The organism is Streptomyces sp. cmx-4-9 (assembly GCF_046548835.1).
Lineage (GTDB): Bacteria > Actinomycetota > Actinomycetes > Streptomycetales > Streptomycetaceae > Streptomyces.
Genome location: NZ_JAEBEE010000009.1, coordinates 1 through 56,328, shown reverse-complemented (window position 1 = coordinate 56,328; position 56,328 = coordinate 1). Strand labels below are relative to the sequence as shown.

At 74.1% G+C, this 56,328-nt stretch carries 49 protein-coding genes, 2 rRNA genes and 1 pseudogene (1 of these 52 only partly in view); 14 read left to right on the top strand and 38 right to left on the bottom strand.

Annotated elements, in window-relative coordinates; translation table 11 throughout:
• On the top strand, window positions 1-353 hold the end of the coding sequence (locus ACLJTM_RS26840; RefSeq protein ID WP_411106631.1) for a DUF4231 domain-containing protein. Its footprint begins 544 nt before the window's first position; only the last 353 of its 897 coding nucleotides appear in the window; its start codon lies beyond the left edge, outside the window; it ends in the stop codon at window positions 351-353.
• A 39-nt stretch (window positions 354-392) separates the two neighbouring features.
• On the opposite strand, the gene ACLJTM_RS26835 is transcribed toward ACLJTM_RS26840, so the two are convergent.
• The 4 genes from ACLJTM_RS26835 to ACLJTM_RS26820 form a co-directional block, all read right to left on the bottom strand.
• Window positions 393-872, bottom strand: coding sequence for a hypothetical protein (locus ACLJTM_RS26835; RefSeq protein ID WP_411106630.1), 480 nt, complete (start codon window positions 870-872; stop codon window positions 393-395).
• Between the two features lie 97 nt (window positions 873-969).
• Window positions 970-1,854: a S1 family peptidase gene (locus tag ACLJTM_RS26830; protein WP_411106311.1), complete on the bottom strand. Its 885-nt coding sequence runs from the start codon at window positions 1,852-1,854 to the stop codon at window positions 970-972.
• The gene (locus ACLJTM_RS26825) at window positions 1,851-2,801 is read right to left on the bottom strand and encodes a DUF1684 domain-containing protein (protein WP_411106310.1); all 951 of its coding nucleotides are present in this window, start codon (window positions 2,799-2,801) and stop codon (window positions 1,851-1,853) included. The genes ACLJTM_RS26830 and ACLJTM_RS26825 overlap by 4 nt, the downstream gene beginning before the upstream one ends.
• A 77-nt stretch (window positions 2,802-2,878) precedes the next feature.
• Window positions 2,879-4,204 (bottom strand): DUF5685 family protein, encoded by a 1,326-nt coding sequence (locus ACLJTM_RS26820; RefSeq protein WP_411106309.1) that lies wholly within the window; start codon window positions 4,202-4,204, stop codon window positions 2,879-2,881.
• 285 nt (window positions 4,205-4,489) lie between these two features.
• On the opposite strand from ACLJTM_RS26820, the gene ACLJTM_RS26815 reads away from it, so the two are divergent.
• Window positions 4,490-4,942, top strand: a complete 453-nt coding sequence (locus ACLJTM_RS26815) for a cell division protein SepF (protein ID WP_411106308.1) — start codon at window positions 4,490-4,492, stop codon at window positions 4,940-4,942.
• Window positions 4,943-4,951: 9 nt separating this feature from the next.
• On the opposite strand, the gene ACLJTM_RS26810 is transcribed toward ACLJTM_RS26815, so the two are convergent.
• Window positions 4,952-6,124: an acyl-CoA dehydrogenase family protein gene (locus ACLJTM_RS26810; RefSeq protein WP_411106307.1), complete on the bottom strand. Its 1,173-nt coding sequence runs from the start codon at window positions 6,122-6,124 to the stop codon at window positions 4,952-4,954.
• A 219-nt stretch (window positions 6,125-6,343) separates the two neighbouring features.
• Window positions 6,344-8,038 carry an MFS transporter gene (locus tag ACLJTM_RS26805; RefSeq protein ID WP_411106306.1) on the bottom strand — a complete coding sequence of 565 codons (1,695 nt, stop codon included), beginning with the start codon at window positions 8,036-8,038 and terminating at the stop codon, window positions 6,344-6,346.
• 285 nt (window positions 8,039-8,323) lie between these two features.
• Between ACLJTM_RS26805 and ACLJTM_RS26800 the strand changes: the two genes are divergently transcribed.
• Window positions 8,324-9,433 carry a glycosyltransferase family 39 protein gene (locus tag ACLJTM_RS26800; protein WP_411106305.1) on the top strand — a complete coding sequence of 370 codons (1,110 nt, stop codon included), beginning with the start codon at window positions 8,324-8,326 and terminating at the stop codon, window positions 9,431-9,433.
• A 294-nt stretch (window positions 9,434-9,727) separates the two neighbouring features.
• Complete coding sequence (locus tag ACLJTM_RS26795) at window positions 9,728-10,834, top strand: phosphatase PAP2 family protein (RefSeq protein WP_411106304.1); 1,107 nt, start codon at window positions 9,728-9,730, stop codon at window positions 10,832-10,834.
• A 336-nt stretch (window positions 10,835-11,170) separates the two neighbouring features.
• Here the strand turns inward: ACLJTM_RS26795 and ACLJTM_RS26790 are convergent, their stop codons facing one another.
• Window positions 11,171-12,151 (bottom strand): helix-turn-helix transcriptional regulator, encoded by a 981-nt coding sequence (locus ACLJTM_RS26790; protein WP_411106303.1) that lies wholly within the window; start codon window positions 12,149-12,151, stop codon window positions 11,171-11,173.
• 83 nt (window positions 12,152-12,234) lie between these two features.
• Window positions 12,235-13,050, bottom strand: a complete 816-nt coding sequence (locus tag ACLJTM_RS26785) for a transglycosylase family protein (protein ID WP_411106302.1) — start codon at window positions 13,048-13,050, stop codon at window positions 12,235-12,237.
• A gap of 302 nt (window positions 13,051-13,352) precedes the next feature.
• Here ACLJTM_RS26785 and ACLJTM_RS26780 point away from each other — a divergent pair, with 302 nt between their 5' ends.
• Window positions 13,353-14,156, top strand: coding sequence for a hypothetical protein (locus ACLJTM_RS26780; RefSeq protein ID WP_411106629.1), 804 nt, complete (start codon window positions 13,353-13,355; stop codon window positions 14,154-14,156).
• Between the two features lie 152 nt (window positions 14,157-14,308).
• A complete protein-coding gene (locus ACLJTM_RS26775) occupies window positions 14,309-14,746 on the top strand; it encodes a hypothetical protein (protein WP_411106301.1) in 438 nt (145 codons plus the stop codon).
• Window positions 14,747-14,762: 16 nt separating this feature from the next.
• Here the strand turns inward: ACLJTM_RS26775 and der are convergent, their stop codons facing one another.
• From der to ACLJTM_RS26755, 4 genes are all read right to left on the bottom strand, one after another.
• Complete coding sequence (der, locus tag ACLJTM_RS26770) at window positions 14,763-16,223, bottom strand: ribosome biogenesis GTPase Der (RefSeq protein ID WP_411106300.1); 1,461 nt, start codon at window positions 16,221-16,223, stop codon at window positions 14,763-14,765.
• A gap of 76 nt (window positions 16,224-16,299) precedes the next feature.
• Window positions 16,300-16,887 (bottom strand): lysophospholipid acyltransferase family protein, encoded by a 588-nt coding sequence (locus ACLJTM_RS26765; protein ID WP_411106628.1) that lies wholly within the window; start codon window positions 16,885-16,887, stop codon window positions 16,300-16,302.
• Window positions 16,888-16,943: 56 nt separating this feature from the next.
• A complete protein-coding gene (gene cmk, locus ACLJTM_RS26760) occupies window positions 16,944-17,651 on the bottom strand; it encodes a (d)CMP kinase (RefSeq protein ID WP_411106299.1) in 708 nt (235 codons plus the stop codon).
• Window positions 17,652-17,787: 136 nt separating this feature from the next.
• Entirely contained in the window at window positions 17,788-18,876 is a 1,089-nt protein-coding gene (locus ACLJTM_RS26755; RefSeq protein ID WP_411106298.1) for a prephenate dehydrogenase, read from the bottom strand.
• Window positions 18,877-19,293: 417 nt separating this feature from the next.
• Here ACLJTM_RS26755 and ACLJTM_RS26750 point away from each other — a divergent pair, with 417 nt between their 5' ends.
• The 3 genes from ACLJTM_RS26750 to ACLJTM_RS26740 all read left to right on the top strand — a co-directional run bounded on the left by ACLJTM_RS26750 (window position 19,294) and on the right by ACLJTM_RS26740 (window position 20,910).
• Entirely contained in the window at window positions 19,294-19,635 is a 342-nt protein-coding gene (locus ACLJTM_RS26750; RefSeq protein WP_411106297.1) for a DUF952 domain-containing protein, read from the top strand.
• An 82-nt stretch (window positions 19,636-19,717) separates the two neighbouring features.
• Entirely contained in the window at window positions 19,718-20,191 is a 474-nt protein-coding gene (locus ACLJTM_RS26745; RefSeq protein ID WP_411106296.1) for a Rieske (2Fe-2S) protein, read from the top strand.
• A 29-nt stretch (window positions 20,192-20,220) separates the two neighbouring features.
• The gene (locus tag ACLJTM_RS26740) at window positions 20,221-20,910 is read left to right on the top strand and encodes a DNA polymerase beta superfamily protein (RefSeq protein WP_411106295.1); all 690 of its coding nucleotides are present in this window, start codon (window positions 20,221-20,223) and stop codon (window positions 20,908-20,910) included.
• A gap of 5 nt (window positions 20,911-20,915) precedes the next feature.
• On the opposite strand, the gene ACLJTM_RS26735 is transcribed toward ACLJTM_RS26740, so the two are convergent.
• From ACLJTM_RS26735 to ACLJTM_RS26675, 13 genes are all read right to left on the bottom strand, one after another.
• Window positions 20,916-21,941, bottom strand: a complete 1,026-nt coding sequence (locus ACLJTM_RS26735; protein WP_411106294.1) for an ADP-ribosylglycohydrolase family protein — start codon at window positions 21,939-21,941, stop codon at window positions 20,916-20,918.
• Complete coding sequence (locus tag ACLJTM_RS26730) at window positions 21,938-22,681, bottom strand: NUDIX hydrolase (protein WP_411106293.1); 744 nt, start codon at window positions 22,679-22,681, stop codon at window positions 21,938-21,940. Before ACLJTM_RS26730 ends, ACLJTM_RS26735 begins: the two co-directional genes overlap by 4 nt.
• Window positions 22,678-23,757: an AAA family ATPase gene (locus tag ACLJTM_RS26725; RefSeq protein ID WP_411106292.1), complete on the bottom strand. Its 1,080-nt coding sequence runs from the start codon at window positions 23,755-23,757 to the stop codon at window positions 22,678-22,680. The genes ACLJTM_RS26730 and ACLJTM_RS26725 overlap by 4 nt, the downstream gene beginning before the upstream one ends.
• The gene (gene pnuC, locus ACLJTM_RS26720) at window positions 23,754-24,377 is read right to left on the bottom strand and encodes a nicotinamide riboside transporter PnuC (RefSeq protein WP_411106291.1); all 624 of its coding nucleotides are present in this window, start codon (window positions 24,375-24,377) and stop codon (window positions 23,754-23,756) included. The genes ACLJTM_RS26725 and pnuC overlap by 4 nt, the downstream gene beginning before the upstream one ends.
• 136 nt (window positions 24,378-24,513) lie before the next feature.
• Window positions 24,514-26,100 carry a pseudouridine synthase gene (locus tag ACLJTM_RS26715; RefSeq protein ID WP_411106290.1) on the bottom strand — a complete coding sequence of 529 codons (1,587 nt, stop codon included), beginning with the start codon at window positions 26,098-26,100 and terminating at the stop codon, window positions 24,514-24,516.
• On the bottom strand, window positions 26,100-26,732 hold the full coding sequence (gene scpB / locus ACLJTM_RS26710; protein WP_411106289.1) for an SMC-Scp complex subunit ScpB: 633 nt from the start codon (window positions 26,730-26,732) through the stop codon (window positions 26,100-26,102). Before scpB ends, ACLJTM_RS26715 begins: the two co-directional genes overlap by 1 nt.
• Window positions 26,729-28,042 carry a segregation and condensation protein A gene (locus ACLJTM_RS26705; RefSeq protein ID WP_411106627.1) on the bottom strand — a complete coding sequence of 438 codons (1,314 nt, stop codon included), beginning with the start codon at window positions 28,040-28,042 and terminating at the stop codon, window positions 26,729-26,731. Before ACLJTM_RS26705 ends, scpB begins: the two co-directional genes overlap by 4 nt.
• Before the next feature lie 433 nt (window positions 28,043-28,475).
• Window positions 28,476-28,985: a hypothetical protein gene (locus ACLJTM_RS26700; RefSeq protein ID WP_411106288.1), complete on the bottom strand. Its 510-nt coding sequence runs from the start codon at window positions 28,983-28,985 to the stop codon at window positions 28,476-28,478.
• On the bottom strand, window positions 28,970-30,088 hold the full coding sequence (locus tag ACLJTM_RS26695; protein WP_411106287.1) for a ParA family protein: 1,119 nt from the start codon (window positions 30,086-30,088) through the stop codon (window positions 28,970-28,972). Before ACLJTM_RS26695 ends, ACLJTM_RS26700 begins: the two co-directional genes overlap by 16 nt.
• 368 nt (window positions 30,089-30,456) lie before the next feature.
• Window positions 30,457-31,569 carry an alanine dehydrogenase gene (gene ald, locus ACLJTM_RS26690; RefSeq protein ID WP_411106286.1) on the bottom strand — a complete coding sequence of 371 codons (1,113 nt, stop codon included), beginning with the start codon at window positions 31,567-31,569 and terminating at the stop codon, window positions 30,457-30,459.
• Between the two features lie 151 nt (window positions 31,570-31,720).
• Window positions 31,721-33,781 (bottom strand): tetratricopeptide repeat protein, encoded by a 2,061-nt coding sequence (locus ACLJTM_RS26685; protein ID WP_411106285.1) that lies wholly within the window; start codon window positions 33,779-33,781, stop codon window positions 31,721-31,723.
• A gap of 159 nt (window positions 33,782-33,940) precedes the next feature.
• Window positions 33,941-34,579: an NUDIX domain-containing protein gene (locus ACLJTM_RS26680; protein WP_411106284.1), complete on the bottom strand. Its 639-nt coding sequence runs from the start codon at window positions 34,577-34,579 to the stop codon at window positions 33,941-33,943.
• Between the two features lie 76 nt (window positions 34,580-34,655).
• Window positions 34,656-36,293, bottom strand: coding sequence for a CTP synthase (locus tag ACLJTM_RS26675; protein WP_411106283.1), 1,638 nt, complete (start codon window positions 36,291-36,293; stop codon window positions 34,656-34,658).
• A gap of 472 nt (window positions 36,294-36,765) precedes the next feature.
• On the opposite strand from ACLJTM_RS26675, the gene ACLJTM_RS26670 reads away from it, so the two are divergent.
• From ACLJTM_RS26670 to ACLJTM_RS26660, 3 genes are all read left to right on the top strand, one after another.
• Window positions 36,766-38,595 (top strand): glycoside hydrolase family 15 protein, encoded by a 1,830-nt coding sequence (locus ACLJTM_RS26670; protein ID WP_411106626.1) that lies wholly within the window; start codon window positions 36,766-36,768, stop codon window positions 38,593-38,595.
• Between the two features lie 191 nt (window positions 38,596-38,786).
• On the top strand, window positions 38,787-40,169 hold the full coding sequence (locus ACLJTM_RS26665) for an FAD-binding oxidoreductase (RefSeq protein ID WP_411106282.1): 1,383 nt from the start codon (window positions 38,787-38,789) through the stop codon (window positions 40,167-40,169).
• Between the two features lie 22 nt (window positions 40,170-40,191).
• A complete protein-coding gene (locus tag ACLJTM_RS26660) occupies window positions 40,192-41,835 on the top strand; it encodes a PucR family transcriptional regulator (protein ID WP_411106281.1) in 1,644 nt (547 codons plus the stop codon).
• Window positions 41,836-41,858: 23 nt separating this feature from the next.
• On the opposite strand, the gene ACLJTM_RS26655 is transcribed toward ACLJTM_RS26660, so the two are convergent.
• The 5 genes from ACLJTM_RS26655 to ACLJTM_RS26635 all read right to left on the bottom strand — a co-directional run bounded on the left by ACLJTM_RS26655 (window position 41,859) and on the right by ACLJTM_RS26635 (window position 47,249).
• Entirely contained in the window at window positions 41,859-42,962 is a 1,104-nt protein-coding gene (locus tag ACLJTM_RS26655) for a glycosyltransferase family 4 protein (protein WP_411106280.1), read from the bottom strand.
• A 323-nt stretch (window positions 42,963-43,285) separates the two neighbouring features.
• Window positions 43,286-45,010: a DNA repair protein RecN gene (gene recN, locus ACLJTM_RS26650; RefSeq protein WP_411106625.1), complete on the bottom strand. Its 1,725-nt coding sequence runs from the start codon at window positions 45,008-45,010 to the stop codon at window positions 43,286-43,288.
• A 118-nt stretch (window positions 45,011-45,128) separates the two neighbouring features.
• Window positions 45,129-46,085 carry an NAD kinase gene (locus ACLJTM_RS26645; RefSeq protein WP_411106279.1) on the bottom strand — a complete coding sequence of 319 codons (957 nt, stop codon included), beginning with the start codon at window positions 46,083-46,085 and terminating at the stop codon, window positions 45,129-45,131.
• A complete protein-coding gene (locus ACLJTM_RS26640) occupies window positions 46,082-46,897 on the bottom strand; it encodes a TlyA family RNA methyltransferase (RefSeq protein ID WP_411106278.1) in 816 nt (271 codons plus the stop codon). The genes ACLJTM_RS26645 and ACLJTM_RS26640 overlap by 4 nt, the downstream gene beginning before the upstream one ends.
• A gap of 7 nt (window positions 46,898-46,904) precedes the next feature.
• A complete protein-coding gene (locus tag ACLJTM_RS26635) occupies window positions 46,905-47,249 on the bottom strand; it encodes a hypothetical protein (protein ID WP_411106277.1) in 345 nt (114 codons plus the stop codon).
• Between the two features lie 66 nt (window positions 47,250-47,315).
• Between ACLJTM_RS26635 and ACLJTM_RS26630 the strand changes: the two genes are divergently transcribed.
• On the top strand, window positions 47,316-47,663 hold the full coding sequence (locus ACLJTM_RS26630; protein WP_411106276.1) for an SCP2 sterol-binding domain-containing protein: 348 nt from the start codon (window positions 47,316-47,318) through the stop codon (window positions 47,661-47,663).
• Between the two features lie 23 nt (window positions 47,664-47,686).
• On the opposite strand, the gene ACLJTM_RS26625 is transcribed toward ACLJTM_RS26630, so the two are convergent.
• The 4 genes from ACLJTM_RS26625 to ACLJTM_RS26610 are packed head-to-tail and all read right to left on the bottom strand — an operon-like array spanning window position 47,687 to window position 51,873.
• Window positions 47,687-48,595 (bottom strand): ABC transporter ATP-binding protein, encoded by a 909-nt coding sequence (locus ACLJTM_RS26625; protein WP_411106275.1) that lies wholly within the window; start codon window positions 48,593-48,595, stop codon window positions 47,687-47,689.
• Window positions 48,592-49,695 (bottom strand): FecCD family ABC transporter permease, encoded by a 1,104-nt coding sequence (locus ACLJTM_RS26620; RefSeq protein WP_411106274.1) that lies wholly within the window; start codon window positions 49,693-49,695, stop codon window positions 48,592-48,594. The genes ACLJTM_RS26625 and ACLJTM_RS26620 overlap by 4 nt, the downstream gene beginning before the upstream one ends.
• The gene (locus ACLJTM_RS26615; protein WP_411106273.1) at window positions 49,692-50,762 is read right to left on the bottom strand and encodes a FecCD family ABC transporter permease; all 1,071 of its coding nucleotides are present in this window, start codon (window positions 50,760-50,762) and stop codon (window positions 49,692-49,694) included. Before ACLJTM_RS26615 ends, ACLJTM_RS26620 begins: the two co-directional genes overlap by 4 nt.
• A gap of 46 nt (window positions 50,763-50,808) precedes the next feature.
• The gene (locus ACLJTM_RS26610; protein WP_411106272.1) at window positions 50,809-51,873 is read right to left on the bottom strand and encodes an HAD-IIA family hydrolase; all 1,065 of its coding nucleotides are present in this window, start codon (window positions 51,871-51,873) and stop codon (window positions 50,809-50,811) included.
• Window positions 51,874-51,961: 88 nt separating this feature from the next.
• Here ACLJTM_RS26610 and ACLJTM_RS26605 point away from each other — a divergent pair, with 88 nt between their 5' ends.
• Window positions 51,962-53,233, top strand: a complete 1,272-nt coding sequence (locus ACLJTM_RS26605) for a DUF1015 family protein (protein ID WP_411106271.1) — start codon at window positions 51,962-51,964, stop codon at window positions 53,231-53,233.
• An 88-nt stretch (window positions 53,234-53,321) separates the two neighbouring features.
• On the opposite strand, the gene ACLJTM_RS26600 is transcribed toward ACLJTM_RS26605, so the two are convergent.
• The 4 genes and pseudogenes from ACLJTM_RS26600 to ACLJTM_RS26585 all read right to left on the bottom strand — a co-directional run.
• Window positions 53,322-54,215 (bottom strand): hypothetical protein, encoded by an 894-nt coding sequence (locus ACLJTM_RS26600; protein WP_411106624.1) that lies wholly within the window; start codon window positions 54,213-54,215, stop codon window positions 53,322-53,324.
• Window positions 54,216-55,253: 1,038 nt separating this feature from the next.
• Window positions 55,254-55,841, bottom strand: a pseudogene (locus tag ACLJTM_RS26595) (RNA helicase); the annotation flags it as partial.
• 168 nt (window positions 55,842-56,009) lie between these two features.
• A 5S ribosomal RNA gene (gene rrf, locus ACLJTM_RS26590) occupies window positions 56,010-56,126 on the bottom strand.
• 106 nt (window positions 56,127-56,232) lie between these two features.
• Window positions 56,233-56,328, bottom strand: a 23S ribosomal RNA gene (locus ACLJTM_RS26585); the annotation flags it as partial.

The window sequence follows — 56,328 nt, the reverse complement described above, 5'->3', positions numbered from 1 at the left end:
ACCGGCGCCGGGCGGAGGTGTCCCGGCGGGCGACGGCCGTGTGGTCGTGGACGATCGCGCTGCTGACCTGCCTGGCGCTGCTGTTCGCCCTGTTCGGGGCCTTCGGTTCGGGGCCGGGGCCGGGGCTGACGGGGCTGCTGAGCGCGGCGGCGGCGGCCGGGATCGCCTGGAACGAGGTGCGGCGCCACCATCCGCTGATCGAGGCGCACACCCTGATCGAGCAGGACCTGGCGGCGATGATGGTCGTCATGCAGACGACGATCACGGAGGCGCACTGGCCGACCGCGGTCTACGAGACGGAGCGGTACGTATCGCCCCAGCACACCGACTGGCTGGCCCGGCACAGCAGTTGACGGAGGGTGCGGATGTGCGGGCCCGGGGCGGGCGCAGACTCAGTCCCGGGTCACGCCCTCGCGCCAGATGACGGTGACGGGCTTTCCGAGGGCCCGGGCGTAGGCGACGATCTCACCGGTGCCGCCGTGTCCGCGGGCGGGCAGTCCGTCCCAGACGGCGACGAGCCGGTCGCAGGAGTCGGCGATGTAGGTGCCCGCCGCGTAGTAGGCCTCGTCCGTGGAGCGGGGGAAGTCCATCCGGACCTCCTGGGCGGCGCGGCGTTTGAGCCGCCGGTAGCGGTCCAGGGCCTCGGCGTCCCCGAACCCCTCCTCGTAGTCCCCGCTGGGGATCACCACGGTGAGGTCGGCCCCGCACTCCAGCGCGATGACGGCGAACAGCTGGTCGGCTCCCTCGGCGAGGCTGGAGAAGGCCTCCAGGGGCCCCTGGTGGCCGCCCAGCAGGGCCCGCAGCGCGTGCTCCACATGGCCGAGCGCCTCGCCGGGGATGACCCGGTGCCCGGTCACGCCGATCCGCTTCATACGGAAACCCGCCTCCCCCGTGGACCCGGTCACCCTGGACATCCTCCCAGAAGGCAGGAGGACGTCCAGGGGTGCGGCGGGGGCGCGTGGGTCACGGTCAGTAGACGCTGACCCCGTACGCGTTGAGCGCCTCGACCACGGGCTGGAAGAACGTGGTGCCGCCCGAGGAGCAGTTGCCGCTGCCGCCGGAGGTGAGGCCGACGGCACGGGTGCCGGAGTAGAGCGGTCCGCCGCTGTCGCCGGGTTCGGCGCAGACGTTGGTGCGGATCATGCCGTAGACGACGTCGCCGCCGCCGTAGTTGACGGTGGCGTTCAGACCGGTCACCGAGCCGCTGTGGATGCCGGTGGTGGAGCCGCGCCGGGTCACCGACATGCCGGTGGTGGCGTTGACGGCGCTGGTGATGTCCTGGCTGCCGACCGTGCCGGGCGGGACGGGTGTGTTGCTGGCGTACTTGATCAGGCCGTAGTCGTTGTTCGGGAAGCTGGAGCCGGTGGTGGAGCCGAGCACGGTGGTGCGGGCGGAGTTGGTCCACCAGGTGCCCGCGCCGTCGGTGCAGTGCCCGGCGGTCAGGGCGTAGTAGGTGCTGCCGCTGCGCACGTTGAAGCCGAGGGAGCAGCGCCAGCTCGTGGCGTAGATGGCGTCGCCGCCGGAGGCCAGCTTGGTGAGCTTGCCGGGGGTGCGCTCGATGCGCAGGGCTCCGGCCTCGGCGCCGGCTTCGCGCTTGATGCGCTTGATTTCCGCGGCCGTCACCGTGGAGTCGGCGGTGACCACGAGGGTTCCGGTGGCGGGGTCGGTGTGCCAGGCGGTGCCGGCGACGTCGGCGCGCAGGACGGACGCCCCGGCCGAGGCGAGCCGGTCGGCGCTGAAGCCGGTCTCCGGCGTGTCCGCGCTCGCCATGGTGGGGACGGCGAGTGCTGTGACGGCGGCCAGGCCGGTGGCCGCCGCGAGCAGCCTGGTACGGGTGATGCGCTTGATCCTCACTTCTCGTCCTCCTGGAGAGGGTCTGGGGCCCGGCGGATGTGGGGGTGCCGCAGCCCGTGAGGCGCAGCCGGGGGCTCGGACGGCAGATTCTGACCGTGTCCCTGACAAGCGCTGTCGGGAGTGTCCTGTCGCCGGATACCGGTCGCAAGGGCGGCTTTCAGCCGCCGCTCGCCGGCCGCCACCTCGAACGGCAGGGTGTTGCCGGGCGGGGGGAAGGGACAGATGAAGTGGTCCGCGAAAGCGCAAGGGGGCAGCAGGGCCCGGTTGAAGTCCACCGTCACGGCGCCCGAGGAGTCCGGGACGCCGGGGCGCAGGAAGCGGAAACGGTAGCTGGAGCGCCCGCCGGTGGCATCGCCGAAGACGGCCCAGAGGCTGCCGTCCTCCTCGTCGACGGCGACCTGCAGGGTGTACTCGACCCCCTCGAAGCGGAATCCGAGCTCTCCGCCGAGCCCGAGCCCGCGGGTGCGGCCGTCGGCGTTCTCCACCTGGACGGTCCGGTCCGCCCCGTACGGGCGGAAGCGGCCCGGCAGGGCGAAGGCGGGGTCGTACGGACTCGCCTCGATCCCGGTGAAGCCGGCCCGGGCCGGGGAGCCCGGGTCGAAGACGCGCACCGCCCATGCGCCCTCGCGCCGGATCACCACGAGCCGGGTCTCCTTGGCGCTGATCCGGGACTGCGCGGGCGGACCCCCGTCGGGGCCGAGGACCGTGTCGCCGGTGAAGGGCTCACCGTCGATGCGGATCCCGTCCTCGGCGCCGGCCGACAGGGCCACTGCGGCCCCAGTGGGGCGCCAGAGTCCCGGAACGGCCGGAATTCGACCTTCCGGGTAATCGGCGAGCCAGTGCGTTCCCGTCAGCGCGAGGGGGCCGTAGGGGGCGGACACGGCGGCCACCCGGTGCTCGTGCCATTTCCGCCAGGCCCCGGGCGGATCGTCTGCGTCATCGCTCATGCCGCTCACCCCTTCCACACCGGCCCGGCCGGGAACCCCGGCGTACGCCGTCCGGACCTGCGGGATCTGAAAGGGGCTCAGCAGCCGTCGCAGGGACAGCAGCAGCAGTCACCGCAGCCGCAGTCGCCGCAGCACTCGCAGCCGTCGCAGCAGTCACCGGCATCGCACCAGGGGTCGCGCTTCTCGCGCGACCAGGGGCCCTCGTGCTCGGTGCAGCACAGCTGGCAGGTGCAGAAGAGCCCGAGGGCCACCGCGCAGCCCGCGAGCAGCCCGCGGCGCGGCCGCTGCGGAGGCAGTCCGCCACCACCGCCGCCGCCCGGCCCGATCGGCGGAAACCCGCCCGGCCCGCCCGGGGCCTGCGGCGCACCGGGGGCGTAGGGGTTCGCGCCGTACGGGCCGGCGCCGTAGGGGTTCGCGCCGTACGGGTTCGCGCTCTGCGGGGTGGCGCCGTACGGGTGGGCGCCCGCGGCCGGGCCGCCCGGGTGCGGGGCGGACCCGTGGGGGGCGCCGCCCTGGGCCGTGGCGGCGCCGGCCGCGTGCCCGCAGCTGCTCGTGCCGAAGGCGCGGTCCACCGAGGTGCGCAGCTCGTGCACCAGCAGCCGGTGGGCGAGCCCCGCATCGGCGAACTCGACCTCGCGCAGGGCCAGCCGGATGCCGTGCAGGGCGTCGTCGCACAGCCTGCGGGCCTCGGCGAGCGGGGTGCCGGTGGCGGTGAGCGGGTTCCAGGCCCCCGCCGCGGCATCCGCGGCCTGGTCCTCCACGGCGTCCAGCAGGTGCGCGAGCCGGCCGAAGTACCGGCCCGCCTCGGCGAGCGCCGGGCCGTTGCCTGGCCGTCCCGCGAGGACCGAGGTATGCGCGAAGGCGGCGGCGGTCGCGGTCTCCGTCGGCTCGGTGACCACGAGCACGGGCGTGCCCGGGCCGGCCAGGGACTCGATGCCCGTCTGCCGGTCCACGGCGTCCACGAGCACCGCGGTGTCGAAGCCCAGCGAGGCCCCGGTGCGGGCGCCGGCCCGGTCCCAGCCGCGGGCCACCGTGCGGGCGGCCAGGGCGAAGGGAGCCCGGGCCAACAGCCCGTCCCGGTCGGCCACGTGGTCCCGCACCTTCGCGGAGGCCAGCACCAGCGACACGGCGGCCGCGAGCCGGGCGCCCTCGCCGTTGGCCACCGGGGCGGTGCGCATGCCGCGCAGTGGACAGGGCCCGGCGGTCCGCCGGGCGCCGGGGGCGGGCCCCGACTGAGCCTCCGTCAGAACGGAGACAAGCAGACCATCATAGTTGGTGACGATCCGGGCAAACTGGCCGTGGTCTCCGCGAAGTGCCAGGCAGAGCCCGCAGAGATGGGCCATCCACTCGGCCTTGAACCGCTCCCCCAGCCGGTGCGTACAAGGTCTGACGATGCCGAACAAGCCGATCCCCCGTGGTGTCGTGCGCGTGCCTGCGGGGCATCGTACAGAGCCGCCTCCCTCACCCGTACGCCCCCGTCGCTCACCCGTACGGAGGCAGCGGTCGTATTTTCACTCAGTCAGCAGCGGTAGCCGCCAGGACCCTTGACCGTGCAACGGATGTTCTGCACCAGTACCGTCACGAAACCCCTGCGCGGCGACTATCCACTTGGCGCGTTGTCAGCATCATGGACGACCATAGGGGCAGCGGGAGAGAAGACAGACTGACCGCGGTGAAAGGAGGCGTCCATGGGTTCGGTGCGCAAGGCGAGTGCCTGGCTGGGTCTCGTGGAAGACAGCGACGACGAGCGTTACTACGACGACGACTACGCGGAGGCCGGCCAGGGTGGTTCGGTGGCCGGACCCGGCGAGCAGTGGGTCACCGACCCCCGGGTCCGGGTGGCCTCCGAGTCCGCCGTGGAACAGGGGCGGCGGATCGCCACGGTCACCCCGGACGGCTTCCGTGACGCCCGCGGCATCGGCGAACTGTTCCGCGAGGGCGTCCCGGTGATCGTCAACCTGTCGTCCATGGACCCGGGCGACGCGAAGCGCGTCGTCGACTTCGCAGCCGGTCTGACCTTCGGGCTGCGCGGCTCCATCGAGCGGGTGGCGACCAGGGTCTTCCTGCTGACCCCGGCCGACACCCAGATCGTGAGCGGCGAGCCCGGCGGCCGCTCGCGCGACTTCTTCAACCAGAGCTGAGCAGGGCTCTCACCGGAAGGCGTCCAGCCCGGTGAGCGCCTTGCCCAGCACCAGTTGGTGCATCTCGACGGTGCCCTCGTAGGTGAGGACCGATTCGAGGTTGGTGGCGTGCCGCATGACGGGGTAGGCGAGGGAGATCCCGTTGGCACCGAGGATGGTCCGCGCGGTGCGACAGATCTCGATGGCCTCGCGGACGTTGTTGAGCTTGCCGAAGCTGATCTGCTCCGGCCGCAGGGTGCCCGCGTCCATCCGCCGGCCCAGGTGGTGGGCGAGCAGGATGCCCTTGTGCAGTTCCAGGGCCATGTCCGCGAGCTTGGCCTGGGTGAGCTGGAAGCCGCCGATGGGCCTGCCGAACTGCTCCCGCGTCCTCGCGTAGTCGAGGGCCGATTCGAAGCTGGCGCGCGCCGCGCCCATGGACCCCCAGACGATCCCGTACCGCGCGTGGCTGAGGCAGCCCAGCGGCCCCTTCAGACCGGTGACGCCCGGGAGGACCGCGTCCGCGGGCAGCCGTACGTCGTCCATCACCAGCTCGCTGGTCACGGACGCCCGCAGCGACCACTTGTGCGTGATCTCCGGGGCGGTGAACCCGGGGCTGTCCGTGGGCACCGCGAAGCCGCGGATCCCCTCGTCGGTCTGCGCCCACACCACCGCCACCGAGGCCACCGACCCGTTGGTGATCCACATCTTGCGGCCGTTCAGCACCCAGTCGGAGCCCTCGCGCTTGGCGTGCGTGCGCATGGCGGCGGGGTCGGACCCGACGTCGGGCTCGGTCAGCCCGAAGCAGCCGATGAGCTCGCCGCTCGCCATTGCGGGCAGCCAGCGCTGCTTCTGCTCCTCGGAGCCGTACTTCCAGATCGCGTACATGGCGAGCGAGCCCTGCACCGAGACCAGCGAGCGGATACCGGAGTCGGCGGCCTCCAGCTCCAGGCAGGCCAGGCCGTACTGCACGGCGCTGGCGCCCGCGCACCCGTACCCGGTCAGCGACATGCCGAGCGCGCCGATCGACCCGAGCTCGCGGGCCAGCTCGCGGATGCCGGGCAGTTCGCCCCGCTCGTACCACTCGGCGATGTGCGGCAGGACCCGGTCGGCGGCCCAGTCGCGGACGGTGTCGCGGACGGCGAGGTCCTCGGGGCCGAGGAGCTCGTCGAGCCCGAGCGGATCGGTGGGGACGAATGACGGCACGAAGGGCCTCCCGGCGGCCTGAGTCGGTCGGTGGTGTCCTGCCGGGGTGCTCCGGGGACCGCGCAGCCCGGAAGCCCGGGGTGCGGACCCGGCATCCGTCGGCGCGGCCGGCCCGCCCGGCAGAACGCGGCAGCGCGGGACCCGCGCTGCGCCGCCGACGCTAGACGCCAAGATCCCCGCCCGTCCACCCCCACCCGGCAGCGGGTACCCGGCGGGGGGTCAGCCCGCGTGTTCCACGCGGGAGGGGTACGACTCGGCCGAGGACTGGGCCGGCACCGCCGCGCCCGTCCGCCGCGGGGCTCCCTGCGCGGGCAGCGCCGCGGACTCCTCCGCGGCCGGCCCTTCGCACTGCGCCGCCTCGCACTCCATCGCCTTCGGCAGCTTCAGCGCCATCGCCGCTCCCGCCAGCAGCAGCCCGGCGCTCACCGCCAGCGTCACGTGCAGTCCGGACACGAAGGAGTGCCGGGCCGCGGCGTGCAGCGCCTCGCCGGCGGGGCCGCCGAGCCGGGCGGCGATCTGGTACGCCTCGCCCAGCGAGTTCGCCGCGCCCGCGGAATCGGCCGCCGAGACCCCGGAGACGTGCGCGAGCCCGGGGGCGTACGCGGCGTTCATCACGCTGCCCAACAGGGCGATGCCCATGCCCGCGCCGAGCTGGTAGGAGGTCTCGCCGATCGACGCGGCGCCGCCGGCCGTGGCGGCCGGGGCCTCGCTGAGCATGGACTCGTAGGCGGCGAAGAGCGTGGTCTGGAGGCCGAAGCCGAGCAGGACGAAGCCGGTGGTCAGCAGCACGGGCCGGTCCTGCTGGCCCATGGCCGTCAGCAGGAGCACGGCGAACGCGGTGAGCAGGAAGCCCAGCGAGACCATGGTGCGCGGCCCGATCCGGGCCAGCGTGTAGGAGCCGGTGGCGCCTGCGGCCATCGCGGCGAAGGTGAGCGGCAGCAGCCGCAGCCCCGTCTCCAGCGGGCTCAGGTGCAGCACCAGCTGGAGGTACTGGACGGCGATGAGCTCCAGGCCCACCAGGGCGAGCATGGCGAGCACGATGCAGCCGACCGAGGTGGTGAAGGCGGCCCGGGAGAACATCCGCATGTCGATCAGCGGGTGCGTCCGCCGCCGCTGCCGCCGTACGAAGAGGACCAGCAGGGTCGCGCCGATCAGCAGCGGCGCCAGCGCTTCGGCGTCAAGGAGCCGCTGTTCGGCGCCGAGCCGCTTGACGCCGAGCACGGCGCCGAGCACACCGCCGGCGGCCATCAGCGCGCCGGCCACGTCCCAGGGCCCGCCGGTGCTCCCCTTCGACTCGGGCAGCAGCCAGCGCCCCAGCGGCAGGGTCAGCGCCATCAGCGGGATGTTGATGAGGAAGACCGAGCCCCACCAGAAGTGCTGGACGAGGAAGCCGCCGAGTACCGGGCCGCCGGCGGCGCCGACGGCGGCGACGGCCGTCCAGATGCCGATGGCGAGGGCCCGCTCGCGCCGGTCGGGGAAGACCTGGCGCAGGATCGACAGGGTGGCCGGCATGATCATCGCGCCGCCGACCCCGAGCAGGGCGCGGGCGGCGATGAGCACCTGGGCGTTGTCGGCCAGGGCGGCGAGGGCCGAGGCGGCGCCGAAGAGCCCGTAGCCGAGGAGGAGGATCCGGCGGCGGCCCACCCGGTCGCCGAGGGTGCCGAAGAGGATCAGCAGGGAGGCGCAGACCAGCGGGTAGGCGTCGACGATCCACAGGAGCTCGATGGAGCCCGGACGCAGGTCCTCGGTGAGGGAGGGGACGGCGACGTGCAGGATCGTCGCGTCGAGCGCGACGAGCACCAGGCTGACGCACAGGACCGCCAGGACGGCCCAGCGGTTGCCCCCGCCGGAGGCCGCGGCGATCCGCTGCCAGGGGCAAGGGTTCCTGTCGCCGGCCACGTTCGTCCCCGACATGCATGTACCTCCCAGGTGATCCCTCGCACTCGGCGGACCAGCGTCGTGTGGGCCGCGGGTGTGGTGCGGTCTGCGGCGTCCTACGGGGTCCGGCATCGACACGCGAGTGAACGGTCAGCGTACGCGAGTTCGCCTGCCCGACACGTGGTCAAGCTCTCATCCCGGCGGAGGCCGCGATGTGGTGTGCGCCACTCGCCCCCACCTCCCCCTTCCCCGCTGTGCACGCCTCCTCACCCCCCGTGGCGCCCGGCAGGGGCGGGGCCCCCGCCACCGATAATCGTGCCCGTGAGAGATCTTGGATTGCGCAGGGCAGCACCCGCGCTGGCCGTCTTCGTGGCGGTGCGCCTGCTCGGGCTGGCCGCGCTCGCCGGGTGGGGGGCGGCGGTGGGCAGCAGCCCGCACACCCTGCTGTCGGCCCGCTGGGACTCCCTCTGGTACGCCCGCATCGCCGGGCAGGGGTACGGGTACGAGGTGGTCCTGCCCGACGGGGACGTCCATGCGGACCTGGCGTTCTTCCCGCTGCTGCCCTGGTTGGAGCGGCTGGTCGCGGCGCCGGCCGGGCTGTCGTACGGCTCCGCGGGCCTGGTGGTCTCGGCGGTGGCCGGGCTCGCCGCGGCCTGGGGGGTCTTCGCGGTGGCGGACCTGCTGTACGGCCGCCGGGCCGGGGTGCTGGCGGCCGCGCTGTGGGCGGCGCTGCCCGTCGCGGTGGTGCAGTCGATGGCGTACAGCGAGTCCCTGTTCACCGCGCTCGCGGCGTGGTCCCTGTACGGGGTGCTGCGCGACCGATGGCTCACGGCGGGGCTGCTCGCGGCGGGGGCCGGGCTGACCCGGCCGGTCGGGGCCGCGGTGGTCGCCGCGGTGTGGGTGGCCGCGGCGCTGGCCCGGAGCCGCGGCGAGGCCTCGTGGCGGACGGCGGCCGGCGCGGCGGTGGCTCCGCTGGGCGCGGCGGCGTACGTGCTGTGGGTCGGGGCGCGGACGGGCGGCGGCCTGCTCGGGTACCTGGACGTGCAGGGCGGCTGGGGCAACGGCTTCGACGGCGGGTGGGCCTTCGCCCGCTTCATCGGGGGGAAGCTGGCCTCCCCGGCCTTCGCCGCCGGCGCCGGACTGCTGCTGGGCGTCGCGCTGGTGCTGTGGCTGTACGCCCTGTGCGTACGGCAGCGGCAGCCGGTCGCCCTGCTGGTGTACTGCGGAATCGTCGTGGCGCTGGCGCTGTGCGCGTCGGGGTACTTCGGCTCGAAGCCGCGGCTGCTGCTGCCGGCGTTCCCGCTGCTGCTGCCGGCGGCGGCGGCGATGGCGCGGTGGCGGACCCGGTCGGCGGCCCTGGTCCTCGGGGCGGCAGCCGCGCTCGCGGCGCTGTACGGGGCGTTCTGGCTCAACGGGTCGGGCCCTCCGTAGCCGCCCGGGCCTGCGGGAGCCCGGCCGGGTCGCGGGCTGCGGGCCGCGGGCCACGACCGCCGAGATAACGGAATGGATCATTCCCCTCCATCTTTGAGCAAAGGAATTGACCTGCCGCAATAAAGCACGGGTAAGTGTGCGAAAGAATTGCCCGGACACCGGATCAGACGGGGTCCAACCACTGCGAAAATAACGGGAATTAACTCCCGCGTGAGACCAACTCCACATCACATGGTCATCACAAAGCCCGCGATTCGCCCGGGCCGACCAGTGGCGCGCGGTAACGTCGATTGAGTGCGTACCGACCAAATCCTGACCCGTCCGGAGCGGGTGTTCGCCCGGCTGGACCGGGAACCAGAGCGACCGGCTCATCTGCAGACCCCGCAGATGAGCCGGCACCGCGTCGTGCTCCTCGGGTCGACCCTCCTGTTCTACCTCGCCATCGTGGTGGCGGTCCTGACCACGTCCTGGCTCGTCCGGCTGGACTGGCAGGTCATGTTCTTCCGGCCGTACGAACAGTGGCCGCAGCTGCACGCCTTCCTCGACTACCTCGTCGTCCTGGGCCAGCGCGGGCCCACCGCGGTCATGGTCGCGGCCTGGCTCGGCTGGCGCTCCTGGCGCCAGCACACGCTGCGCCCGCTGATCACCCTGGGCGTGGCGCTGCTGCTGCTCAACATCACCGTCGGAGCCGTGAAGATCGGCCTCGGCCGGCTCGGCCCGCACTACGCCACCCGGATCGGATCGGCCGAACTCTTCGCCGGCGGCGATATATTCCCTTCCGGCCACACCGCCAACGCCGTCGTGACCTGGGGAATCCTCGCCTATCTGGCTTCCACCACGGTCACCCGGCGGGTGTTGTCCGTGGTCTCCGCGGTCGTCTCCCTGAGCGTCGGGGCCACCACGGTGTACCTCGGCACCCACTGGGTCAGCGACGTGCTGCTCGGCTGGACCGCGGGTCTGCTCATCCTGTTGGCCCTACCCTGGTTCGAGCCCCTCATCGCCCGCGCCGAGGCGTACGTGTTCGAGCTGCGCGAGCTGCTGCGCCGCCGGGCCGAGACCGGGCGGATGCCGGCCCCGGTCGCGACCGCCCTCACCCCGCTACTGTCCGCGGGCGGCAAGTGGCGCCTCCAGCGCGTGCCCGCGGCGGACCCGGCGCCCGCCGCACAGCCCGCCGCCCCGGCGCCCGCCCCGGCCGCCGCCGGGCCGGGCCAGGCAGCCGTCCAGGCCGCCGCCGTGGGCCCGCACTCTCCCGTGGCCCGGCCCGCCGCACTGCCGACCGGCCGCCCGCACGTGATCCGGTCCGAGCGCACCCCGGTCACCCCGGCCGGCAGCCGCCGCCCCGCCCACACCGAGCGGGCCCCCGCCCGGGGGGCCGCCGCCCGCCCGGCCACCGGCGGCTGATCCGGCTCGGCGGGGCGGTACGCACCCCTCCCGCGACACGCACGGCCCGGGCGGGCCGGGTCACCGACCCGGCCCGCCCGGGCCGTTCCCGGCCGCCGGTCCCCAAGGAGGCGGACCGTCAGCGGCGCGCCCGGGCGTTCGTCCGTCCCGGGTCACACTTGTGTCACGGGATGTCGACAACTCCCGGCCGTCCGCGCTCGTACGGCGTATTCATTTCCTGATCCGTGGCGGGCGCTCGGTGAAGGCGGTTCGGAATTTCCGCCGAGAAGCCTTGAATTCCGCCGGAGATTGCCACGAGCCGGTGGCGCCGGACCAGGTGAATCCCCCTCAGGTCCCTTACATATCCTTCACCGGCGCCGGCTCCAGCGTCCGCGTCAGGAGATCCCGCGCGGCCCGGATCCGAAGGGTCAGCTCGGCCGGCTCGACGACTTCGAACTCACAGCCGAGCAGCATGACGTGAATCACGAGGACATCCAGGTTCACCGCTCCGGTGCGCAGCAGGCAGCTGTGCGCGTCCACCGCTTCGAGCGCGCCGTCGCTCGGCCCGACGACCCGGGCCGCCTCCTCGGCGGAAACCTTCAGCCGCAGCACCGCGCGGGCGGCGTACGCCTGCTGCGCCACGCCCCGGGAGACGTACGCGGCCAGGTCCTCGGCCGGGGCCGGGCGGGGGACGAACCGGGGGCCGTGCGGCGGTCTCGGCTCGATCCGGTCGGCGCGGAAGGTCCGCCACGCCTGCCGGTCCAGGTCCCAGCCGACCAGGTACCAGCGCCGCTCGGTGCAGACCAGCCGGTGCGGCTCGACGGCCCGCCGGGTGGCGCTGCCGCCATGGTCCCGGTAGTCGAAGCGCAGCCGCTCGGCGTCCCGGCAGACGGCCGCCAGCTCCGTCAGCACGGCGGGGTCCACCGTGGAGGGCTGCGGACCGCGGAGCATCGGCACGGTGTACTCGTGGAGGGCCGAGACCCGCCGCCGCAGCCGTGACGGCAGCACCTGCTCCAGTTTGGCCAGGGCCCGCACGGAGGCCTCGCCGATGCCCTCGACCCCGTTCCCGGCGGCGGTCCGCAGCCCCACGGCCACCGCCACCGCCTCGTCGTCGTCCAGCAGCAGCGGCGGCAGCTCCGCCCCCGCCCCCAACTGGTACCCGCCGCCGGTACCGGGGCTGGCGTGCACCGGATAGCCGAGCTCCCTGAGCCGGTCCACGTCCCGCCGGACGGTGCGCGGGGTCACGCCGAGCCGCTCCGCGAGATCGGCGCCGGTCCAGTCGCGGTGGGCCTGCAACAGGGACAGCAGGCGCAGCAGTCGTGCGGAGGTCTCGAGCATGGGAGCAGTGTGCCGGTCGCCCGGACGACCGCCGAATGGGCCCTGGGGCGGCGGGCGTTGCGGGCGCGGGGCGCCCGCCCCGCTCAGGGCGCCGCGACCGGGGTCGGGGTCGGGGCCGCCGGTGACGCGGACGACGGGGGCGGGGCCGGGGCCGGGACCGACGGGGGCGGCGGCGGAGCCGGCACGGACGGGGCCGGGGCCGCCGGTGACGCCGACGGGGCCGGGGTCGCCGGAGCCGGCGCCGTGCCGGGGGCCGGGGGCCGTGCCGGCGCCGGCACGGGGGCCGGGGCCGGAGCGGCCGGCAGCGCCGGATCGGCGGGCGGCAGGGACAGCAGCACGCCCACGGCGATCGTCTCCGGATCCTCGCCGACGGCCTCCCGGTTCGCCGCGTACAGGGCCTGCCAGCCGCCCTTGACCCGGTGCGCCCGCGCGATCGACACCAGCGTGTCCCCCGCCCGCACCACGTGCATCCGCCCCGCCAGCCCGTACCGCTTCGAGCACGCCGGCCAGGCGTCCCACCCCTGGGTGGCGAGCACGTCCTCGGCCACCCGGATCTGCTGCTCCCGGCTCGCGAGGTCGGCCCGCGGCGCGAAGCCCAGCCCGCCGTACGCCTCCCAGGTCGGCTGCCGGAACTGGAGGCCGCCGTAGAAGCCGTTGCCGGTGTTGACCGCCCAGCGCCCGCTGCTCTCGCAGTCGGCCACGCAGTCCCAGGGCCACTGCCCGCCCGGCCCGCAGTCCCCCGGACCGCTCCCGATCAGGCCCGGTGATCCGGGGTGCGCTGCCCCGGCCGGACCCGGGGCGGGCGGCGGCGGGGCCGCGGCGGCCGGGCCGGCGGGCAGGACGAGGGCCAGCAGGGCCGCGGCGGCGCCGGCGGCCCGCCGGATCCGGAGGTCGGGCATCGGGTCACGCTACGCAGCCTCCGTCGCCCGCCCGGCCCGCCACGCGGCGCACCGGCCGGACCCACCCGGTCGGCCGACCGCCCCTCCCCCGCCGAACGGCCATCGCCGACCATCAACTGTGCACAACAGGACAGGAGTTGCCATAAAGCAACGATGGGCTCGGGACGTTCACCCTCCCGGGGGCCCGGTTCGATTCCGTTCCCTCAAACGGCGTGACCCCGGCCGCCACTTCCCCGTTGATCCCGGCGAGCCGGGAAGATCCCGGCCCCGCCCCTATGCCGAGGAGCCACCCCGTGCCGCGCATGCTCGACGTCAGTGATGAGGTACGTGCCGAGATCGGTGACGAAGAAGCCGACAGGCTGCTCGTCGGCGAGGACGCGCCGCGCAGTTACGACTGCACCTCCTGCCGCACCCCGGGCGACCCCGAGAACGACCGCACCAGCACGGTGCTGTTCGTCGGCGAGGAGACCGCCGTCCTCGCGTTCGCCCACGCCACCTGCATCCCCTCGCAGGTCGTCTCCGTCTCCGAGGAGCAGCTCCAGGGCGCGGTCCGCAGCATCACGGGCGACAGCCCGGCCCCCTCGGTGCCCGGCCCCGGCGAGGGCCCGCAGAACGTGCCCGGCGGCCAGGCCGTCCTCGGCATCACCAGCGGCCTGGTCCTGATCGACGGCGCGCTGCACCCCGCCCTGGTCGTCGAGCCCACCGCGCCGATCGCCCGTCCCGGCAGCACCGGCCCCGGCGACGACTTCCTGCCGCTCCTCATCGAGCAGGGCTTCATCCCGGTCACGGACACCGCCGAGCTGCCCTCCCCGCTCAACGGCTGGTCGGTCCTGCTCGCCGCGGGCCAACTGCACGCCGTGCTCCAGCCGAACCCCGACGGCGGCAGCCCGGTCGCCTGGTGGCAGGCGCACCAGGCCCTGTCGGTCACCGACGGCTGGCGGGCCGCCGTCAACAAGACCCAGCGCGTCCTCATCTACGCGGCGCCGGTCGGCTCCATCGGCCAGCAGCCCCGCGAGGACCTGCTGCGCGACGCCCTCGACAAGGCGGCCGCCGGAGGCAAGCTGGTCGCCGCCTCGATGCCGCTGGCCGGTACGCCGGGGGCCTGACCCCCTTCTTTCCCGGACGGCCCGCCCGCCCCCGCCCCGGGGCCGTGCGGCGCGCGCCGGGGGTGCGCGGTCCGTCCCGCGCACCCCCGGCGATCTGCGTTTTCGGCCCGGTCACCCCGCATCCGCAGGGCGCCGGTTTCGTTGGCTGATACGTGCATCCATACGACTCCTCCCGCGCCCCGTCCGCTCCCGGCACGCTCCCCCCGCTGCGATCCGCACGCGACCGGGACACCGCTCCGGCCACCGCCTCGCACACCCCGATCTACGACACCCTGTACTCGGAGTACCTGCGGGCCTTCCGGGCCCTGCCGGGCGACCGCACGGGCGAGGAGGACCTCGGGTTCACGGCGTTCTCGTACGGGGGCGGGTACGGCGCCGGCGGATCCTCGTACGGCAGCGGGAGCGGGTGGAGCGGCCCGGCGTGGCAGCGGGCCGACTGGCAGCCCTCGTACGCCCCGCAGCCCTCGTACTCCTACGCCTACGCGGGCCAGTCCGCCGACGGCGGCGGGTACGCGAACGGGCGGCCGCACCAGACCGGGATGCACCACGTCCCGGCGGCCCTGCCGCCCGCTCCGCGCCGGGGCTACTGAGCCCCGGCCGCCCCGGCTACTTCTTCTTGTGCTGGGCGCCGCGCTTCTCGCGCACCCGCACCGAGATGTGGATCGGAGTGCCCTCGAAGCCGAACTCCTCGCGCAGCCGGCGCTCGATGAAGCGCCGGTAGCCGTGCTCCAGGAAGCCGGAGGCGAAGAGGACGAACCGCGGCGGCTTGCTGCCCGCCTGGGTGCCGAACAGGATGCGGGGCTGCTTTCCGCCGCGGATCGGGTGCGGGTGCGCCGCGACGACCTCGCCGAGGAAGGCGTTGAGGCGGCCGGTGGGGACGCGCGTCTCCCAGCCGGCGAGGGCGGTCTCGATCGCCGGGACCAGCTTCTCCATGTGGCGGCCGGTGAGCGCCGACACGTTCACCCGGGGCGCCCAGGCGACCTGCTGCATCTCGGTCTCGATCTCACGCTCGAGGTAGTAGCGGCGCTCCTCGTCGAGCTCGTCCCACTTGTTGTAGGCGATGACGATGGCGCGGCCGGCCTCGACGGCCATGGTGATGATGCGCTGGTCCTGGACGCTGATCGACTCGGTGGTGTCGATCAGGATCACCGCGACCTCCGCCTTCTCGACGGCGGCGGCCGTGCGCAGGGAGGCGTAGTAGTCGGCGCCCTGCTGGAGGTGCACCTTCTTGCGGATGCCCGCGGTGTCCACGAACTTCCAGGTGATGCCGCCCAGCACGATCAGCTCGTCGACCGGGTCGCGGGTGGTGCCGGCCAGCTCGTTGACGACGACGCGGTCCTCCTTCGCGACCTTGTTGAGCAGCGAGGACTTGCCGACGTTCGGGCGGCCGATCAGCGCGATGCGGCGCGGGCCGCCGGGGGCGGCGCCGCCGAAGGTCTGCGGGGGCGCCTCGGGGAGGGCCTCCAGCACCGCGTCGAGCATGTCTCCGGTGCCGCGGCCGTGCAGCGAGGAGACCGGGTGGGGCATGCCGAGGCCGAGGGACCACAGGGACGCCGCGTCGGACTCGCCGCTCTGGCCGTCGACCTTGTTGGCGCACAGCACGACGGGCTTCTTCGCCTTGCGCAGCAGCCGGACGACGGCCTCGTCGGTGTCGGTGGCGCCGACCTTGGAGTCCACCACGAAGACGACCGCGTCGGCGGCCTCGATGGCGTACTCGGCCTGGGCGGCGACGGAGGCGTCGATGCCGAGGACGTCCTGCTCCCAGCCGCCGGTGTCGACGACCTTGAAGCGGCGGCCGGCCCATTCGGCCTCGTACGTGACGCGGTCGCGGGTGACGCCGGGCTTGTCCTCGACGACCGCCTCGCGACGGCCGATGATGCGGTTCACCAGGGTCGACTTGCCGACGTTCGGCCGGCCCACGACGGCGAGGACGGGGAGGGGGCCGGAACCGGCCTCCTCCAGCGCGCCTTCGACGTCCTCGATGTCGAAGCCCTCTTCCGCGGCGAGCTCCATGAACTCCGCGTACTCGGCATCGCCAAGTGCTCCGTGGTCGTGCTGGTCGTTCATGAAGTCCGTTCCTCGTCGTTCGTGGTGATCGGTGGGGCCCGCGCAGCGCGGTTCCACTACTGGGTTCAAGTCTCGCTCAGCGCCCGGTGAGGCGCTTGGCGTCGGCCAGGTGGGCGGTCAGCCGGTCCTGGATGCGTACGGTGGCCGCGTCCAGCGCGGTACGGGTACGGCGGCCACTGCCGTCCCCCGCTTCGAAGGCCGAGCCGAACACGACGTCGACCCGGCTCTTCAGGGCGGGCAGGCCCTTCACGAGCCGTCCCGGGGTGTCCCCGCTGCCCAGTACGGCGACGGGCACGATCGGTGCGCCGCCGCGGACCGCGAAGTACGCCAGTCCCGCGCGCAGCGAGGCGAAGTCGCCCTCGCCCCGGGTGCCCTCGGGGAAGATCCCCAGCGCGCCGCCGTGTTCGAGGACGCCGAGCGCCCGGCCGATGGCCGTCCGGTCGGCGCCGCCGCGGTCCACCTTGACCTGCCCGATCCCGTGCAGGAAGGGGCCGAGCGGGCCGACGTACGCTTCCTTCTTGATCAGGAAGTGCACGGGCCGCGGCGCGGTGCCCATGACCATGGGGCCGTCCACGTTGTGCGAATGATTCACGGCGAGGATCACGGGGCCCGAGGCGGGCACCCGCCAGGCCCCCAGTACGCGCGGCTTCCACAGCCCGTACATGAGGCCGACGCCGATGCGCCTGCCGACCGCCGCACCCCGCAGGGAGGGCGTTTCGCTCACGAGCGGCCCGCCCGCTTCTCTTCCACCAGGGTGACCACGCACTCGATGACCTGCTCCAGCGTGAGCTCGGTGGTGTCGACCTCCACGGCGTCGTCGGCCTTGGCCAGCGGCGAGGTCTTGCGGCCCGAGTCGGCAGCGTCCCGCTTGACCAGTGCTTCCCTGGTGGCGGCCAGGTCGGCCGCCTCCTTGCCGCGGAGCTCGCCGCTGCGGCGGGCCGCGCGGGCCTCCGCGGAAGCGGTCAGGAAGACCTTGAGGTCGGCGCCGGGCAGGACGGTCGTGCCGATGTCCCGGCCCTCGACGACGATCCCGGCGTCCGCCGCTGCGGCTTCCGCCGCGATGGAACGCTGGAGCTCCGTGATCAGGGTGCGCACCTCGGGGACGGCGCTGACGGCGCTGACCTTGGCGGTGACCTCCTGGGTGCGGATGGGCCCGGAGGCGTCCAGGCCGTCCACGGTGATCGTGGGGGCGGCCGGGTCGGTGCCGGAGACGAGCGCGGGCTTGCCCGCGGCGAGCGCGACGGCCTGCGGGTCGTCGGTGTCGACGCCGTTGACGATCATCCACCAGGTGATGGCCCGGTACTGGGCGCCGGTGTCCAGGTAGCGCAGCCCGAGCTTGGCGGCCACGGCCTTGGAGGTGCTGGACTTGCCCGTGCCGGAGGGACCGTCGATGGCGACGATCACGGCGGACGGAGCTGCGGTTTCCACGGTGCGGGCACCTTCCTGGTTGCGCGTACGTGTCCGGGCGCGCCAAAGCGCCCCTCCCCAAGGTTACCGGCCCCCGGAACCCCCCGGGCCCGCGCGCCCGCCCGGCCCCGGAATCCGGGCCGCAGGCGGTCGACGCCTACTGCTGGCGCAGGGCCCAGCCCCGCTCGCGCAGCTCCGCGGTCAGGGCGGGCACGGCCCTCGGTTCCACCATCAGCTGGACCAGGCCGGCCTGCTGGCCGGTCGCGTGCTCGATGCGCACGTCCTCGATGTTGACCCCGGCCCGGCCCGCGTCGGCGAAGATCCGGGCCAGCTCGCCCGGCTGGTCGCTGATGAGGACGGCCACCGTCTCGTACACGGCGGGCGCCGCACCGTGCTTGCCGGGCACCCGGACGCGGCCCGCGTTGCCGCGGCGCAGGACGTCCTCGATGCCGGCGGCGCCTCCGCGCCGCTTCTCCTCGTCGGCCGACTGGAGGCCGCGCAGGGCCTCCACCGTCTCGGCGAGGTCCGCGGCGATCCCGCTCAGCACGTCGGCGACCGGGCCGGGGTTCGCGGAGAGGATCTCCACCCACATCCGCGGGTCGGAGGCCGCGATCCGGGTCACGTCGCGGATGCCCTGGCCGCACAGTCGCACCGCGGTCTCATCGGCTTCCTCCAGGCGGGCCGCGACCATGCTCGACACCAGTTGGGGGGTGTGCGAGACGAGGGCCACCGCCCGGTCGTGCGCGTCCGCGTCCATCACCACGGGCACGGCCCGGCACAGCGCCACCAGCTCCAGCGCCAGGTTCAGGACCTCGTGGTCGGTGTCCCGGGTCGGGGTGAGCACCCACGGGCGGCCCTCGAAGAGGTCTGCGGTGGCCGCGAGCGGCCCCGACCGCTCCTTGCCGGCCATCGGGTGGGTGCCGATGTACGCGGTGAGGTCCACGCCCAGCTCCGCCAGCTCCCGCCGCGGCCCGCCCTTGACGCTGGCCACGTCCACGTAGGCCCGGGCGGTGCCCCGTCCGATCACCTCCGCGAGCGTGGCGGCGACGTGGGCGGGGGGCACGGCGACGACCGCGAGGTCGACCCGGCTCTCCGGGGGCTCGTCGGAGCCGGCGCCCAGGGCGGCCGCCGTACGGGCCTGCGCCGCGTCGTGGTCGACGAGGTGCACGGTGATGCCGCGGGCGGACAGGGCGAGCGCCGCCGAGGTGCCGATCAAGCCGGTTCCGATGACGACGGCGGTTCTCAAGGTGCTCTCCAGGGTTGCGTACGCGAGGATCACGGCCGGTCCGCCCAGGGTAGCGAGCCGGTTGCCGCGAGGGCTCGGCGGTCCGTCCCGTGGGATGGCGGCCGGGCCCTCGCGGACGGCCCCGGGGCCGGTCCGTCAGAGCCCGCGGTCAGTCGGTCGACCGTGTGCGGCAGTGCCTGCGCGGGCGGGTCGGCGGCCGCCCCGGGGGTGACGCCCGCCTCGCCTGCGGCCTTCCGGAGGGTGTCGGCCGGCAGCGCCCCCTGATCCGGGCGGCGCTGACGGGCCGCGCGGCGGGTTGTGGCCGGGCCGTGCGGTCGGCGGCGTACCCGGCTGCCGGCCACGGACCGTGTCACCCGAACCGGGTGGCGCTGCCACGTGGGGCGTCCACTGCGCCGGGGCTGCGGTAGAACCATCGGCATGATCTTCCACATCGTCCCGCTCGCCGACTGGGCTGCCGAGCCCGGTCTCCCGTACGCCCCGGCCTCGCTCGCCGCCGAGGGGTTCGTGCACTGCTCGGCCGACCGGGCGACCGCCCTCGCCGTCACCGAGGCCCACTACCGCGGGGTGCGCGGGACCCTGCTCGCGGTGGAACTCGACGAGGAGGCCCTGACCGCGGACGTCCGTCACGAGGGTGCGTCGGGGGGCCGCTACCCGCATGTCTTCGGCCCGCTGAACCGCAGCGCCGTGCGCCGCGTGTGGGAAGTCGTACGCACACCCGGCAGTCCTGCCTCACTGGTCCCGTGGCAGCCGGGTGCCTGAACCGGCGCGGCGGGCTTCTCCCGGGAGCCCTCCGCGGGCCAGGATGCTGCACGCCATCCGGCCACACAGCGAGGAGACAGTCATGAGCGACCCCACGCGCACCGCCCGGCGCACCGTACTGGCAGCAGGCGCGAGCGCCCTGGCGGGCGGTGTGCTCACCGCCTGCGGAGGCGAGGGCGAGAAGAAGCCCGCGAGCGAACAGGGCAGCGCGGCCACCCCCTCGGCCGCGGAGCCGGCGCCCGCCTCCTCCGCCCCGGCCGGCGGCGGCAAGACGATCGCCAAGGCGGCGGACGTCCCGGTCGGCGGCGGCACGGTGATCAAGGAGGAGAAGCTGGTGGTCACCCAGCCCACCGCCGGCTCCTACCGCTGCTTCACCGCGGTGTGCACGCATTCGGGCTGCCTGGTGAACAAGGTGGCGGACGGCACCATCGACTGCCCGTGCCACGACAGCAAGTTCAAGGACACCGACGGCGCCGTGGCCAAGGGCCCGGCCACCCGCCCGCTGGCGGAGAAGAAGATCACCGTCGCGGCGGACGGCAGTATCTCGCTCGCATAGCGGCAGGACGGCCGCCTACGCTGGCCCGGATGGACGATCTGACACTGGTACGGGACCACACGGTCTACCAATGCGTGATGGGCTCCCGGGCGTTCGGTCTGGCGACGGAGGCGAGCGACACCGACCGGCGCGGTGTCTATCTCGCCCCGTCGCCGCTGTTCTGGCGCTTCGAGAAGCCTCCCACCCATGTGGAGGGGCCGCGCGAGGAGGAGTTCTCCTGGGAGCTGGAGCGTTTCTGCTCCCTCGCCCTGCGCGCCAACCCGAACGTCCTGGAGTGCCTGCACTCGCCGCTGGTCGAGCAGCTCACCCCGGTGGGCGAGGAACTGCTCTCGCTCCGCGGGGCCTTCCTCTCCCGCCGGGCCCACACCAGCTTCAGCCGGTACGCGGCCTCCCAGTACGGCAGACTCCTCGCGGACGTCCGCGTCCACGGGGCACCGCGCTGGAAGCACGCCATGCACCTGGTGCGCCTGCTGCTGTCCAGCCGCGACCTGCTGCGCACGGGCCGCCTGGACATCGGGGCGGGGCCGCACCGCGACCGCCTCCTCGCGGTCCGGCGCGGCGAGCTCGGCTGGGACGAGGTGGACGCCTGGATGGCGCGGCTCACCGAGGAGAACGCGACCGCCCTGGCGGGGACCGCCCTCCCGGAGGAGCCCGACCTGGCCCGCATCGAGGACTTCCTGGTCCGGGCCCGCCGTGCCTCGGCGTCGGGGGCGCCCTGAGCGGATCAGGCGTCCCAGAGGGCGCCGAAGGCCAGGAGCTCGTCCCGGTACTCGATGCGGTCCTGCCATTCCCGGGGCCAGGCGTCCGCGCCGAGGTGGGCGCCCGCGAAGGCGCCGGTGAGGCAGGCGAGGGAGTCGGAGTCCCCGGCGGTGCAGGCGGCCCGGCGCAGGGCCGTCAGGGGTTCCCCGGGGAAGAGCAGGAAGCAGTGCAGGGCCGTGGCGAGGGCCTCTTCGGCGATCCAGCCCTCGCCGGTGGCCAGGCACGGGTCGGTCTCCGGGGACGGCGTGCGCAGGGCCGCGGCGAGGCGGTCCAGAGCCGCCAGGCACTCGTCCCAGCCCCGGGCGATGAAGGACTGTGCCGAGGGGTCCGAGGCGGTCCGCGTCCACAGGTCGCCCAGCCAGCGCTCGTGGTAGCGGGTGCGGTTCTCCAGGGCGTACGAGCGCAGTTGGCCGACCAGGCCCGTCACCTCGGTGCCCCGGGCCAGCAAGTGCACGGCCCGGGCGGTCAGGTCGCCGGCGGCGAGCGCCGTCGGATGGCCGTGGGTGAGGGCCGACTGGAGCTGGGCGGCCCCGGCCCGCTCCTCCTCGGTCCAGCCGGGGACCAGCCCGACCGGGACCACCCGCATGTTGGCGCCGCAGCCCTTGGAGCCGAGCTGGCTGGCCTCGCGCCAGTCCCGTCCGGGCCGGTCCAGCAGCCGGCAGGCCGTCAGGCAGGTCCGGCCGGGGGCCCGGTTGTTCTCCGGGGAGTGGTACCAGGCGACGAACTCCTCGCGGACCGGCCCGGCCAGGCGCGCGGGTGTGACGCTGCCGTGCCCGGCGGCGGTCCGTATGCCGCGGGCCAGGGCGAGGGTCATCTGGGTGTCGTCCGTGACGACCGCGGGCCGGGGCAGCGCCATCTCCCGCCACGGGCCGGTCTTCGCGAGGATCGACGGGACGTCGTTGAACTCGGTGGGGAAGCCCAGGGCGTCCCCGAGGGCGAGGCCGACCAGGGCGCCGGTCGCGGCCCGCCTCGTGTTCTTCGTCGTGGTCACCGGTGGGGTCCTTCCGTGGGGCGGAGCAGGGGCGGGTGCAGGGCGGTCGCGGGTCCCGGCCGGTAGAGCGCGGCCGGTTTGCCACGGCCGCCGGTGAGCCGGGCCGCGCCCGGTACGGCCTCGACGAAGCCGGGCGTGGCGAGGACCTTGCGGCGGAAGTTGGGGCGGTCCAGGGAGGTGTCCCAGACGGTCTCGTAGACCGCCTGGAGCTCGCCGAGGGTGAACTCGGGCGGGCAGAACGCGCTGGCCAGGCAGGTGTACTCCAGCTTCGCCCCGATGCGCCGGCGGGCGTCGGCGAGGATCAGCGCGTGGTCGAAGGCGAGGCTCCCGGCCCCGGACGCCGGCACCCAGCGGGCGCGGTCGGCGTCGCCGCCGCCGTCCGCCGCCGGTTCCGGCAGGTCGGGGACGAGCGCGGTGAAGGCCACGGAGACCACCCGCATCCGGGGGTCGCGGTCCGGTTCGCTGTAGGTGCGCAGCTGCTCCAGGTGCAGGGCCGCGACGGCCGCCGCGGGCAGGCCGGTCTCCTCGGCCAGTTCGCGCCGGGCGGCCGTCTCCGCGGACTCCCTCGGCAGGAGGAAGCCGCCGGGCAGCGCCCAGGCGCCCGCGTACGGGTCCTGGCCGCGCCGGATGAGCAGCACGTGGAGGTCCCCGGCCCGGACGGTGAACACGGCGAGGTCGACGGCCACCGCGAACGGCTCGAAGGCGTGCGGGTCGTAGGTGCCCGCCGGTCCGGCGTTCACCGGTGCTCCGGCAGCGGGTCGGCGAAGTGCCAGCCCTCGGCGAGCAGGGCGTCGACGGCGGCCACGGCCTTCGCCAGCCGCGCCTCCCGGTCCCCGTGCAGGACGAGGAACCGCCGGCCGGTGGCTTCGAGCTCCTCCCGGAACCGGCCGGTCATCCAGGGTCTGAGGTGCGGCCCGTCCCGGAGCCCGTCGTCCTCGAAGGGCACGTCGGCGTGGTCGGTCAGCAGGTAGAGGTGCCGGTGCGTCAGCGCGGCGGTCTTCTCGACCTCCTCGTTGCGGCCGCCCAGGTACCGCTCGTGCCAGATCCCGGTGGCGAAGGAGTCGGTGTCGCAGATGAGTACGGGTGAGCCGGCCCGGGCGGCCCGTTCCTCCTCGGCGTCCTGGCGTCGGGCGATCAGGGGGAACTCGTCCGCGGTGAAGGAGACATCGGCCCAGGTGGCGCCGGGGTCCGCGGCCCGGGCGGCGGCCAGTTTCCCTTCGCTGTGGCGGCGGCCGTACTCGGCGACCCAGCCCGTGGCCGCCCAGACCCCGCCGCGCGCCCGGTAGTGCGCGGCCAGGTCCCGGGACAGGGTGGTCGTCCCGGTGGACTCGGCGCCGAGGACGACGACCCGCCGGGCCAGGGAGGCCCGGACGGCGGGCCCGAGGAACTCCCAGCAGGCGGCCGGGTCGGCCCGGACGGCCGTTCCGGACACCGGGAACAGCGTCCGGGCGGGGTCCACGCAGACCTCCTCGGCGCCGAACCTGCGGGCGAGTTCGCTCCCGTACTCCTCCGAGGTGAAGACGGCGTCGACGGGTCCGCCGACGGCATCCCGGAAGATCGCCATGTGCGCCTCCCAGACCGCCGGGTCGTGCAGGTCGACGGGGACGTCGTCCACCGCGCCGACCACGTCCGCGCCCGGGTGGGCCTCCCGCATCCAGGCGACGCGGTCGGCGAGCGGCACCGACTCCACCGAGGCCGCGCAGACCAGGACGGTCAGCCGCTCGCAGCGGTCCTGGGCGGTGCGCACCAGGTGGTGGTGGCCGGCGTGCGGCGGGTAGAACTTGCCGAGCACCAGGCCGTGGCCGAAGCGCCTCATGCCGTCACCTCCGCGGGCGCCGCGGGCGCAGTGCGCTGCGGGAGCGCCCGCCGCCAGCGGAGCAGGCCCGTGACGCACAGCGCGAGGAAGCCGACGTAGAGCAGGGCGGTGAGGTGGAGCCCCTTGGAGGCGTACAGGGGGACGTAGACGAGGTCCGCGGCGATCCACAGCCACCAGGACTCGACGAGCTTGCGGCACTGGCCGTACGTCGCCGCGAGGGACAGCACGGTCGTGGCCGCGTCCCAGAAGGGGACGCTGGAGTCGGTGGCGCGGTCGAGGAGCAGGGTCAGGCCGAGCGTCGCCACCGCCCCGGCCGCGGCCAGCCAGGCCCATTCGGTGCGCGTGGTGCGGCGCACCGGCAGCGCTTCGGCGGTTCCGGGTCCACCCCCGTGGGTCCAGGACCACCAGCCGTACGCGGCCAGGGCGATGAAGACGATCTGGAGCCCGGCGTCGGCGTACAGGCCGGCCTGGGCGAAGAGCACGATGAAGAACACGTTGTTGGCGATGCCGACGGGCCAGTTGGCCACGTGCTGCCGGGTCACCAGCCAGACGCACAGGGCGCCGGTGGCGAACCCGAGCCACTCGGTCCAGCTCATGGTCCAGTTCATGGTCCATTCCATGCCGGAACCCCTCCCTTTAATAGTCAGACTGACTATAAACAGGGCGGGGAGCCGGCTGCAAGGAAAAAGCCCGCCGCGCCGTGGGGCGCTGCGGGCTCTTCCGGTGGAACGGGACCCTCCGGGGGTCCGGCGGGTCCTACAGGCCGACCTCGCGCATGAGCATGCCGACCTCGGTGTTGGTCAGACGGCGCAGCCAGCCGGACTTCTGGTCGCCGAGCTCGATCGGGCCGAAGGAGGTCCGGACGAGCTTCTCGACGGGGAAGCCGGCCTCCGCCATCATGCGGCGGACGATGTGCTTGCGGCCCTCGTGGAGGGTGACCTCGACGAGGTAGTTCTTGCCGACCTGGTCGACGACGCGGAAGTGGTCGGCGCGGGCGTACCCGTCCTCCAGCTCGATGCCGTCCTTGAGCCGCTTGCCGATCTCGCGGGGCAGCGGGCCGGTGATGGCGGCGACGTAGGTCTTCTTCACGCCGTACTTGGGGTGCGTGAGGCGGTGGGCCAGCTCACCGTGGTTGGTGAGCAGGATGATGCCCTCGGTCTCGGTGTCGAGCCGGCCGACGTGGAACAGGCGCGTCTCGCGGTTGGTGACGTAGTCGCCGAGGCACTGGCGGCCGTCGGGGTCCTCCATGGTGGAGACGACGCCGGCCGGCTTGTTCAGCGCGAAGAACAGGTACGACTGGGTGGCGACGGTGAGGCCGTCCACCTTGATCTCGTCCTTCGGCAGGACGCGCTTGCCCTGCTCCAGCACGATCTCGCCGTTGACCTCGACGCGGGCCTGCTCGATGAGCTCCTCGCAGGCGCGGCGCGATCCCATGCCGGCGCGGGCGAGCACCTTCTGCAGGCGCTCCCCCTCCTCCTCGGCACCCGGGAAGGTCTTGGGGGTCTTGATCACGGGCTTGTCGGCGTACCGGTCGCGCACGCGCTCCTCGATCCGCGCGTCCAGCTCGCGGGGACGGGACTGGCCGCTGCGGCTGCCGGGGCCGCGGCGCGGGCCGCCGGCCCCGCCGATGCCGGGGGTCCTGGAGGTCTTGGGGCCGCCCTTGGCACCACCGCGTGCGTCGGCGCCGCGGGCACCGCCGCCGCGGTTGCCGTCGGCCGCGCCGCGGGCGCCGCCGCCGCCGGCCTTGGCACCGCCGCGGCCGTTGCGCTCGCCCTCGGGGCCGACGTCGTAGCGGCGCTCCTCGGGGCGGGGGTTGCGGATGCGGGGGGCCGGCTGGTCGCGGTCCCGGTCCCGGTCACGCGCGTCGGAGCCGCCCTGGTAGCCACCGCCCTGGTAGCCGCCGGAGCTGCCGCCGCGGGAGCCGCCCTGGTAGCCGCCGGAGCTGCCACCGCGGGAGCCGCCCTGGTAGCCGCCGCCGGAGCTGCCACCACGGGAACCGCCCTGGTAGCCGCCGGAGCTGCCGCCGCGGGAGCCGCCCTGGTAGCCGCCGGAGCTGCCGCCGCGGGAGCCGCCCTGGTAGCCGCCGGAGCTGCCGCCGCGGGAGCCGCCGGAGCCACCGCCCTGGTAGCCGCCGCCGGAGCTGCCGCCACGGGAACCGCCGCCCTGGTAGCCGCCGGAGCTGCCGCCGCGGGAGCCGCCGCCGGAGCTGCTGCTGCCGCCGGAGCCGCCACCGCGGTAGCCACCACCGCCGCTGGAGGAGCCGCCGCGGGGGTTACCGCGCCCGCCGCTGCCGCCTCCGCTGTTCCTGTTGCCGCCACCGTTGCCGTTGCCGCTGCTTCGCATCAAAGTTCCGTCGTCTTGTCGTCGTCTGCATCTGTGTCCGGTGCGTCCGGATCGAACGACGGAACACCTTCCTGCGTCTCGGCTTCGATCGCCTCCGCCTCGGGGAGGAAGGGCGCGAGCTCCGGGAGCTCGTCAAGGCCGCGCAGGCCCATCCGCTCCAAAAAGTGGTTCGTCGTCCTGTACAGGATCGCACCTGTTTCAGGTTCCGTCCCCGCCTCCTCCACCAGACCGCGCTGCAGGAGGGTCCGCATGACCCCGTCGCAGTTGACTCCGCGCACCGCGGACACCCGGGACCGGCTCACCGGCTGGCGGTACGCGACGACCGCCAGGGTCTCCAGCGCCGCCTGGGTCAGCCGGGCCTGCTGGCCGTCCAGGACGAAGGCCTCGACGGCCTCGGCGTACTGCGCCCGGCTGTAGAAGCGCCACCCGCCGGCGACCAGGCGCAGCTCGAAGCCGCGGCCCGCCGCCGTGTACGCGTCGGCCAGCTCCCGCAGTGCCTCGGCCACCTCACGCGGGGTGCGCTCCAGCACCTTCGCCAGGTGGGCCTCGGTCGCGGGCTCGTCCACGACCATCAGGACGGCCTCCAGCGCCGGCTTCAGCTCCAGCGCGGCCACCGCGCCCGCGTCGCTCATTCCTTCGCCTCCACGATCTGGTCGAACTCGTCGGTCACGGTCGGCATCCCGTCGCCGTCCCCGCCGCTCCAGCGCACGGTCAGGGTCTGCAGGGCCTCTTCCTGGTCGAGGACCACGGCCTTCTCCCGGTACAGCTCCAGGAGGGCGAGGAAGCGGGCGACCACGGTCAGGGTGTCCGGTGCGTCCTCGGTCAGCTCCTGGAAGGTGGCCTCGCCGCGCGTCTTGAGCAGGCGCACCACGAGGCCCGCCTGCTCCCGGACGCTGACCAGGGGGGCGTGGATGTGGTCGACGTACACCTGCGGCCGGGCCTTCGGCTGCATCGCCTTGACGGCGAGGCGGGCGAAGCCCTCGGGGCCGATGCTGATGACCACCTCGGGCAGCAGTTCGGCGTGGTGCGGCTCCAGGCCGACGGTACGCGGGTAGCGCCGGGACTCGGCCTCGGTCCGGCGCTCGAAGATCTCCGCGATCTGCTTGTACGCCTTGTACTGAAGCAGCCGGGCGAAGAGCAGGTCCCGGGCCTCCAGCAGGGCCAGGTCGGCCTCGTCCTCGACTTCGGCGGCGGGCAGCAGCCGGGCGGCCTTCAGGTCGAGCAGGGTGGCGGCAACGACGAGGAACTCGGTGGTCTGGTCGAGGTCCCAGTCCGGCCCGCCGGCCCGGATGTGCGCCATGAACTCGTCGGTGACCCGGGACAGCGCCACCTCGGTGACATCGAGCTTGTGCCGCGAGATCAGCTGGAGCAGCAGGTCGAAGGGGCCCTCGAAGTTGTCCAGCCGCAGCGTGAACCGCCCGTCACCCGCCGGCCCGGCGGAGGCTTCGGCCGGCGGCCCGGCGGACCCTGCGCCGCCCCCGGCGGGCGGCGCAGGGGCCTGGACGGGACGAGCGGCGGCCTGCACGCCCTCGGGGCCCGCCTCGGGCTCCGCTCCCCCCGCGTCATACGCGAGGGCCTCAGCGGGCGGCTCAGGGGCCTGCACGCCACCCGGCCCGCCGGGCCCGCGTCCCAGCGGGCGTCGGTTCGGTCGGCCGGCTTCGGCGGAGGGGGGCATCGCGGTCCAGGCTGGTGGGGGGCGGTCGGCGGGCGTCCCGGGCAGCCTAGTGCCGTGACCGGCCCATCGGACCGCACGACCGGGCACACCCGCTGCGACGCGCCGCCGCCCTGCGGCCACCACCAGGGGGGCGGCGGTCTCACCGGCAGGGGGCGGAGCGGGTACCGGCACGCCCGGCGCTGCGACTCTGCGGGGGCCGCGGCGCGCGGCAGGGGGCGGAGCGGGTACCGGCGCGCCCGGCGCTGCGACTCTGCGAAGGCCGCGCAGGCCCGGGGCGGGTAGCGGCGCGCCCGGCGCTGCGACCCGCCAGGGCCGCGCGGGCCCGGGTCCGGGAGCGCGCCCGGCGCTGCGACTCTGCGAAGGCCGCGCAGGCCCGGCGCTGCGACCCGCCAGGGCCGCGCGGGCCCGGGTCCGGGAACGCGCCCGGTGCTGCGACTCTGCGAAGGCCGCGCAGGCCCGGCGCTGCGACCCGCCAGGGCCGCGCGGGCCCGGGTCCGGGAACGCGCCCGGTGCTGCGACTCTGCGGGTGCCGCGCAGGCCCGGGGCGGGTAGCGGCGCGCCCGGCGCTGCGACCCGCCAGGGCCGCGCGGGCCAGGGTCCGGGAGCGCGCCCGGCGCTGCGACTCTGCGAAGGCCGCACAGGCCCGGCGCTGCGACCCGCCGGGGCCGCGCGGGCCCCGGTCCGGGCGGCCCGGGAGCGGTCAGCGGCCGCGCAGGCGGCGGACCAGGATGCTGGCGTCACCACGGGACTCGAGGTCCGCCAGGACCACCGCCACCGCCTCGCGGACGATGCGCCCGCGGTCGACCGCCAGGCCATGCTCCCCGCGCAGCACCAGCCGTGCGTGCTCCAGGTCCATGAGCTCCTCGGCGGAGACGTACACGGTGATCTTCTCGTCGTGCCGTTCCCGCCCGCTGGGCCGCCGGTTCGCCCCCCGGCCCTGGCCCTTGCCCCGCCCGCCGGCCGGGGCTCCGGCCGGGCTGACAGAACCTTCCTGCGGTCTGCGCGGCTGCCCCACCACGGGCCCGCCGGACGCCGGGGCCTCGGCCTCCCGGCTGCGGCCCTCTCCCGCCGTGCCCTCGGCCGGGCTGGCCGAGTGCTCCGCGGCGGGCGCCTCCTCGGCTCCCCGCCGCGGCGAGGACGACTGGAGTGCCATCCCCCCGGTCGTTCGGAACAGTTCGTCGGCTCCGGGCAGACTCACTCGGCGTGACACCGGGCGAGCACCTCCCTGGCCAGCTGGCGGTAGGCGGCGGCGCCGACGGAGTTGGACGCGTACGTGGTGATCGGCTCGCCGGCGACCGTGGTCTCCGGGAAGCGCACCGTCCGGCCGATGACCGTGTGGTAGACGTGGTCGTCGAAGGCCTCGACGACCCGCGCCAGCACCTCGCGGCTGTGCACCGTGCGGGAGTCGTACATCGTGGCGAGGATGCCGTCGAGCTCCAGCTCCGGGTTGAGCCGCTCCTGCACCTTCTCGATGGTCTCGGTCAGCAGCGCCACGCCGCGCAGCGCGAAGAACTCGCACTCCAGCGGGACGATGACCTTGTGAGCCGCCGTCAGGGCGTTCACGGTCAGCAGGCCGAGCGAGGGCTGGCAGTCGATCACGATGTAGTCGTAGTCGGCCATCAGGGGCTTCAGCGCCCGCTGGAGCGTCGACTCGCGCGCGACCTCGCTGACCAGCTGCACCTCGGCAGCGGACAGGTCGATGTTGCTCGGCAGCAGGTCCATGTTGGGGACCGCCGTCTTCAGCAGCACCTCGTCGGCCGACATGCCCCGCTCCATGAGCAGGTTGTAGACCGTCAGGTCGAGTTCCATCGGGTTCACGCCGAGGCCCACGGACAGTGCGCCCTGCGGGTCGAAGTCGACGAGCAGCACCCGGCGCCCGTACTCGGCGAGCGCGGCGCCCAGGTTGATGGTCGACGTGGTCTTGCCCACGCCGCCCTTCTGGTTGCACATCGCGATGATCTTCGCGGGACCGTGGTCGGTCAGCGGGCCCGGGATGGGGAAGTACGGCAGCGGCCGTCCGGTCGGGCCGATCCGCTCGCGGCGCTGGCGGGCAGCGTCGGGGGCGAGAGTGGCCGCGTACTCGGGGTCCGGCTCGTACTCCGCGTCGGGGTCGTAGAAGTGCCCTTCGGGCACGTTGTCGTAGTCGGCGAAACCCACGGGCTTTTCGCCGCTCGGGTCGCCGGCCCTGGAGTTCACGTCTAGGCCGTCCATGCTGTTTCGGGGCGTCGTCATGTGCTGGTGGTTTGCGAAGGTGCGTACTGCGACGGAGCCGACGGTTTCGAGCCCGGCAGGGCCCTGGCCCCGCTCGGGCATGTCCGCCCGACCACCTCCAGGAGCAAATGTCGACTCATTCACAAGTCGTCTTACCTCCTCGGACGCGACCAGGACACTTATCGATAGGTCAGCGTGGCACCATGCCGACGGTTGGCGACTCTATGGCGTGTCACCACTCAGCGGCAACACAATCCACCGGACCCGGCACGATGTGTCGGCAACCGAACACCACTCTGTCAAGGGCGCGCGGACTGTCGCCGCGAAGTTTCGCAGGTGTGCGAAAGGGTTAAAGGGTTACGTTCGAGGCGAGTTGAGCGGCCCTCCGGAGCGGACCGCAAACACGTCCGGCCGGACCTTGCGGGCAAGGTCCGGCCGGAGACGTGAGATTGACGTCAGTCGTTGACGCGTCAGCCGAGCAGCGTGCTCAGCTCAAGCGTCTCCAGGCCGTGGGCCTCGGCGACCGGGCCGTAAACGACCTTGCCGTCATGGGTGTTGAGGCCCAGGGCGAGCGCCGGGTCGCGGCGCAGCGCCTCGGCCCAGCCCAGGTTCGCGAGCTGCACGATGTAGGGCATCGTCGCGTTGGTCAGGGCGTAGGTGGAGGTGTTCGGCACCGCGCCCGGCATGTTGGCCACGCAGTAGAAGACCGAGTTGTGGACCTGGAAGGTCGGCTCGGCGTGGGTGGTCGGACGGGAGTCCTCGAAGCAGCCGCCCTGGTCGATCGCAATGTCGACAAGGACACTTCCGGGCTTCATCTTGGCGACGAGCTCGTTGGTGACCAGCTTCGGGGCCTTCGCACCCGGGATCAGCACGGCGCCGATGACGAGGTCGGCCTCGACGACGGCCTTCTCGAGCTCGAAGGCGTTGGAGACGATCGTCTTGATCTTCGTACCGAAGATCTTGTCGGCCTCGCGGAGCTTGTTGATGTCCTTGTCGAGCAGGGTCACGTGGAAGCCCATGCCGATGGCGATCTGCGCGGCGTTCCAGCCGGAGACACCGCCGCCGATGACCACGCACTCGCCGGCGTGGGTGCCGGGCACGCCGCCCGGGAGCACGCCGCGGCCGCCGGCCGAGCGCATCAGGTGGTAGGCGCCGACCTGGGGAGCCAGCCGGCCCGCGACCTCGGACATCGGGGCGAGCAGCGGCAGCGCGCGGCCCACCTCGACGGTCTCGTACGCGATCGCGGTGGTGCCGGACTCCAGCAGGGCGTCCGTGCACTCGCGGGAGGCGGCGAGGTGCAGGTAGGTGAAGAGCGTCTGGTCCTTGCGGAGGCGGTGGTACTCCTCGGCGATCGGCTCCTTGACCTTCAGCAGCAGGTCGGCGGTGGCCCACACCTCGTCGGCCGTACCGAGGATCTCGGCGCCGGCGGAGACGTACTCCGCGTCCGTGATCGAGGAACCCACACCGGCGTTCTGCTCGATGAAGACCTGGTGGCCGTTGCGGACCAGCTCATGCACGCCGGCAGGCGTGATGGCGACCCGGAACTCGTTGTTCTTGACCTCGCGGGGGATGCCGACCTTCATCGTCGATCACGGTCCTTGGCTTGGGGGATTTACGGGGCACTTCCATACATACCCGCTCACAAGAACGCGCAACGGGATGCACCACGGGATGCCGCGGTGAACCCAGTCTAATGAAGGATGAGTCGCTGTCTAGCCTTGCAAACGAATAATCTCAGTCGGAAGCACTACGGATTTCGCAGGCTGCGGGGTCGTCTCCCAGCAATCGATCAGCTGCGGAGCGGTGCAGCCTGGCCGCCGCGGGGTCCCCGAGCCGGTCCAGTGTGTCGGCCAGGCGCACCTCCAGCGCGGCCTGGAGCCGCAGGTCCTCCGCCCGGCGGGCCAGCTCCACCGCCTCCCGGCAGGTGTGCAGCGACTCCTCGGGGCGCCCGGCGTACTCCTGGACCCGGGCCATCTCGCTCAACGCCTTTGCCTGGCCCGGGACATCGGCCAGCTTCCGGTACCCCGCGGCGGCCGCACGCCAGCTGCGCAGCGCGTCCCCGTACCGGCCCGCATAGGTGTGCACGTTGCCCAGCCGGCCGTACAGCCGTGCCTCGTCCGCGCGCTGCCCCCGCGCGAGGGCCTGGGAGAGGGCCCGGCCGAACCAGTCGGCGGCCCGGTGCCAGTCGGTCAGCTCCGCATAGGCGCCGCCTACGGATTCCATCGCCCGGCCCGTCGCGTACGGGTCGTTCGCCGCGCGTCCGGCGTCCAGCGCGGCCCGGTAGCGCTCCAGAGCCTCCCGGGTACGGCCGGTCTCGGCGTCCAGGTCGGCCAGGTTCAGCAGCGCGGCGGCCTGTTCCCGGTACAGGCTGCGGCGCTCGGCCACGTCCAGCACCAGGCAGTGCAGCCCGTACAGCTCGGGGGCCGCCCCGGCGGTGCCGCGGTGGTCCGCCAGCGCGCGGACGAGGGCGGCGATCAGCCGGCGGGCCAGGGTGTCCAGCTCCCCGTCGGCCACGGCCAGGGAGGCGGCCGCGGTCAGCGCGGGCAGCCGGGTGTCGAGCCAGGTGGCGGCGGACCGCCGGTCGGGGAAGCGCAGAGCGCGAGGGGTGCCGTCCAGCTTCGCCCGGGGGTCGAGGACTCCGTCCTCCTGGTCGGCGGGCGCGGCCATGGCGCGGCACGAGTGCAGCAGCCGTACGGTCCGCTCCAGCATCCTGGCCCGGGCCAGCTGCACCTCGGCCGGGCGCTCCTTGGCCTCCAGCAGGGCCTGGAGCAGGGGCGTGAGGCAGCCGGGCAGCATGAAGAGCCCGTCGTGGGCGGGCCGGACGAGGCCGAGCCCGGCGAAATCGTCCAGGGTGGACTGCGCGGCGGCCACGGAGCAGCCGGCGAGCGCGGAGGCGGTGTGGGAGTCGACGATGCCGGCCGGGGCGAGCGGCAGCAGCCGCAGGGTGCGCTGGGCGGGCTGCGGGAGGGATTCGTAGACGAGGCGGAATGCGCGGGCCAGCGGGCCGCCGATGCCCGCCGGCATGTCGTGCAGCTGCTTGGCCACGTCCGCGACGGCTGCCTTGGGGTGCGCGGCGAGCCAGCCGCCGACGAGGCCGAGCGCGGCGGGCTGGCCGCCGCACTCCTCGGCGAGCGTCTCGGCCGCCCGGGGGTCCGCGGTGACGCGGATGTCCCCGATGCGCTGGACCAGCAGTTCGACGGCGGACGGGGTGTCCAGCCCGCCGAGGGTGCAGGGCCGGACGTCGGGGATCCCGGTGAGCGGCCCCTCGGCGGTGACCACGACCAGGCATTCGGGGGTGTCCGGCAGCAGGGCGTCGACCTGGTGCGGGTCGGCGGCGTCGTCGACGAGGACGATCGCCCGCCGTCCGGCCAGGGCCTCCCGCAGGGTGGCGCTCAACTCGTCCTCGCCGGCTCCCGGCGGGGTGGTGTGCCCGAGGTCCTCCAGCAGGCCCCGGACGGCCCGCTCGGTGGCGACGGCCTCGCCGCCGGGGGTGGTGAGCCGGGTCCGGAGCACCCCGTCGGGGTAGGCCTCGGCGACCTCGCGCACGAACTCCTCGGCCAGGGCGGTACGGCCGGAGCCGGGCCGTCCGGCGATGAGCAGCACCCGTGCTCTGGGCGCTTTGGCCTTGCGGCCCGAGAGGGTGTCGAGCCCGGTCCGTGCGATGTCCTCGCGCAGCTCCTTGAGCTCACGCCGCCGCCCGACGAAATCCGTCACGGATCCGCTCCTCTCCCTGCCATCGGGTTGCGAGCGTAGTTCACGCAGAGCGACGACCCGTGGGGAGCGCGGCGGGCACATCCCCCGATCGGATCAGCGGATGGTCCGCTTTTCTGCCGACGGCAGGCGCGGCCGGCCGCCGCGGGGCGCGCCGGGGCCGTACGGAGGCGGCGCGGCGGACGGCGGCTCCAGCGTGCCCCGGGCGCCGCCCCCGCGGCCCATCGGGTCCCCCGCGGCCTGCTACGCCTCGTACGGGCGGGCCGGCCAGGGGGCCAGGGCCGGGCGCAGGGAGTCCGCGCCGCCGGAGGCCAGGGCCGCGGACAGCGCCAGGACGCCCGTCACCAGGCCCGGGTTGCCGAGCCGGCCCGCCAGCACGCCGGCCACCAGCTCCTGGAGGGGGACCCGGGCGATCTCCATGTCGGCCTCCTCCTCGGAGACCTCGTACCGCGCGCCCTCGGCCTCCGCCAGGTCCCGCGCCAGGAAGATCCGCACCGCCTCGTCGGAGCCCCCCGGCGAGCTGAAGAAGTCGGCCAGGACCCGCCAGTCCTCCGCCTTGACGTGCGCCTCCTCGTACAGCTCGCGCTGGGCGGCGTGCAGCGGGTTCTCCCCCGGCACGTCCAGCAGGCCCGCCGGGAGCTCCCACAGCCGGTGCCGCACCGGGTGCCGGAACTGCTTGAGCACCAGCACCCGCTGCTGCTCGTCGAGGGCCAGGACGCACACCGAGCCGGGGTGCACCTGGTAGTCGCGGCGCACCACCGCCCGGTCGGGCATCCGGACCTGGTCCGAACGCACCGCCGTCTTCGCCCCCTCGAACGGCGTGCGCGAGGCGATGATCTCCCACGACTCCGGCGTGTCCACGATGTCGTTGCCCATGGCCATGGCCCGTACCTTCCCGAGAAACGCGACAGCCGGGGCACGTGCGTGCCCCGGCTGTCTACGGTATGCGGTCAGACGCTCACTTCGCGGACTGCTGGCGCTCCACGGCCGCCTTGACCAGGCCCGCGAAGAGCGGGTGCGGGCGGGTCGGGCGCGAGCGCAGCTCCGGGTGGGCCTGGGTGGCCACCAGGTAGGGGTGGACCTCGCGCGGGTACTCGACGTACTCGACGAGCTTGTTGTCCGGGGAGGTGCCGGAGAAGACCAGGCCGGCCTTCTGCTCCAGCTCGCCGCGGTAGGCGTTGTTGACCTCGTAGCGGTGGCGGTGGCGCTCGTCCACGTACGCCTGGTCGCCGTAGACCTCGCGCACGATGGAGCCCTCGGCGAGCTTCGCCGGGTACATGCCCAGGCGCATGGTGCCGCCCAGGTCGCCCGCGCCCTCGACGAAGGCCAGCTGCTCCTCCATCGTGGAGATCACCGGGTGCGGGGTGGAGGCGTCGAACTCGGTGGAGTTGGCGTCCTCGATGCCGGCGAGGTTGCGCGCGGCCTCGATGACCACGCACTGCAGGCCCAGGCACAGGCCGAGCAGCGGGATCCGGTTCTCGCGGGCGTAGGTGATCGCGCCGACCTTGCCGTTGACGCCGCGGTCGCCGAAGCCGCCGGGCACGCAGACCGCGTCCACGTCGCCGAGCACCGCGGCCGCGCCGGCCGGGGTCTTGCAGTCGTCGGAGGCGACCCACTTGATCTGCACGCGGGCCTTGTTGGCGAACCCGCCGGCGCGCAGCGCCTCGGTCACCGACAGGTAGGCGTCGGGCAGGTCGATGTACTTGCCGACGAGCGCGACCTTGACCTCGTGGTCGGGGTTGTGGACCCGGTCGAGCAGGTCCTCCCACACCGTCCAGTTGACGTCGCGGAAGGGCAGGTCCAGCTTGCGGACGACGTACGCGTCCAGGCCCTCGGTGTGCAGCACCTTGGGGATGTCGTAGATCGACTTGGCGTCGATGGCCGCGACCACGGCTGCCTCGTCCACGTCGCACATCAGCGAGATCTTGCGCTTGATGGAGGTGGGGACCTCGCGGTCGGCGCGCAGCACGATCGCGTCGGGCTGGATGCCGATGTTGCGCAGGGCGGCGACGGAGTGCTGGGTGGGCTTGGTCTTCAGCTCGCCGGAGGGGCCGATGTAGGGCAGCAGCGAGATGTGCACGACGAAGACGTTGTCGCGGCCGACCTCGTGGCGGACTTGGCGGACCGTCTCCAGGAAGGGCAGCGACTCGATGTCGCCGACGGTGCCGCCGACCTCGGTGATGACCACGTCGACGTCCGCGGTGGCCATCCGGCGGATGCGGTGCTTGATCTCGTTGGTGATGTGCGGGATGACCTGCACGGTGTCGCCGAGGTACTCGCCGCGCCGCTCCTTGGCGATGACCTGCGAGTAGACCTGGCCGGTGGTGACGTTGGCCGAGCCGTCGAGGTCCACGTCGAGGAAGCGCTCGTAGTGGCCGATGTCCAGGTCGGTCTCGGCGCCGTCGTTGGTGACGAACACCTCGCCGTGCTGGAACGGGTTCATGGTGCCCGGGTCGACGTTCAGGTACGGGTCGAGCTTCTGCATCGTGACCCGCAGGCCGCGCGCCTTCAGCAGCGCACCCAGGCTGGAGGCCGTCAGGCCCTTGCCGAGGGACGAAGCGACACCCCCGGTGACGAAGATGTGCTTGGTCGTCATGGCTGTGCTGTTTCGAAAAGCAGCGGGCGGCGTCGCCAAGAGGGGGCTCCCGTGGTCGCGAGGTGAGGTGCGTCCGGCGCCGGTCACCGTCGATCCGGAAGGGTCTCAGGGGGCGCCGAAGCTGCGGTTTCGGGGTTCCTGGTTCGCACAGGCAGACCACCGGTCCACGGGGTACCAGCCTATCAGCGCCCGGGCCGGTCCGCCTCCGGCCACGCGGCGCGCGCGGACCGCGCGGGCCGCCGGACCCGCATATGCGCTGGTCACCCGATCGGCCGAGGCGCATTCTTCCGGGCCTTGGCGGGATCACTAGGGTGCCGTCATATCCTGCTCGGATATTGCACACATCGCCGCCGAGCAGTCCGGCAGACGGCCTCACACCGCCGCATACGGAATCATGGGCTCGGCGCGGAGTTCCCCACCCACGGGAGACCGCGCAACAGCGCACCCAATGCAAGCGCCCTTCGGGGCGGACGTGGCCGTTCGACTGGAGATGCACGTGTCCGGGCGCATCGAGGATTACGCACTGATCGGGGACATGCAGACCGCGGCGTTGGTCTGCCGGGACGGGGCGGTGGACTGGTTGTGTCTGCCACGTTTCGACTCCCATGCCGTGTTCGCGAGCCTCCTCGGCACCGAGGACCACGGGTTCTGGCGGATCGGACCCGCCTTCCCGGCGGGCACCGAGGCACCGCGGGCCACCCGCCGCCGCTACCGCGGCGACTCGCTGGTGCTGGAGTCCGAGTGGGACACCCCGCGCGGCACGGTCCGCGTGATCGATTTCATGCCGCCGCGCGAGGACCACGCGCCGCAGCTGATCCGCATCGTGGAGGGCGTCTCCGGACGCGTCAAGATGCACTCCGCCCTGCGCATGCGCTTCAGCTACGGCCGGGTCGTGCCCTGGGTGCACCAGGTCGACGGGCGCACCGTCGCCGTGGCCGGCCCGGACTCGATCTGGCTGGACACCGATGCGCAGACCTACGGCAAGGACCTGACGACCTATTCCGACTTCACGGTGGGCCCGGGCGACCGGGTGGCCTTCAGCATCAGCTGGCAGCCCTCCCACCGGGGCGCGCCGGAACTGCCGGACGCCGAGGCCGCCCTCGGGTCGACCGACGAGTTCTGGCGCGACTGGGTGGAGCAGTGCACCTACCACGGGCCCTACCGGGAGGCCGTGGTCCGCTCCCTGATCACCCTCAAGGCCCTCACGTACGGCCCCACGGGCGGGATCGTCGCCGCGCCGACCACCTCGCTGCCGGAGGAGATCGGCGGGGTCCGCAACTGGGACTACCGCTACACGTGGCTGCGGGACGCGGCCATCACCCTGTCCTCGCTGCTGCGCACCGGCTACCGCGAGGAGGCCCGCGCCTGGCGCGAGTGGCTGCTGCGCGCGGTGGCCGGCGACCCGGAGAACCTCCAGATCATGTACGGGATCGCGGGCGAGCGGGAGCTCGGCGAGACCGAGCTGGACTGGCTGCCCGGGTACGAGAACTCCAGCCCGGTCCGCGTCGGCAACGGCGCGGCGGGCCAGCTCCAGCTCGACGTGTACGGCGAGGTCACCGAGGCCCTGCACCTGGGCCACATGACCGGCCTGGCCCGCAGCGACTACGCCTCGCTGCTCCAGCTGAAGCTGATCCGCTACCTGGAGACGCACTGGGACCAGCCCGACGAGGGCATCTGGGAGGTCCGCGGTCCGCGCCGGCACTTCGTGCACTCGAAGGTCATGGCCTGGGTGGCCGTGGACCGCACGATCAAGCTGATCGAGAGCGGGGACGCGGACGGCCCGCTGGAGCGCTGGCGCGAACTGCGCGACGAGATCCACCAGGACGTCTGCGAGAAGGGCTACGACAAGGAGCGCAACACCTTCACCCAGTCCTACGGGTCGAAGGAGCTGGACGCCTCCCTGCTGCTGATCCCGCAGATGGGCTTCCTGCCGCCGGACGACAAGCGGGTCATCGGCACGATCGAGGCGATCCAGCGCGAGCTGTCCACCCCCGACGGCTTCATCCTGCGCTACCCGACGGCCGGCGAGCAGGCCGGCGTGGACGGGCTGGAGGGCGACGAGGGCGCGTTCCTCGCCTGCTCGTTCTGGATGGCCGACGACCTGGCGATGATCGGCCGGGTGGACGAGGCGCGGCGGCTCTTCGAGCGGCTGCTCTCGCTGCGCAACGACCTCGGGCTGCTGGCGGAGGAGTGGGACCCGCGGCTGCAGCGGCAGGTGGGCAACTTCCCCCAGGCCTTCAGCCACGTCCCGCTGATCGACACGGCGCTGCGGCTGACGGCGAGCGGGGCGTACGGGGGCTAGGCCGTCCTTCTCGGATCGTGTCGGCCCGGCCCGGGTCGTCCGGCGCGGTGCCGTGCCGGGCGGGCCGCGCCCCGACGAGATCCGCAGGGGACGGCCCGGGGCGCCTGGACGGGCCGCCGGCGCCGCCGTGCCCCGGTGATCGCCTCCGCCTACCCTGGAAGGGTCCCACGCCCTTCTCGGAAGGGGGAGCCATGGCGCCCTTCTCGAAGGCGGGCACGGCACTCGCCGCGCTCCGCGAGGATCTGGCCGGTGAGGTCATCACCGCGGACGACGCGGGGTACGACGGCGCCCGGGCGGTCTTCAACGGGATGATCGACCGCAGGCCGGCCGTCATCGCCCAGTGCGAGAGCACGGCCGACGTGGTCACCGCCGTCCGCTTCGCGCGGGAACTGGACCTGAAGGTCGCGGTCCGCGGGGGCGGGCACAGCGTCGCCGGGATGTCCCTCAACGACGGCGGCCTGGTCGTGGACCTGCGCCGGATGCACGAGGTGACGGTCCATCCGGCGGCGAAGGCGGTGCACGTGGAGGGCGGCGCCACCATGAGCCACCTGGACCGGGCCTGCCAGCCGTACGGGCTGGCCACGACCGGCGGCCGGGCCTCCACCACGGGGGTCGGCGGTTTCGTCCTGGGCGGCGGATCGGGCTGGCTGGACCGCAAGTTCGGCCTCGCGGTCGACAACCTGCTGGGAGTGGACCTGGTCACCGCCGACGGCGAGGCCGTCACCGCGACCGCCGAGGACCATCCGGAGCTGTTCTGGGCCCTGCACGGCGGCGGCGGCAACTTCGGCGTCGCGACCTCCCTGACGCTGCGCCTGCACGAGCTGCCCGCCATGTCCATGGCCATGCTGATGTACGCCCCCGCGTACGGGCCCGAGGCCGCCCGGCGCTTCCGGGACCTCCTCGACGACGGCCCGGTCGAGGCCGGCGGGGGCGTGCTGTACCTGACCGCCCCGCCGGAGCCCTTCGTACCGCCGCACCTCGTCGGCACCCTGCTCTGCGGCGTACTGCTGACCTACGCCGGGCCGCTGGAGCCGCTGCGCAAACTGGCCGGGCCGCTGCTGGAGCTGCCGCACGAGGTGGAGGTGGTCACCGCCCTCCCCTACGCGGACCTCCAGTGCATGATCGACGACCCGCCGGGGATGCGGAACTACTGGTCCGCCGAGTACGTCACGGGGCTGCCGGACGAGCTCGTCGAGGTGTTCTGCGCCCGCGCCCGCACCATGCCGGTGCCGACGGGCACCCAGCACATCCTCTTCCCGCTGGGCGGGGCCATCGCGGACGGCCCCTCGCAGTACCCGGTCCCCTACCGGGACTCCGCCTGGGCGGTGCACCCCTTCGGCATCTGGGAGGACCCCGCCGACGACGAGCGGTGCATCCGCTGGGTCAAGGAGGTGCGGGCCGACGTGCGTCCCTGGAGCAGCGGGGCCGTGTACCTCAACTTCACCGGCGACGAGGGCGCGGAGCGCGTGGCGCAGGGCATGGGAGAGGAGAACCTGCGCCGGCTGCGGGCCGTGAAACGGCAGTACGACCCGGACAACGTCTTCCGCTTCAACCACAACATCACGCCCGCGTGACCCCCTGGTAGCGTCCCGCGACATGGACAACCAGGGCGGGATCACGGTTCAGCGGGCACTGGAGCTGCCGGGGCTGCGCAGCGGGCTGCCCGAGGTGATGGCCTGCGCAGACCGCCTGGGCCGGACCGTCCGCTGGGTGCACGCGGGCGAGGTGCCGAACATCGCCTCGCTGCTCAAGGGCGGCGAGCTGCTGCTGACCACGGGCCTGGGCCTGGGCACGCGCCCCGCCGAGCAGCGGGCGTTCGTACGCCGCCTCGCGGACCGGGGGATCGCCGCGCTGGTCGTCGAGCTCGGCCCGCGCTTCACCCGGCTGCCCGCGACGATCGTCGAGACGGCGCAGGCCGCCGGCCTGCCCCTGGTCCAGCTGCACCGGGAGGTCCCCTTCGTCACCGTCACGGAAGAGGTCCACACCGAGATCGTCAACCACCACTACGCGCTGCTCCAGCGCGCCGAGGAGGTGCACCGGCGCTGTACGGAGGCCCTCCTCGGCGGGGGCGGCATCCCCCAGGTGCTGCGCATCCTGGCGGACTTCACCGGCAACCCGGTGTTCCTGGAGACCCCGGACGGGCAGCTGCTGTACGCGGCCGGCAGCTCGGCCGGGGACCCGGGCGCGGATCCGCTCCAGGTGTGGGAGGGCCTGCGCGGGCAGCGCGAGGCGGGGCCCTCGGGGCACGCGGTGGTGGTCGACGTGCCGGGCGGCGGCCACGGCGCGGGCGCGGTGCGCGCGCGGGTCGTCCTCCTCGGCGTCTCGGCCCCCCTGCTCCCGGTGCACCGGATGGCGGCGGAGCGCACGGCGGGGGTCCTCGCGGTGGTGCTGATGCAGGCGCGGCAGGAGGAGGAGCTGGCGGCGCGGGGCCGCGGCGACTTCCTGACGGACCTGGCCGAAGGCCGGATCTCGGCGGAGGACGCACCGGCCCAGGCCCGGGTGCTGGGGTTCAAGCCCGGTGCGGGTCCGCTGCTGCCGGTGGTCATGCGGCTGTCCTCGGCCCTCGGGCCGTCCGGCAACTGGGCCGTCCTGGCCCGGGCGGTGCTGGAGGAGCTGTCGTCGGTGGGCGTGCCGGTCCTGCTGGGCGTGCGCCCCGTCGAGGGCCGGGTCCCGCTGCTGGTCTCGCTGCGCGCGGAGTCGGAGCGCACGGCCGTCGCGGACCGGGTCTCCGCGGCGCTGCGGGCCGGGGTCGAACGGGCCGGCCTCGACCGCGCCGCGGCCCCGCCCGCCGTGGTCGTCGGCGTCGCGGGCGGCTGGGCGGCCGCCTCGGCGGGTCTGCGGCACGCGGCGGAGACGGCCACGGCGGCTCACGGGCTCCCCGCCCGCCCCTGGTACGACGCCCGGCGCCTCGACATCGACCTGCTGCTGTGGCGGCTGCGCGAGCAGCCCGACCTGGCGGCCTTCGTGGAACGGGCGATCGGCGCGCTGCGCACCCACGACCTGGCCTCGCGCCCGCCGCTGCTGCCGACCCTGGAGACGTACCTGGCCCACGCGGGCCGCAAGGCGGAGACGGCCCGCGAACTGCACCTGAACCGGCAGACCCTGTACAACCGGCTGGCCCGCATCGCGGAGCTGCTGGGCACGGACCTGGACGACCCGGAGACGGTGCTGTCGCTGAGCCTGGCCCTGCGCGCCCGCCGCCACGTGGCGCCCGCAGCCGCCTCCGACCCGTCTTCCTGACGGGCTGACCGGCTGCGCGCCCGCTAGCGGGCGCGCTCCATCAGCTCGTCGTACACCGACAGGACCTGCGCGACGGTGTCGTCCTCCGAGGGCCACGTCGCCGCCTGGATGCGGCCCGCGGCGGCCAGGTCGGCGCGCCGGCCGGGGTCCGCGAGCAGGGCGCTGACGGCCCGGGCGAGCGCTCCCGGGTCTCCGTACGGGACCAGGACCGCCGCGTCCCCGACGAGTTCGGGCACCCCGCCGACCTCCGTGGCCACCAGGGCCACCCCGGCGCGCAGGGCCTCCTGCGCCAGCAGGGCCCGCGGCTCCCAGCGGCTCGGCAGCACCGCGACGTCGGCGGCCGCCAGCAGCCGGGCCGCGTCACGGCGGCGCCCCAGCAGGCGCACCGGCAGCGCCTCGGCCTCGATGCGCCGCGACAAGCCCGCACGCAGCGGTCCCTCCCCGGCGATCACCAGCAGCGGCGACGGGTCCAGGTCCCGCCACTCCCGGGCCGCGTCGAGCAGGACGGAGTAGCCGCGGTGCGGCACCAGGCTGCCCACGGCGACCAGCAGGGGCCGTTCCACCGCGCCGAGTTCGGCCCGCGCCTTGGCCGCCTCGTCGGGCGCCGCCGGGGCCGCCGGTACCGCCACCGGCGCCAGCCGTGCGTCCCGCGCTCCGCGCAGCCGGGCCTGGTCCACCTGGTCGGAGGAGGCGCCCAGGACCACCGCGGCGGCCTTCGCCACCCGGCGTTCCAGCAGCCCGGCCAGCCGGCCGAGCGCGCCGCGGGCCGCGGGGCCGTCGCCGTGCCAGCTCACCACCAGCGGCGTCCGGTGCCCGCGCAGGGCCAGTGCGGCCCGCATCCCGGCCCGTACCCCGTGCGCGTGCACGACGTCCGCGGCGGCGCAGGCGGCGCGCAGCGCGCTCACCGCGTCGGGCGTGAACTGCGCCCCTGCTGCGGTGAAGTCGTACTCCCCCTCCGCCCGGACGGGCGCGCACACCGTGACCCGTACGCCGCGCGCGGCGAGCCCGGTCGTGAGGGACCGGACGTGCGCGCTGCTGCCTGCGCCGTCGAGCACCTGGACGGTTCGAAGGGGTGGCCGCCCGTAGGGCTGGGCCGGGACCGGAGGGGAGACCGGGGAGCTGCTCACGGGCCGAGGCTCCTGGGGGAGGGGTCAGAGACGTCGCCAAGAATGCCAGTCCGCACGCGCGTTCCGGGACCATACGGGTGCGGATCCCGTGCGGGTTGTCGTCCCGCGCCCCCGCGTCTCACCCACACGGGCTACCGCGGCGTCCTCTCGGCCCCTGCGTGCGCCCCGCACGGGCCCGGGCGGCGGCCGGCCTGCGGCGGCCGGCGCGACGCGGGGGCGCGGGCCCGCGCCTCCGCGTCGTGCCGTGCGGGCCCGCTCCGGGCCGGCCGGATCCGTCCTCCACCGTTCGTCCGTCCGTCCGCGAGCGGCCGGCCCGCGGACGCTCAGGCGTCCGCGCGCGCCGCCGCCAGCAGTTCCTCGGCGTGCGCCCGAGCCGAGGCCGAGTCCTCATGGCCGGCCAGCATGCGCGACAGCTCGCGGATGCGGGCCTCGCCCTCCAGGACGGTGACCCCGCTCCTGGTGACCGAGCCGTCGTTGGTCTTCTCGACCAGCAGCTGCCGGTCGGCGAAGGCCGCGACCTGCGGCAGGTGGGTGACCACCACGACTTGCGCGGACTTGGCGAGCTTGGCGAGCCGCCGGCCCACCTCGACGGCCGCCTTGCCGCCGACGCCCGCGTCGACCTCGTCGAAGAGGTAGGTGGGCACCGGGTCGGAGCCGGCGAAGACGACCTCCACGGCCAGCATCACCCGGGACAGCTCACCGCCGGAGGCGCCCTTGGCGATCGGCCGCGGCTGGGCACCGGGGTGCGGGGCCAGCAGCAGCTCGACCTCGTCGGTGCCCGAGGGGCCGTAGGCGACGGGACGGCCGTCCACTTCCACTCCCTCGGGGTCCTCGGCCTGCCGGATGTCGATGGTCACCCGGGCGTGGGGCATCGCGAGGGAGGCCAGTTCCTCGGTCACCGCGGAGGCGAACCGTGTGGCCGCCTCCACCCGGGCGTCCGTCAGGCCCTGGGCCAGCAGGGACAGTTCGGAGCGCAGCCCGTCGCGTTCGGCGGTCAGGTCGGCGATCCGCTCGTCGTCGCCGTCGAGCTCCAGCAGCCGCGCCGCGCCCTGCTCGGCCCACTGGAGCACGGAGTCGACGGTCCCCTCGGTGCCGTACTTGCGCGTCAGCTGGATCAGGGCCGCCCGGCGCTCCTCCACCGCGGCCAGCCGCAGCGGATCGGCGTCCAGGTCGTCGGCGTAGCCCGCCAGCTCCCCGGCGACGTCGGCCAGCAGGATGCCCAGTTCCCCGATCCGCTCGGCGAGCGCGCCCAGGGCCGGGTCGTGGGAGCGTACGGACTCCAGGGCGCGGTGGGCGCCCGCCACGAGGGTGTTCGCGTCGATGGCCTCCGGGTCCTCGGGGTTGCCGGCGAGCGCGGCGTGGCCGAGCTGGGCCGCCGAGGCCAGCGCCTCGGCGTGGCCGAGCCGCTCCGCCTCCGCCGCCAGCTCGGTGTCCTCGCCGGCCACCGGCTCCACGGCGGCGACCTCGTCGAGCCCGAAGCGCAGCAGGTCCGCCTCCTGGGCCCGTTCCCGGGCCCGGGTGGTGAGGGTGTCGAGTTCGGCGGCGACCGCGCGCAGCCGCCGGTAGGCGGCGGCGTACTTCTCCAGCGGGACCGCGACGGCGTCCCCGGCGTACCGGTCGAGGGCCTGCCGCTGCCGGGCGGGCCGCAGCAGCCCCTGCTGGTCGGTCTGGCCGTGGACGGCGACGAGGTCGTCCGCGAGCTCGGCGAGCAGGCCCACGGGCACGGACCGGCCGCCGACGTGGGCGCGCGAACGGCCCTCGGCGGACACGGTCCGGCTGATCAGCAGGGCTCCGTCGTCGAGCTCGGCGCCGGCTTCCTCGGCGCGCAGCGCGGCGGGCGCGTCGGCGGGCATGACGATGCGGCCCTCGACGACCGCGGCTTTGGCCCCGACCCGTACCAGGGCCGGGTCGGCGCGCCCGCCCAGCAGCAGGCCGAGGCTGGTGACGACCATCGTCTTGCCCGCGCCGGTCTCGCCGGTCACCGCGGTGAAACCGGGCGACAGCTCGACCACCGCGTCGTCGATGACCCCGAGCGACCGTATCCGCATCTCCTCAAGCACGGGACGACGATACCGAGGTTTCATGGGTGCCATGTGACGTCACCCGCCACGTTCCCTTCGCACGGGTGTGCTATTGCGGGGGCGGGGGCGCCGCCGGGCCGGGCCGTCAGTGGGGTGCGCCGCGCCAACCGGACACCGGCAGCGCGAACTTCGCGACGAGCCGGTCCGTGAAGGACGCGTGGTGCAGCCGGGCGAGCCGTACGGGCACCGCGCCCCGCCGTACCTCCACCCGGGCCCCGGCCGGCAGCTCCAGCATCCGGCGCCCGTCGCACCACAGCACCCCGTGCGGGGTGCCCGGCTGGACCTCCACGGCCAGCACCGAGTCCGGCGAGGTCACCAGCGGCTTCGCGAACAGCGCGTGCGCACTGATCGGCACCATCAGCAGGGCCTCCACCTCGGGCCACACCACCGGCCCGCCGGCGGAGAACGCGTACGCGGTGGAGCCTGTCGGGGTCGCGCAGACGATCCCGTCGCAGCCGAAGCCGGACACCGGGCGCCCGTCGATCTCCAGGACCACCTCCAGCATCCGCTCCGGGGACACCTTCTGGACGGCGGCCTCGTTCAGCGCCCAGTCCTGGTGGACCACGTCGCCGTTGGTGCGCACGATCACATCGAGGGTCATCCGCTCCTCGACCTCGTACTCCCGCGTCACCACCCGGTCCACGACCTTGTCCAGGTCGTCCCGCTCGGCCTCGGCGAGGAACCCCACCCGGCCCAGGTTGACGCCGAGCATCGGCACCCCCGAGGCCCGGGCGAACTCCGCGCCCCGCAGCAGGGTCCCGTCCCCGCCCAGCACGATCAGCAGCTCACAGCCGTCGAGCACCGCGGGGGTGGACCCGGTGACCAGCTCCACCTGCGGCGGCAGCGGGAGGTCCACCGCCTCGTGGGCGAAGACCCGCACCCCCAGCCCGGACCGCAGCAAGCCCTTCACGACCAGCTCGGCGCTGCGGATGGCCGCGGGCCTCCCGGTGTGCGCGAGCAGGAAGACGGTCCGCGGCCGCCGCCCCGAGGCCGCGGAGGCCGACGTCTCCGATGAATCCGGTGCACCTGATGAATCAGTCACTGCGGCCCCTCCGCCACGGCACGGTCAACATCCGCCGGGTCGAGGGCCGGTGCCCCCGCCCGCAGCCACAGAAAGTACTCGACGTTGCCCGACGGCCCCGGCAGCGGACTGGCGGTCACCCCGAGCACGCCCAGGCCGAGCCGGTGCGCCCGGGCCGCGACCTCGCGGACGGCCTCGGCCCGCAGCTCCGGGCTGCGGACCACCCCGCCGCTGCCCAGCCGGTCCTTGCCCACCTCGAACTGCGGCTTCACCATCAGCACCAGGTCCGCATCGGGCGCGGTGCACTGCACCAGCGCCGGCAGGACCAGGCCGATGGAGATGAAGGACAGGTCGCCGACGACCAGGTCCGCCGGGATCCCGTCGATCTGCTCCAGCGTCAGCTCGCGCACGTTCGTACGGTCCTTGACGGTGACCCGTTCGTCGCTCTGCAGGGCCCAGGCGAGCTGCCCGTAGCCGACGTCCACGGCCACGACGTGCGCCACGCCCGCGCGCAGCAGTACGTCGGTGAACCCGCCGGTGGAGGCCCCGGCGTCCAGCGCCCGGCGGCCCTGCACGCGCAGCCCCTGCGGCGTGAAGGCCGCGAGCGCGCCGGCGAGCTTGTGGCCGCCGCGCGAGACGTAGTCCGGGTCGCTGTCGTCCTTGAGGACCACCAGGGCCGCACTGGTCTCGACCTGGGTGGCGGCCTTGGTCGCGGTGGTGCCGCCCACGGTCACCCGGCCCGCGGCGATCAGCTGCGCGGCGTGCTCCCGCGAGCGGGCCATGCTGCGGCGTACCAGTTCGGCGTCCAGGCGGCGGCGTGCCACTCCTGCCACGTTCGGTTCAGCTCCTGTTTTCGTACGGACCGGGGGCGGGAGGTGCGTCCAGCGCGGTCAGCGCGGAGCGCAGCCCCCGGTGGACATCCTCGTACACCGCGAGGTGTCCGTCCGCCGCCAGGTGGTCCGCCTCGGCCAGCCGTGCCAGCGCGGCATCCACCCCGGTATGGCCGGTGGGGGTGCGGACGAGGCCCAGCGGCGCGGGCCCGGAGGGCTCGGGGCCGGCCGCCTCGGCGGTCGAGGAACCCTCGCAGGCCGTCGCGGAAGCAGCCCCGGCCGGAGCCCCGCCCGCGGCGCCCGCAGCGGTCGCCGGGGGTGCGTACGGTCCCGGGCCCGGCTCTTCGTCGGTCATGCCCCGACGCTACCGCGAAGCGCCCGCCGCCCGCGCGCACGGCTCTGCGGTACGGTCGTGATCACGATGGCTACGATCCAGGAGTGCCGTGACGCACTCGACCGACTCTCCGGCAACCTCGCCCGCGCGGACGGCGGCGTCCGCGGCGCGGCGGCGCTCGACCGCTCCCTGAGCTGCCACATCACCGACCTGGACCAGACGTTCACGGGCCGCCTCGAAGACGGCCGGATCCGGGTGGACGCGGTCGCCGCGGGCCCGCCCGCGCAGAAGGCCGAGATCCGCCTGGCGATGGCCGGCGACGACCTGGTCGCGATGGTCGCGGGCGAACTGAACTTCGCGAAGGCCTGGGCCTCGGGCCGGGTGAAGCTGGAAGCCGGCTTCCGCGACCTGCTCCGGCTCAAGAGCCTGCTCTAGGGCGGCTGTCCGGCCGGGCGGTCTCAGACGGGGGTCCTCGTACGGGCCCTGCGCGCCGCCGGGACCACCAGCGGCGTGCCCGTCTCCGGGTCCTCGATGATCTGGCAGCGCAGCCCGAACACCTCCTCCACGAGGCCGGCGGTGACCACCTCGGCGGGCGGCCCCTCGGCGACCACCTTGCCGCTGCGCATCGCGATCAGGTGGGTGGCGTAGCGGGCGGCGTGGTTGAGGTCGTGCAGCACCGCGACCAGGGTCCGGCCCTGCTCCTCGTGGAGATCGGCGCACAGGTCCAGCACATCGATCTGGTGCTGGATGTCCAGGTACGTCGTCGGCTCGTCGAGCAGCAGCAGCGGGGTCTGCTGGGCGAGCGCCATCGCGATCCACACGCGCTGGCGCTGTCCGCCGGACAGTTCGTCCACGGCCCGGTCGGCGAGGTCGCCGACCCCGGTCGCGGCCATCGACTCGGCCACGATCCGCTCGTCCTCGGGCGACCACTGCCGCAGCAGCCCCTGGTGGGGGTGGCGGCCGCGCGCGACCAGGTCGGCCACCGTGATGCCGTCGGGCGCGATGGAGGACTGCGGCAGCAGGCCCAGGGTCCTGGCGACCTTCTTCGCGGGCAGCGACGCGATGGCCTGACCGTCCAGCAGCACCCGTCCCGCGGTGGGCCTCAGCATCCTGGACAGGGCGCGCAGCAGGGTGGACTTCCCGCAGGCGTTGGGTCCGACGATCACCGTGAAGGAGTGGTCGGGGATGTCCACCGACAGGTTCTCGGCGATGACCCGCTGGTCATAGCCGAGGGTGACGTTCTGCGCGGTCAGCCGCTGCACGGGGGTACTCCTCAGAGGGTTGCGCGCCGCACGGCGCGGCTCGGTCACGGCGGGGCGGGCGGGCCCGGCGGGCCCGGCGGTCCCGGCGGTGTCGGGCGCCGTCATATCCGTCCCGCCTTGCGCTCGGCGACCAGCAGCCACAGTAGGTAGACGCCGCCGAGCAGCCCGGTCACCACGCCCACCGGCAGCTGGTCCGCTCCGAAGGCCCGCTGCGAGGCCCAGTCGGAGACCAGCAGCAGCACCGAGCCCATCAGCGCGCCCGTCATCAGGTTGGCGCCGGGCGAGCGGGTCAGCCGTCGGGCCAGCTGCGGGGCGGCCAGCGCGACGAAGCTGATGGGCCCGGCCGCCGCGCTCGCGGCGGTGGTGAGCAGGATCGCGGCGAACATCAGCAGCAGCCGGGTGCGCTCCACCCGCACCCCCAGGGCGTACGCGGCGTCGTCGCCCATCTGCATGATCCGCACGGACCGGCCCTGCGCGAGCACCAGCGGGAAGAGCACCGCGCACAGCGCGAGCAGCGGCTTGACCTGGGCCCAGTCCCGGCCGGCGAGCGAACCGGTCAGCCAGACCATGGCGCGCGTGGCGTCCACCACCTGGGCCTTGGTGAGCAGGTACTGGATGAGGGCGATCAGCACCGCTGAGGCGCCGATGCCGACGAGCACCAGCCGGTAGCCCTGGATGCCCCGCTTGTAGGCGAGCAGGTAGACGACGATCCCGGTCAGCAGTCCGCCGCACAGCGCCCCGACGGCCACCTCGGTGGCTCCGCCCTGGAACAGGATGATCACGACGAGCGCGCCGACCACCGACCCGTGGCCGAATCCGAGGAGGTCCGGGGAGCCGAGCGGATTGCGCGACACCGACTGGAAGACGGCTCCGGCCATGCCGAGGGCTGCACCGACGAGCAGGGCGACCACGACCCGGGGCAGCCGCAGTTCGTTGACGACGAACTGGTGGGCGGGGGTGCCGTCCCCGGTCAGGGTCCGTACGACGTCGATGGGGGCGATCGGGAAGTCGCCGGTGCCGATGAGCAGGACGGCCGCCGCGGCGGCCGCGAGCGCCAGCAGCACCCCGGTGGCCAGGGCGCGCCGCTCCACCCGCAGCGACCGGCCGCCCGGCAGGCGCAGCAGCCGGGCCGCGGACCGTCCGGGCCGACGGGTGGGGGCGGCCCGGACGGTGTGCGCGTCGTCCGGTGCGGAAGTCGAGGTCACAGCTGGGCCATCCTCTTGCGCCGCACCAGGTAGATGAAGACGGGGCCGCCGATGAGGGCGGTGACGATGCCGACCTGGAGTTCCGCGGGCCGGGTGACGACCCGGCCGATGACGTCGGCTCCGAGCAGCAGCGCGGGCGAGAGCACCGCCGAGTACGCGAGCACCCAGCGCATGTCCGGCCCGGTGAAGGCGCGGACCAGGTGCGGGACCATCAGCCCGATGAAGACGATCGGCCCGCAGGCGGCGGTCGCCGCCCCGCACAGCAGGGTGACGGCGGCCATGGCGGCGACCCGGGTCCGCGTCAGGTGGGTGCCGAGGGCGCGCGCGGTGTCGTCGCCCAGCGCCATCGCGTTGAGCGGCCGGCCGAGCACCAGCGCCAGGGCCGCGCCGGCCAGCAGGAAGGGCGCCACCTGCCGGACGGTGTCCATGGACGCCGAGGCCAGCGAACCCACCGTCCAGAAGCGCAGCTTGTCCAGTGCCGTGCTGTCCATCAGCTGGACCGCGTTGATGTAGCCGACCAGGGCCGCACTGGCCGCGGTACCGGCGAGCGCCAGGCGTACCGGGGTGGCGCTGCGGCTGCCGCCGAGGACGTACACGGCCACCGAGACGACGGCGGCGCCCAGCAGCGCCCACCACACGAACGCGCTCAGCGAGTTCGCGCCGAAGAAGCTGATCGCGGAGACGACGGCGGCGGCGGCGCCCGCATTGACGCCGAGGATCCCGGGCTCGGCCAGCGGGTTGCGGGTCAGCGCCTGCATCACCGCGCCGGAGAGCCCGAGGCCGAGGCCCACCAGCAGCCCCAGCAGGGTGCGCGGCACCCGCAGGTCGCGCACCACCACGTCGGAGGACGTCCCCGCGTAGGCGAACAGGCCGTGCCAGACCTGGTCCAGGGGCATCTGCTTGGCGCCCACGGCGATGCTCGCCACCGCGATCAGCGCCAGCAGGGCGAAGGCCGCCAGCAGCCCGGCACTGCGGGCGGCACGACGCGGACGGTGCGGACGGTGCGGACGGGCGCCTGGATCCGGCGCCGCGCCCGGTTCGGATTCGGGGGGACTCTCAACCAACACCGAGTTAGGTTAACCTAACTGGCCGGTTTCCCCTCCCCCGGACGGCTCAGAGCCCCAACTGCCCGAGCGCCTCCTGCGCGTCCAGCTCGCACACCCCGTCGCCGGCATCCGTCCACGCCGCAGCGCACAGCGCCCGCAGCCCGTCGAGGGGATCCGCCGTCGATCCGGCCTGCCCGCCCGCCGCCGGGGCGCCGCCGCTCAGCCGCAGCACGCCGTCCTGCGCCGCCGCACTCCAGCCGCCGCACTCCCAGGACCCGCCCTCCTCGCGTACCTGCGGCTGCCCCGTCAGCAGCCCCCTCAGGTCCCGGTCCATATAGGTCGGCCGGTGCCTCGGCTCGGCCCGCAGCAGCTGCGCCGCGTCGGTCACCCCGGTCAGCACCAGCAGGGAGTCCACCTCCCCGTTGAAAGCGCCCTCGATGTCGGTGTCCAGCCGGTCCCCCACCACCAGCGGCCGCTTCGCCCCGGTCCGCAGCACGGTCTCCCGGTGCATCGGAGGCAGCGGCTTGCCCGCCACCTGCGGCTCGGCGCCCGTGGCGATCCGTACGACCTCCACCGCGGCCCCGTTGCCCGGCGCGATCCCGCGCGCCCCCGGGATCGTGAGGTCGGTGTTCGAGGCGTACCAGGGCACCCCCCGGTTCACGGCATACGCGGCCTCCGCGAACCGGCCCCACGCGAGGTCGGGCCCCCCGTACCCCTGCACGACCGCCGCCAGCCCCTCCTCGTCGGCGGAGTCCACCGGCTCCAGGCCGCGTTCGCGCAGCGCGACCCGCAGCCCCTCCCCGCCGACGACCAGCACCTTCGCCCCGGGCTCCACCTGGTCGGCGATCAGCCGGGCCACCGCCTGCGCCGAAGTGATCACCTCGCCCGCCTCGGTCGGGATGCCCAGCTCGGTCAGGTGCCCGGCCACCGCGTCCGGAGTCCGCAGCGCATTGTTCGTCACATACGCGAGGTGCATCCCGTCCTCGCGGGCCGCGGCAAGGGACTCCACGGCGTGCGCGATGGCCTCACCGCCCGCGTACACCACCCCGTCGAGGTCCAGCAGGGCCGTGTCGTACGCCTGGTGCAGATTCCGCTCGCTCGCCGAGGGACTGGTCCTGCTCTGCCGGGTCATCCTGGCCGCTCCTCATGGGATCGATCTTGTCCGATTTCCGTACTCCCCCGATCATCGCGTACCGCAATGCGGGTCTTACCATGCAGCAATGACCACATCTGGCACCGCGGACCATGGACTGCGCCTGATCCCGTTCCATGGCCTGCGCTACGACCCCGAGCGTGTCGGCAGCCTGGCGGCCGTCACCTCGCCGCCCTACGACGTGGTCGTACGCCCCGACGGAGTCGACTACCTCGAATCCGCCGACCCGCACAACATCGTCCGCCTGATCCTCCCCCAGGCGGCCACCCCCGCCGCCCGCAACGAGCAGGCCGCGCACACCCTGCGCGCCTGGCTCACCGAGGGCGTCCTCAGCGCCGACACCGAACCCGCGCTGTACGTGTACGAGCAGTGCCGGGCCGGCCTGCTCCAGCGCGGCATCATCGGCGCCCTCGCCCTGTCCCCGGCCGACGCGGGCATCGTCCTGCCCCACGAGGACGTCATGCCGGACGTGGTCACCGACCGGGCCGGGCTGATGCGGGCCACCTCCGCCAACCTCGAGCCCCTCCTGCTGACCTACCGCAGCGAGGAGCCGGAGGCAGCGGCGGCCGGAATCGTCGCCGCGGCGGCCCGGCGGGCCCCGCTGCTGGAGACCACCACCGAGGACGGCTTCCGCCACCGCCTGTGGGCCGTCACGGATCCCGCCGAACTGGCCGCCGTCACCGCCGACCTGGGACACCGTCAGGCACTCATCGCCGACGGGCACCACCGCTGGGCCACGTACCTGCGACTCCAGGAGGAGCACGGCTCCCCGACTCCGTGGGACTTCGGCCTGGTCCTCCTCGTGGACACCGCCCGCTACCCGCTTCAGGTCCGCGCCATCCACCGGATGCTGCGCCGCCTGCCGGTCGCGGACGCCCTCGCCGCCCTCGACGGGCACTTCCGGGTGCGCCCCGTCGACGGGCCGCTGCCCCTCGCCATGGAAGCGCTCGCCGACGCCTCGGAACGCGGCAACGCCTTCCTCCTTGCGGGCGACGGCCGATTCCACCTGGTCACCGACCCCGCGCTGGACCTCCTCGAACGCACCGTCCGCCGCGACCGCCCGGAGGCCTGGCGCCGCCTGGACGCCACCGTGCTGCACGCCACGCTGCTCGACGCCCTGTGGGACGTCCCCGACGCCCCCGAGCACATCGCGTACATCCACGACGCGGCGTCCACGGTCGCCATGGCGGAGCGGCACGGCGGCACCGCCGTCCTGCTGCACCCCGTACGGGAGGACGTCGTCCGGGACCTGGCCCGCCAGGGCGTCACCATGCCCCGCAAGTCCACCTCCTTCGGCCCCAAACCGGCCACCGGCCTGGTCCTGCGCAGCCTGCACTGAACCGCAGGACCTGTTCCGGACAGGGGAAAGGGCGGCGCCCCCTTGGGGGGCGCCGCCCTTTCCGGTGTCACCGGGGCGTCAGGGGCGCTCAGCCCTTGTCGCGGTCCGTCTCCGGCTCGTCGTCCTCAAGGACGACGACCTCGTCGGTGAGGTCGGCGTCGGCATCGGCGTCGAAGCCCTCCCGCCGGTCGCCGGCGTCGCCGTCCCGGTCGTCCTCGTCGTCCTTGTCGTCCTCGTCCGGGCCGGCCTCGTCTTCGAGGGGCTCGTACTCGTCGTCGTCCTCGTCGTAGTACTCGGCCACGTCGGAGGCCCGCTCGGCGGCCGCGACCTCGGCCGCGTCCTCGTCGTCGTCCTCGTCGTCCATCGAGGAGGCGTCGACGAACTCGACCCCGTCCAGCTCGGCGAGCCGGTCGGAGGCATCCATCGCCCCGTCCTTGTCCGCCTCGATGGTCTTCGCGAACCACTCACGCGCCTCGTCCTCGCGACCGGCCGCCAGCAGGGCATCGGCGTAGGCGTACCGCAGGCGCGCGGTCCAGGGCTGTACGGCGCTGGAAGCGAGCTCCGGGCTCTGCAGGGTCACGATGGCGGCTTCCAGCTGCCCCATGTCCCGGCGGGCGCCGGCGGCGACGAGACGCATCTCGACCTGGCCGGCCTTGTCCAGCTTCTGCACCTCGGGCTCTCCGGCCATGGCCAGCGCCCGCTCCGGACGGCTGAGGCCGCGCTCGCAGTCGGCCATGACGGGCCACAGCTCGACGGAGCCGGTCATGCGCTTGGCGGCACGGAACTCCGCGAGCGCCTCGCTGTACTTCTGCGTGGCGTACGCGGCGAAACCGGCGGCCTCACGCACGGCGGCGACGCGGGAGGCCAGCCGCAGGGCGATGCGCGAGTACGCGTACGCCTGCTCCGGGTCCTCGTCGATCAGCCGGGCGACCATGACCAGGTTCTTGGAGACTTCCTCGGCCAGGCCCTTGGGGAGGCTCAGGAGCTCCTGCCGGACGTCGGCGTCGATTTCGAAGCCGGTGACGTCCTCGTCGATGGGGAGCCGCTTGACCGGGTCCCGGTCGCGGTCGGCACGGTACTCGCGGTCGCCGCCGCGGTCGTCGCGGCCACCCCGGTAGCCGCCGCGGTCACCGCCGCGGTCGTCACGGCCACCGCGGAACCCGCCACGGTCACCGCCGCGGTCGTCGCGGCGCGGGTAGGACGGGCGGTCGCCGCCACGGTCGTCACGCCCACCGCGGAAACCACCGCGGTCGTCGTCACGGCGCGGGTACGACGGACGGTCGCTGCCGCCCCGGTCGTCACGACGGGGGTAGGAGGGACGGTCGCCACCGCGGTCGTCCCGACCGAAGGACGGACGGTCGCTGCCGCCGCGGTCGTCACGGCGCGGGTAGGACGGGCGGTCGCCGCCACGGTCGTCACGCCCACCGCGGAAACCACCGCGGTCGTCGTCACGGCGCGGGTACGACGGACGGTCCCCACCGCGGTCGTCACGGCGGAAACCGCCGCCACCGCCGGTGGGACGCTCACCGCGGTCGTCCCGACGGAAGGAGGGACGGTCGCTGCCGCCGCGGTCGTCACGGCGCGGGTAGGACGGGCGGTCGCCGCCGCGATCGTCACGCCCACCGCGGAAGCCACCGCGGTCGTCGTCACGGCGCGGGTACGACGGACGGTCGCTGCCGCCCCGGTCGTCACGACGGGGGTAGGAGGGACGGTCGCCACCGCGGTCGTCGCGGCGGAAGCCGCCACCGCCGCCGGAGGGACGCTCACCGCGGTCATCGCGGCGCGGGTAGGACGGACGGTCCCCGCCACGGTCGTCACGGCGGAAGCCGCCGCCACCGCCGGAGGGACGCCCACCGCGGTCGTCCTCACGACGGGGGTAGGACGGGCGGTCGCCACCGCGGTCATCGCGACGGAAGCCGCCGCCACCGCCGGCGGGACGCTCACCGCGGTCGTCCCGACGGAACGACGGACGGTCGCTGCCGCCGCGGTCGTCACGACGCGGGTAGGACGGACGGTCGCTGCCGCCCCGGTCGTCGCGGCGCGGGAAGGAGGGACGGTCGCTGCCGCCGCGGTCGTCGCGGCGCGGGTAGGACGGGCGGTCGCCGCCGCGGTCGTCACGCCCACCGCGGAAGCCACCGCGGTCGTCGTCACGGCGCGGGTAGGACGGACGGTCGCTGCCGCCCCGGTCGTCACGACGGGGGTAGGAGGGACGGTCGCCACCGCGGTCGTCGCGGCGGAAGCCGCCACCGCCGCCGGAGGGACGCTCACCGCGGTCATCGCGGCGCGGGAAGGACGGACGGTCCCCGCCACGGTCGTCACGGCGGAAACCGCCGCCACCGCCGGAGGGACGCCCACCGCGGTCGTCTTCACGACGGGGGTAGGACGGGCGGTCGCCACCGCGGTCATCGCGACGGAAACCGCCGCCACCGCTGCCGGCACCGGCCGGCCGGCCGCCGCGGTCGTCACGGCGGAAGCTGCCGCCGGCGCCGCCGGAGGGGCGGCCACCACGGTCGTCACGACGGAAGGGAGGACGGTCGCCACCACGGTCGTCACGGCCCCCGCGGTAGCCGCCCCTGTCACCGCCGTCGTTGCGCCGAGGCTCGCGCTCCGGACGATCGTCGGGAGAGTTGGACATGGGTGTGACTCCTGTCTTCGGGGTACCGCTAGTCATTCTCGCGCAACCAACCCATGGCCGCGCTTCGGCGTAATGAGGTCAAAAACAAAAAAGACCCCTGGTCCAGCGTTGAACGCTGGACCAGGGGTCCTTTGAAAGATTGTTCGGCGGCGTCCTACTCTCCCACAGGGTCCCCCCTGCAGTACCATCGGCGCTGAAAGGCTTAGCTTCCGGGTTCGGAATGTAACCGGGCGTTTCCCTAACGCTATGACCACCGAAACCCTATCGGTTTCGAGCGAACAAGCACACTTTGTAGTTGTGTTCCAGCTCTAGAAACCAGCAACTGTTCGTTGCTTCAGAACTAACACAGTGGACGCGAGCAACTGAGGACAAGCCCTCGGCCTATTAGTACCAGTCAGCTTCACCCGTTACCGGGCTTCCACATCTGGCCTATCAACCCAGTCGTCTACTGGGAGCCTTA

Excerpts from the sequence above, each read along its gene's own strand:
- recN (WP_411106625.1), bottom strand. The coding sequence starts at position 45,010 with ATGCGGATACGGTCGCTCGGGGTCATCGACGACGCGGTGGTCGAGCTG.
- ald (WP_411106286.1), bottom strand. The coding sequence starts at position 31,569 with ATGAAGGTCGGCATCCCCCGCGAGGTCAAGAACAACGAGTTCCGGGTC.
- ACLJTM_RS26625 (WP_411106275.1), bottom strand. The coding sequence starts at position 48,595 with ATGACGGCGCCCGACACCGCCGGGACCGCCGGGCCCGCCGGGCCCGCC.
- scpB (WP_411106289.1), bottom strand. The coding sequence starts at position 26,732 with ATGAGCGACGCGGGCGCGGTGGCCGCGCTGGAGCTGAAGCCGGCGCTG.
- ACLJTM_RS26780 (WP_411106629.1), top strand. The coding sequence starts at position 13,353 with ATGCTCGACGTCAGTGATGAGGTACGTGCCGAGATCGGTGACGAAGAA.
- ACLJTM_RS26630 (WP_411106276.1), top strand. The coding sequence starts at position 47,316 with ATGGCTACGATCCAGGAGTGCCGTGACGCACTCGACCGACTCTCCGGC.
- ACLJTM_RS26765 (WP_411106628.1), bottom strand. The coding sequence starts at position 16,887 with ATGTACGGGCTGTGGAAGCCGCGCGTACTGGGGGCCTGGCGGGTGCCC.
- ACLJTM_RS26745 (WP_411106296.1), top strand. The coding sequence starts at position 19,718 with ATGAGCGACCCCACGCGCACCGCCCGGCGCACCGTACTGGCAGCAGGC.
- ACLJTM_RS26825 (WP_411106310.1), bottom strand. The coding sequence starts at position 2,801 with ATGAGCGATGACGCAGACGATCCGCCCGGGGCCTGGCGGAAATGGCAC.
- ACLJTM_RS26715 (WP_411106290.1), bottom strand. The coding sequence starts at position 26,100 with ATGCGAAGCAGCGGCAACGGCAACGGTGGCGGCAACAGGAACAGCGGA.
- ACLJTM_RS26815 (WP_411106308.1), top strand. The coding sequence starts at position 4,490 with ATGGGTTCGGTGCGCAAGGCGAGTGCCTGGCTGGGTCTCGTGGAAGAC.
- ACLJTM_RS26695 (WP_411106287.1), bottom strand. The coding sequence starts at position 30,088 with ATGCCCGAGCGGGGCCAGGGCCCTGCCGGGCTCGAAACCGTCGGCTCC.
- ACLJTM_RS26805 (WP_411106306.1), bottom strand. The coding sequence starts at position 8,038 with ATGTCGGGGACGAACGTGGCCGGCGACAGGAACCCTTGCCCCTGGCAG.
- ACLJTM_RS26660 (WP_411106281.1), top strand. The coding sequence starts at position 40,192 with ATGGACAACCAGGGCGGGATCACGGTTCAGCGGGCACTGGAGCTGCCG.
- ACLJTM_RS26835 (WP_411106630.1), bottom strand. The coding sequence starts at position 872 with ATGAAGCGGATCGGCGTGACCGGGCACCGGGTCATCCCCGGCGAGGCG.
- ACLJTM_RS26680 (WP_411106284.1), bottom strand. The coding sequence starts at position 34,579 with ATGGCCATGGGCAACGACATCGTGGACACGCCGGAGTCGTGGGAGATC.
- ACLJTM_RS26725 (WP_411106292.1), bottom strand. The coding sequence starts at position 23,757 with ATGAGGCGCTTCGGCCACGGCCTGGTGCTCGGCAAGTTCTACCCGCCG.
- ACLJTM_RS26750 (WP_411106297.1), top strand. The coding sequence starts at position 19,294 with ATGATCTTCCACATCGTCCCGCTCGCCGACTGGGCTGCCGAGCCCGGT.
- ACLJTM_RS26740 (WP_411106295.1), top strand. The coding sequence starts at position 20,221 with ATGGACGATCTGACACTGGTACGGGACCACACGGTCTACCAATGCGTG.
- ACLJTM_RS26675 (WP_411106283.1), bottom strand. The coding sequence starts at position 36,293 with ATGACGACCAAGCACATCTTCGTCACCGGGGGTGTCGCTTCGTCCCTC.
- ACLJTM_RS26610 (WP_411106272.1), bottom strand. The coding sequence starts at position 51,873 with ATGACCCGGCAGAGCAGGACCAGTCCCTCGGCGAGCGAGCGGAATCTG.
- ACLJTM_RS26635 (WP_411106277.1), bottom strand. The coding sequence starts at position 47,249 with ATGACCGACGAAGAGCCGGGCCCGGGACCGTACGCACCCCCGGCGACC.
- ACLJTM_RS26605 (WP_411106271.1), top strand. The coding sequence starts at position 51,962 with ATGACCACATCTGGCACCGCGGACCATGGACTGCGCCTGATCCCGTTC.
- pnuC (WP_411106291.1), bottom strand. The coding sequence starts at position 24,377 with ATGGAATGGACCATGAACTGGACCATGAGCTGGACCGAGTGGCTCGGG.
- der (WP_411106300.1), bottom strand. The coding sequence starts at position 16,223 with ATGAACGACCAGCACGACCACGGAGCACTTGGCGATGCCGAGTACGCG.
- ACLJTM_RS26790 (WP_411106303.1), bottom strand. The coding sequence starts at position 12,151 with ATGCTCGAGACCTCCGCACGACTGCTGCGCCTGCTGTCCCTGTTGCAG.
- ACLJTM_RS26785 (WP_411106302.1), bottom strand. The coding sequence starts at position 13,050 with ATGCCCGACCTCCGGATCCGGCGGGCCGCCGGCGCCGCCGCGGCCCTG.
- ACLJTM_RS26665 (WP_411106282.1), top strand. The coding sequence starts at position 38,787 with ATGGCGCCCTTCTCGAAGGCGGGCACGGCACTCGCCGCGCTCCGCGAG.
- ACLJTM_RS26685 (WP_411106285.1), bottom strand. The coding sequence starts at position 33,781 with ATGTGCCCGCCGCGCTCCCCACGGGTCGTCGCTCTGCGTGAACTACGC.